Below are 55,300 nucleotides of genomic sequence, written 5' to 3'. Positions count from 1 at the left end.
CGTTCATCGCCCACCGTTGCGCTAACGGCACTCAAGCTGGGCGAGGTTAATGCGATCCTACTTGCGGATGATGCGGACGATGATCTGCGACCAAAGTCTAACGCCTGGAGAAGGTTTGCTATTCTTTTCGATCCCGGCGCCTGGTCGAAACTGGACGAAGCTTTCGTGCGGATGCGCGGTGTTGGTGAGGCGTCGTGCCTAACGGGGGCGGTTAAGAGCGTGCAGCGCGACACGCGCGTCGCGCCTGGCGGAATCGCGCATCGTTTCGTCGCCTTCGGACACCGCAAGCCAGCTTTGCCCGAGTCGGTGAAACCCCAGCGTTCCGGCAATCCCGGCGATCTGATGCGCGGTGGTGCGGTTGGTGCAATGGTCGAGCTCGGCAACCGCCTCACCAATCTGGGTATGGAAGGCCGCGACGATCGGGGCGATTTCGGCAGCACCAAAGGCAGCAGCAAGCCGCGTGATCCCATCTAGCCATCCGGCCGGGCTCCAACCGGCGACCGTATCCGCGATTTCCGCGAAGCTGCACCGGGTCGGCAACACGGCATCGATCCCATTGTCCCGCAGCACCGTCTCGTCGAGGTCGGCAGTAGCGTACGCCAGAACAGGAACCGTGCCGATCGGGCCCGGCAGTGCGCGGATCTGTCGCGCCAGCAGCAGATGGTCGCGGGGACGCTCGTCCAGCATGACGATGACGAGGTCTGGCACCGGCCGCACAGCCAGATTCGCGATCGCCGAGGCAATGGTCAAGCAGTCGGTGGCAAACCAATCTGCTACCACTTCTTGAAGGAAATCCGTGGACCGGACCCTTTTACCGACGCCGGGAACAATAGTGCAGACCGGCCATTCAGCTTTATCAACTTCTTGTTTCAAGACATTGATCTCGGTTTACGAAGTGCGTACCCTCATTTACCCGTACCGAAAAGTTCACCCTCTTACGAGGACTATCCCGGGAGATCTTACGCGCAATGGTGGCGGGGCATGTATTGATCGCGGATGATCATCCGTTGATACGCGAAGGCTTGATGCTGGCGGTCAAGCTCGCTGTTCCCGGTGTCATGATTGATACGGCCGGATCCATCGAAGAAGCTGGCCGCGTGATTGCGCAGCGCCGCAAGGGATACCGGCTCGTTTTACTCGACTTCATGCTTCCCGACTCGCGCGGCTTCTCGGGATTGCTGCACTTGCAGCATTTGCTGGGCGCAACCCCCATCGCGTTCGTTTCGTCGAACCGCGAGTCTTCGGTCATCGAAGCGGCACAGGCGCTCGGCGCGGTCGGGTTCCTGTCGAAGAGCTGGCCGCTCGACCGGCTGACCGCCGCCCTGCGCGAGATCGTCGCGGGGAAGCCGGTCTTTCCGGAAAAAAACCACGCCACCGCCGATCATGACGCCAGCCCCGCCCGGCCCGCGCGCGATCTGATATCGACGCTGTCGGGCGCGCAGTTGAAGGTGATGCTCGCGCTGGCGGACGGGCGGCTCAACAAACAGATCGCGGGGGACCTCGGCATCACCGAAGCGACCGTGAAAGCGCACATGTCGGCGATCTTCCGCAAGCTCGGCGTCACCAACCGCGCGCAGGCATTGCTCGCGATGCAGCCGTTACTGGGGGCCGCCGCCGCGGCCGAGCCTCTATGAGCGCCCCGCGCGACCCCACGATCCCCGCACCGCCCGATGCCACGCGCTTTATCCTGGCCGCGCTGACCGGCCCGCTGCTGCTGATGCTGATGGCGGCGGGGCTGCACTATCAATATTCGACCAGCGATACGCTGCGCGACGCCGCGCGGACCGCCTATGAGCGGCGTGCCATCGCCGCAACGCTGATTCCGCGGATCGCCGACGCCGAATCCGGGCAACGCGGGTTCGTCATTACCGGCGAGGACCGGTTCCTCGCCAATTACGCCGCGGCGCGCAAATCCGTGTTCGTCAGCCTGGCGGAACTCGATCACGATCTGCGAAGCGACCCTGCCCAGCATGACCGGCTCCACGCCATGCACAGCCTGGCAGCGGCCAAGTTCTCGGAGATGGACGGGGTCATCGCGCTCCGTCGCGACAACGGGCTCGACGCGGCGGCGCAGCGGGTGGCGCGTGGCGACGGGGCGACGCTGATGGGGCAAATGCGGGCGCTCTCCGAAAGTATCGTCGCTTCCGCCGGGGAACGGCGGGATCGCAGCCTCGCGGCCTTTCAGCGCGGGACCGATGCGAGCCTGATGACCATCTGGGTCGGAATCGTCGTCCTGGCAGTCATCACGCTTGTCACGGCGATCGCCTTCTGGCGGCAGAGCGGCGCGCGGTATGCGGCACGGCGCGAGGCGTATGACGCGGCCAAGCGCAACCGCACGATCCTGGACAGCACGGTCGACGCGATCGCGATCATCGATCCTGCCGGTCGGATCGAGACGATCAATCGCGCCGCGTCGACCCTGCTGGGTTATGCTCCCGAGGAGCTGATCGGCCGCGACGTCACGACCGTCACCGGCGGTATTCGCGGGTCCGGTACGATCCTGGAACGGCTGCGCGCGACCGGCGATCCGCTCGCGCAGCCGTATCGTCCAGACCGTACCGTCGTGCACCGCGACGGCCACGCGATCACGGTCGACGTCACGCTCGGTGTGATCCATCTGCCCGACGGCGCGCACATCGTGGTGTCCGCGCGCGACGTGTCCGAACGCAAGCGGATCGAGCGGATGAAGGATGCGCTGATGAGCACCGTCAGCCACGAACTGCGGACGCCGCTGACGTCGGTGGTCGGCGCGCTGGGGCTGCTGCGCGCCGGTTCGGCGGGAGCGATTCCCGAACCCGCGGCGCGGCTGATCGAGATCGCCGAGAACAATTCGCGGCGGCTGATCCGGTTGATCAACGACATGCTCGACATCGATCGGATTCAGTCGGGCACGCTGCAACTCGCGCGCAGCGTGATCGATCTGGCGGGGGTGGTCGACCGGGCGGCACTCGGCAGCCAGGGCCTCGCGGCGGCGGAATCGGTGCAGATCGCGTGCGCGCTGCCCGAAACGCAAGCGCTCGTGCTCGGCGATGCGGACCGTTTGCTGCAGGTCATCACCAACCTCGTCTCCAACGCGGTCCGCGCGTCGCCGACCGGCGGCATCGTCCAGATCGGGCTGCGGATTGACGCGGGGACCGGCAAGGCGATCGTCACGGTGGATGACGAGGGCATCGGCGTCCCCGTTGCGTTCCGCGACCGCATCTTCGGCCGGTTCGAGCGCGCCGATGGCCAGCAGGGCGTCGGCACCGGGCTTGGGCTCGCGATCTCGCGCGAGATCGTCGCGCGGCATGACGGGCACATCTGGTTCGAGGATCGCCCCGCCGGCGGGTCGCGCTTCGCCTTCGCGATCGCTCTGCAGCCCTCGACCGAAACAGCGGCGGAGCCGTCTTCGAAACCGTGCGTTCTGATCTGCGAGGATGATGTCACGGTGGGGCGTATGCTCGAGACGATGGTGTCGGAGTTCGGTTATGCCGCAGAGCGCGTCGAAACCGCGCGCGCCACGCGCGATGCGGTGGCGACTCGCCGGTTCGCGGCGCTGCTGCTCGATCTCCATCTTCCCGACGAAAGCGGCCTCTCGCTCGCCCGGTCGTTGCGTACCGCCGACGGTACGGCGACCCTGCCGATCATCATCGTCTCGGCCTCGGACCGTAGCGCCGTCGACGTTTCCGTTCCGCTGGATCTGGTCGACTGGCTGGTAAAACCGGTCGATCCGCGACGGCTCGGCGATGCGATCGACCGCGCGACCGGTCGGTCCGGCAGTCCGCGCGCGACGATCCTGCACGTGGAGGACGACGAGGACGTGCTCGCCGTCGCCGAGACCGCGCTGCACCCCGACGCGCGCGTGCTCAAGGCCACCGACCTCGCGACGGCCCGTCTGCTGATCGAAACCGAGCGCCCCGACCTCGTCATCCTCGACCTGCATCTGCCCGACGGCTCCGGGCTGTGCCTGCTCCCGATGCTGGTCGATGCGCAGGGGCCCGGCGATCCCGACGATCATCTTCACCGCGCATGAAATCGCGCCCGAAGCGGCGCGCAAGGTGGATGCCGTTCTGGTCAAATCGCGCGAAACCCTTCCCGATCTCAGGGCCACGGTCCGCCGGATTCTCGAATCGCGGATGGCGGCATGACCACGCCGCTGCGGATCCTGTATGTCGACGACGACGCCGACATCCGCACGATCGTCGGCCTCGCGCTTTCGCTCGATCCTGCAATCGAAGTCCGCGCCGTGGGTTCGGGCACGGAAGCGCTGCGGCGGATCGATGCGGATCCGTGGCGCCCCGACGCGATCATCTTGGACCTGATGATGCCGGACATGGACGGGATCACGCTCCTCGCCGCGTTACGCACGCGATCGGGGCTCGGCCGCACGCCAACCCTGTTCATGACCGCGCGCGGACACGATAGCGATGCCAGCCGGCCAGAGCTGGACGACGCGGTCGGCGTCATCCTCAAGCCGTTCGACCCGATCGACCTCGCCGGAAACCGTGCGACGCCTGATCGAAGCCGCGCCGCGATAGTCCGGGGCCGGGGTTCCCGCTTACCCCAGCCGCAACGCCACCGACCGCGCATGCGCGGGCAACCCCTCGGCCTCGGCCAGCGCCACCGCCGCCGGCCCGATCGCCGCCAGCCCTTGCACGCCCAGCTCGAGAAAGCTCGTCCGCTTCATGAAGTCGAGCACCGACAACCCGCTCGAGAAGCGCGCGCGCCGCCCGGTCGGCAACACATGGTTCGGCCCCGCGACATAATCGCCGATCGCTTCCGGGGTATGCCGCCCCAGGAACACCGATCCGGCATGCCGCACGCGATCGAACAGTGCCTGCGGATCGTCGCACGCGAGTTCGAGATGCTCGGGCGCCAGCCGGTCGACCAGCGGTAGCGCTTCCTCGAGGCTCGCGGTCACGATGATCGCGCCGTTCGCATCCCACGCCGCGCGCGCGACCTTGGCGGTCGAGAGCGTACCGATCTGCAGATCGACCGCCTCCGCGACCGCGCGCGCGAAGGCGGCGTCGTCGGTGAACAGGATCGACTGGCTGGTCGGGTCATGCTCGCTTTGCGACAGCAGGTCGGCGGCGATCCAGTCCGCGCGGTTCTTGCCGTCCGCAACGACCAAGATTTCGGACGGTCCCGCGACCATGTCGATCCCGACCACGCCGTACAACTGCCGCTTCGCCTCCGCGACCCAGGCGTTGCCCGGCCCCGTCACGACATCGACCGCGCCGATCCGCCCGGTACCATAAGCGAGCGCCGCCACCGCCTGCGCGCCGCCAATCCGCCACATCTCGTCGACGCCGGCAACATGCGCCGCCGCGAGCACCAGCGGGTTGACCTCACCCTTGGGGGTCGGCGTGACCATCACCAGCCGGTCGACCCCTGCGACCTTGGCGGGGATTGCGTTCATCAGCACCGACGAGGGATAGGCCGCGCGCCCACCAGGAACATACAGCCCCGCCGCCGCGACCGCATTCCACCGCGCGCCGAGCCGCACGCCCGCATCGTCGGTCGTGTCGCTGTCCGCGGGTTTCTGCTTCTCGTGATACGTCCGGATCCGCGCCGCGGCGAGATCGAGCGCATCGCGCAATTCAGGCGTCAGCGCTTCATACGCGGCGAGCCACTCCGCGCGTTCGATCCGCCAGCCGGTCTCGTTGAGATCGTGCTGATCGAACTTGCGCGTGAACGCGTGGAGCGCGGCATCGCCTTCGTCACGGACGCTGGAGATGATCGTCCGGACATCGCGCGCGACATCCGCGTCGGCCTCCCGCCGCGCGTTGACGAGGGTTTCGAACGCGCGGTCGAACCCAGGTTCGGAAGTGGAAAGCCGGATCATACTAAGCTCCCCTCCCCTTCAGGGGAGGGGCTGGGGGTGGGGCAGTCCAGCAGACATGCCGTTGATAACAGGCACGGCCCCACCCCAACCCCTCCCCTAAAGGGGAGGGGCTTAAGCAAAGAAAGCACACTCACGCCGCCATCTCCTGCGCAACCGCCCGGCGAAACGCCTCGACCAGCGGCACGATCTGCCCGCGCGTCTTGAACGCCGCGCGGTTGACGATCAGCCGGCTGGTAACCTCGCAGATCACCTCGACCTCGACCAACCCGTTCTCTTTCAGCGTCCGCCCCGACGACACCAGATCGACGATCCGCGGCGCCAGCCCGAGCAGCGGCGCCAGCTCCATCGCGCCGTTCAGCTTGACGCACTCCGCCGACACGCCCCGCGCGGCGAAATGCGCTTCGGTGACATGCGGATATTTGGTCGCGATCCGCACGTGGCTCCACCCGCGCGGGTCGTCATGCGCCGCGAGATCGGCAGGTTCGGCGACCGACAGCCGGCAATGCCCGATCCCGAGATCGACCGGCGCGTACAGTTCGGAATAGTCAAACTCCGCCAGCACGTCCGACCCGACGATCCCGAGTTGCGCCGCGCCATGTGCGACGAACGTCGCGACGTCGAACGCGCGCACGCGGATCAGGTCGATCCCCGGATTGTTGGTGGTGAAGCGCAACGCGCGCGACTCCGGGTCGCGGAACGCCGCTTCGGGAACGATTCCAGCACGTTCCAGCAAGGGAACCGCTTCGGACAGGATACGCCCCTTGGGGACGGCGATGATGATCGGATCGGCCATATGGGTCGGGGCTTTACTTGGGCGGGGGGGTGGGCGCAACAACACCCGAGAGACCACCAAACGCCGCGCAAAAAGGATTGGTTCAATGGCCGACGAACAGACCAACCGCGGCGCCTTCCTGATCCAGCAACACTATTGCGAGCGCAACGGCGCGCCGATCTACGCCCGGATGTGCGCGGCGGTAGCGGCAGGCGTCACGCGCGCCAGCCCGATCGGCGCGCGCATCCTCGACTGGCCGGGCGAGCCGACTCGCGATGCGCTGCCCTTGCGGCTGTTCGGCGGGCTGCACGCGCTCGTGCTGGCGGGGCAGGATGCCGGGCTGGCGGAGGTCTATGCGGGCCGCGTGACCGATCCCGCCGCCATCAGCGCGACGCTCGAACGCGTGTTCGCGGAGCATGCCGCGGCGTTACTCCCGTGGCTCGATGGCCCGCCGCAAACCAACGAACCAGGGCGCTCGGGCGCGCTGATGCTCGGGGTGATCGCGCTGGCGCAGCGGCACGGGCCGAAGATCGAGCTGCTCGAAATCGGGTCGAGCGCGGGGCTGAACCTGTTGATCGATCGCTATCGCTTCGATCTCGGCGGGACGCTCTATGGCCCTGCGGACTCGCCCGTGACGATCCGCCCCGAATGGTCGGGTCCCCCTGCCAGGTTCGTCCCGCTCGATATCGTGTCGGTGCGCGGTTGCGACATCCAGCCGGCGGACGCGACCGACCCGACGGTCGCCGCGCGGCTCGCGGCCTATGTCTGGCCCGAGACACCCGAACGGCTCGCCCGCGTCCGCACCGCGATCGCGATGCTGGGGGAGCGCGGGGTCGATCTGGTCCGCGCGGATGCCGCCGACTGGGTCGAGGCACGGCTCGCCGAACCGCAGGCGGCGGGGGTGACGCGGGTGCTGATGCATTCGGTCGTGTGGCAATATCTGCCCGAGCCGGTCGCGGAGCGGATCCGCGTGGCGATGCAGGCGGCGGGCGCACGCGCCACGCCTGACCGCCCGCTCGGCTGGGTGACGATGGAGCCCGACCGAGCGCTCGGCCACCAGATCATCCGCGCGCGGAGCTGGCCGGGGGATGGCGCGTGGGAACCGCTCGCGACCGCGCATGCGCATGGGACTTGGGTGAATACCGGCGGGGGGAATGGCGATGCGCCGTTGGTGGCGTTGCCCGAGGCGGCGAGAATCGCGGTCTGAGCGGAGGGAACGCCAGGTAGCGCGCCCTACCCCAGCCATTCCCGGATCGCCGCGACCACCGCCGGCGCATTCTCCCACGGCACGAAATGCCCAGCGTCGACCTGCCGCACCGTCAGATCCGGCACCAACGCGTCGAGCCCCTCGAGCTGGCTCGGCAGCAACGCCACGTCCTTCATCCCCCAGAGCACCAGCGTCGGCTGCCGCACCGGCGGGAACGGCGCGTCGAGGAACGCGGGCCGCTCGGGCGTCTCGTCCATCGCGGGCACGATGATCGCGCTCGCGCGATACCAGTTGAGCATCGCGGTCAGCGCGCCGGGCTGGCTCCACTGGTCGAGATAGATCGGTTTCTCGTCCGCGATCCTGGCGGCATCGGCATGCTTGGCGAAGCTGCCGTCGAAGAACGCCGACAGGCCGATCCCCTCGACATGCTTCTCGATGTCGGGATTGCGGAACGCGCGGATGTACTGGCTGGCTTCGCGCTGCGCCATGTCGTCGAACAGCGTCCGCTGGAAGACGAACGGGTGCGGCGCGTTGATGATGACGAGCCGGGTGATCCGCGCGGGGTTCTGCAACGCCGCCATCCACGCGATCGCGCCGCCCCAGTCATGGCCGACCAGCGTGAACGCCGCGATCCCGAAATGGTCCGCGAGCGCGAGCAGGTCGGCGACGATCTTGTCGGGGGTATAATCGCTGACGTTTGCCGGCTTGGACGACCGCGCAAACCCGCGCTGGTCGGGCGCGACGACGAAATGGTCGCGCGCGAGCTCGGGCATCACCTCGCGCCAGGTGCGGTGCGATTCGGGGAAGCCATGGAGCAGGATGACCGGCGGCTTGCCCGGGTCGCCCGCGGTGGCGACATCGAGCGTCACGCCGGTGGGAAGCTCGATCCGGTGCAGGTCCTCAACCACTGTCTCTCTCCCTTTTCAATTCTTCTAAAGCCCCTCCCCTTCAGGGGAGGGGTTGGGGGTGGGGAAGTCCAGCCAGACCGGCCTCTCGATGAGACACCGCCCCACCCCAACCCCTCCCCTAAAGGAGAGGGGCTTCAAGTCAGCTCAAGGATAGCTAACCGTTTTCGGCACTGCCGGAATCGGGATCCATTCCTTCTCATCCCCCGGCACCCGCGCGAACTCGCCCGCAGTCCACGCGCGCTTGGCCTCGTCGATCCGGTCGCGCCGCGACGAGACGAAGTTCCACCACACATGCCGCGGCGTCGTGAACGCCTCGCCCCCGCACAAGGTCACGCGCCCGCCCGATGCCGACCGCAAGGTTGCCGCGATCCCCGGACGCATTACATACAGCGTCATCGGTTCGAGCGTCATCCCGTCGAGCGTCGCCTCGCCCATCGCGACGTACAGCGCGCGCTCGTCGGCGGCCGGATCGATCGGCACGGAACCGCCCGGTTCCAGCAGGATATCGGCGTAAATCGTGCTCGCATAGGTGGTGGTCGGCGCCGAAACGCCCCATAAACGACCCATAACGACGCGCGCTTTCGCCCCCGGCGTCTCCACGACCGGCAGTTTGTCGCGCGGGACATGCTCGAACGCCGGGTCCATCTCCTCGTCCTTTTCAGGAAGCGCGATCCACGTTTGAATCCCTGACAATTCAGGCCCTTGCGCCCGCTCGGCCGAGGGCGACCGCTCGCTGTGGACGATCCCGCTCCCCGCCGTCATCAAATTGACCGCGCCCGGCTCGATCGTCGCCAGACTCCCGACCGAATCGCGATGGTCGATCGCGCCTGCAAATAGGTAAGTCACTGTAGCAAGGTTGATATGCGGATGCGGCCGCACGTCGATCCCCTCGCCCACGCTGAGCACCGCCGGCCCCATCTGGTCGAAAAAGATGAACGGCCCCACCATCGTCCGCGGCCGCGACGGCAAGGTCCGATGCACCTTGAACCCGCCGAGGTCATGCGTCACCGGGGTAATCGTCTGGAGGATCAGATCGTCATTGGTCACGAGTCAGGCTCCAGTGCCAGGAGGATCTCGCTGAGATCGCTCGGAAAATACGGTTCGTCGAGGGCCGCCAGTTCATCGGCGGTGAACCACCGCCAGCGCGTCATCACTCGCTGTTCGAGCGCGGTGTGCCCGGTCGTATCGATCGCATCGGCGTCCGTCCGCACGTGGAAATACCGCTCGTCCGCGCTGACCGGCACGCCCTCGATCGTGATGAACTCGACGTCGCGTTGCAGCACTTCGGGCCCGGGATCGGCGTAAATCCCGGTTTCCTCGATCAATTCCCGCCGCGCCGCGGTCGCATAATCCTCCCCCGGGTCGAGCGCGCCGCCCGGCGTGCACCAGAACGGCGGGCGATCGTCGGGATCGAAGCGGAACAGCAGCACCCGGTCCGCCGCATCGCGCAACAGGATCCGCGCCGCCGGACGCAGGGCACGTTCCGTCATTCCCCGTCCAGCTCAGGATAGCGACGGAAAATGCCCTCGGTCGAGAACGGCACGCGCCGCTCGCTCTTGAGATATGCCCTGATCCCAGGGAGTTCGGCGACCTGATCGCGGATCGCGATCACGCGCGGATAGTCCGCCTCGATCGCCGCCATCCGCTTGGGGAACATGTAGCGCAGCCCCTCGACGATCTGGAACAGTGACGTGTCGGCGTAGGTCCAGCGATGGTCGACCAGCCAGTCCCCACTATGCGACGCCGCAGCCTGTTCGAAATGCTGGAAGAATTTCGGGATCCGCTCGTCGCGAAACCCATCGGCGGCGCCCAGCGCGGCGGTCTTCTGGTCCTCGTAATAGGCCATCATGTCGACCGGATGGTGGACGTTGTGGACCTCCGCGACCATGTCGGACATCGTCAGCTGCAACTGGTTGAGCCACAACCGGTCCGCCATATTGGACGGCGCGAGCTGATGCCGCTCGCCCAGATACAGCAGGATGTTGGCGACCTGACCGATCACCATCCCGTCGAGTTCGAGATACGGCGGCGCGAACGACCCGCGCTTCGCGGCGTGCTTCTCCAGATTGGCGACCAGCGCCTCCGCGCCCTGTTCGCGCGCGCAATCGACATAATTGATCCCCGCGGCCTCGAGCGGCAGGCGGATGAACTCGCCGCGTCCCTGGATACTCGGCCAATACCACAGCCCGTAGCGCACGCTCATTCTCCCGGAGCCCTCGCGCGGATCGCAAGGGCATGAATGCGATCGCGCAGCAGATCCGCCAGCGCCTGGTTGACCAGCCGCTGCCGCTGCACCCGGGAGAGGCCGGTGAAAGCGGGGGCTTCGATCGTCACCGAAAAGTGCGATTCGCCCGTGCCGTCGTCCCCCATGTGCCCGGCATGCTGCGCACTGTCGTTGCTGATGTCGAGACGCGTTGGAGAAAGCGCTGAATTCAGTCGATTCTCGATCTCCTTGACCAGAGGAATCGAGGGGGCGGCGGTGCTGGAAGGTTCGATCATCGCGCCTATATAGGGCGCTTTTGCATCCTCAGGGAGCCTGCGTGGCGCGCGAATCCGAAAAGAAAGACCGACCCAATGCTCGCTTCCACGGTCGCGTGGAGGGGACCGGACGCCCGTGCTCTTATCCCGGTTGCACCGAAGCGGGCGAATTCCGCGCGCCTCCGGAAGACGGCCCGGCGAACGGGTTCGAGGGGCCGCGACCGTATCGCTGGTTCTGCCTCGAGCATGTTCGTGCGTTCAACGCGCGCTACAACTTCTTCTCCGGCATGAGCCCCGACGAGATCCAGCAACAGCAACGGCCCTTCTCCGGATGGGAACGCGAAACGCGCGCGTTCGCGCATTCGGGCGCGGACGTGCCGCCGAAATGGTCCGATTTCCACGATCCGCTCGACGCGATCGGCGCGCGTTTCCGCCGTGCGGCAGAGGCACAGCGTAAGGACGGGCGACCGTTGTCCGAAGCGGACCGGCGCTCGCTCAAGGTGCTGGGGCTCGCGACCGACGTCGACCGGCGCGCATTGCGGGAACGCTATGCCGAGCTGGTGCGGCGCTATCACCCGGATCGCAACGGCGGTGACCGCAGCTTCGAATCCAAGCTGCAGGACGTGATCAGCGCCTATACGCAGTTAAAGGGCGCACCCGCGTTCGCGTGACCGCGCGGCTAATCACGCTATCCGCTTGGCGACCGCTTCCAGCTGTTCGGCCACCTTGGACCAGCCTTCGGTAAACCCCATCGCCTCGTGCTGCGCGCACGCCTCTTCGGTCCAGTGGCCGGGCGCCCGCGGAATAGCGTGTCTTCCCCGCTTCGTCGGCGAATTCCATGAAGCCGACGATGAACGGTCCGGCCGGAATCCATCCCTTGGTGAAGGCGTCGGTGAAAACGATCCTTTCCATCGGAACGATCTCGAGGAACACCCCTTCCTGCGGCATGACCTCGCCCGCCGGCCCGCGCATGATCATCGCCGAGCGACCGCCGGGTCGCGCATCCTGCTCGACGATTTCCACGGTCCACGGCTCGGGGCACCACCATTCGGCAAGGTGATCGGTCCAAGCCCGCCACACCGCTTCCCGCGGTGCGTCGATCAGGCGCGTGATCCGCAGTTCGTGCACGGGAGTCGGGGAAACGGCACAGCTCGACATGGATTCTTTCCTCACCCTGGATGGCAGTTCCGTCGCGGTCGAGTGCGCCCCCGCTAGCGGGGGAGCGTCACGGTCATGCGGGTACGGCGGACGCGACCACGCCGAAGGCCACTCCATGTGGGTCGGTCGCGACGATGATGCGGTCTCCGCCCGGAACTTCGTGCGGCCCCATCAGCACGGCCCCGCCGCCGTCGCGCACTGCCGCCGCCGATGCTTCGATATCGGGAGCGCGAAAGTAGAATTGCCAGCCCAATGTCTGCTCCGGACTTTGACGCTGCATGGTCGCGCCGATCTCGCCGTCCGCGGCATGGACGAAGACATAGTCGCCCAGATCCCCCGACATCGTCATCTTGTCCGGATAGGTCCAGCCGAACAGCTTGGCGTAGAACGTGTTGGCCGACGCCTGATTTGACGTGACCAGTTCGTTCCAGGCGCATTTGCCAATGCCCGCGCCATCGAACGCGGTGCTCGCTTCATCGCTATCGCCGCGCATGATATAGAAAGGTATGCCCTGCGGATCCGCGACCACCGCCATGCGGCCAATGCCGGGAAGGCTCCACGGCGCCATCAGGACCGCGCCCCCCGCAGCGGTGACCGCCGCGGCGGTCGCGTCGACATCCTCGACCCCGATGTAGAACAGCCATTTCGGCGTCGCGCCGCCCGTCGCCATTTCGGCGGTCAGCCGCATCACCCCGCCGACATTGCCGGACCCGGTCGCGATCATGCGATAATCCATGCCTTCCGGCGCTTCGGCCTCGATCTCCCACCCGAGCACCTTGTCGTAAAAGGTGCGCGAAGCACCGGGATCGGGGCTGACCAGTTCATACCAGATCGGCGTGCCATAGGCGTTTGTCATCGTCGTTCCCCTCCCCAGGTCGATCAGCAGTCGAGCACCACTTGAAAGCCGCCGAAAATCATCCGCGCGCCGTCGATCGGCATCTCGACGCCGGTCGAAACCATCCGCGGATCCGCGCGCACCTTTGCCATGCCCATGTCGCGGGTCGCCTTGTCGGGCCATTCGATCCACGAGAACACGACCGTCTCGCCGTCGCCCGCCTGGATCGCGCGCCGGAAGTCGGTCTGCTTTCCGTCCGGCACGTCGTCCGCCCAGCCTTCCACGACGCGCGTCGCGCCATGGTCGCGAAAGATCGGCGCGATCGCCTCGGCAAAACGCGCATAGCCCGCGCTGTCGGTCCCCGCCCTGACGGGAATGACCAGGCCATCGACGTAGGTCATGCGAGGACCCCTTCCGCCACTGGAGCAGGCGCATCGGACGCGGGCGCATACAGCGCAAGCTGGTCCGCCAGCGCCTTCTGAAAGGCAGGGCGCACGGTACAGCGATCGAGATAGGCAAGCAGAGTCGGATAGCCCGAGAGGATCGCGTCGCGCGGCACGATCCGCAGCACGCACGCCATGATCAGATCCCCTGCGCTGAACGCATCGTCGAGGAACGGCTTGTCGGCCAGCGCCGCGGCAAGATCGCCAAGCCGCGTCTGCAGCGCCTCGACCACCGCCGGGCGCCGCATCGCCGACCACGGCTCGTCCGCCTGGAACAGGTCGACCATCACCAGATCGTTGGCGAACGGCTCGACCGAATTGAGCGCCGCGATCACCCATTGCTCGGCACGTGCCTGCCCGGCCGGATCGGGCGGCAGCAACCCCGGGGCCTGCCGCGCGATATGGAGCACGATTGCCCCCGATTCGAACAAAGCGACCGTATCGTCGCGATAGGTCGGCACCTGCCCGAACGGCTGGAACGCGCGATGTTCGGGGGTCTTGGCGCTGTCCACCAGGTCTACGCGATACGCGATGCCGGTTTCTTCGAAAGCCCAGCGGGCCCGAATATCCCGCACGTGCCCGCAGGCAAAGGGCGGAACCCACCGGAAGGTCGTGATACTCGGCGTCATGCGATCCTCTCCTGATGTCAGTCGCGTTAAAGCGCGGTCAGGCCAGTTCCATGGCAGCGTCCGTCGCCGCCTCATCCATCCATACCGGCCCGAACCCATGGCCGTCGGGATCCTCGACCCCGCGCGAGTACATGAAGCCGTGGTCTTCCGCGCCATGGACCTCTCGGCCCCCAGCGGCGATCGCCCGCGCGGCGAACGTGTCGACCGCGTCCCGCGTATCGCACGACAGCGCGAACAGCGCGGCGCTGGTCGCGGCGACATCTGCGATCGGTTTCGTGGTCAAGGTGCCGTAGAAGTCGTGACGCGCGAGCATGAAGGTGATCGTATCCGACCAGACCATCGCTGCCGCCTGGTCGCCGGAGAAACGCGGATCGCGCGTGCAGCCGATCGCCTCGTAGAACGCGGTCGAACGCGCCACGTCCGCAACCGGCAGGCTGATGAAGATTCCCTTCGCCACGGCGCACTCTCCCCTTTGCGACTCGTCGTTTGCAAAGTCTGCTCCGACTGGTTAGCAAAAACAACCATGAAGTTAGAAAAGATAACCACGAAGCGTTGGTATGGCGACGCCTGCGGAACCGCGCTCGCGCTCGAGTTCCTCGGTGAACGCTGGGCGCTGCTGATCGTGCGGGAGCTCCTGCTCGGCCCGCGTCGTTTCGGCGAGATCCGCGACGGCCTGCCGGGCGTGAGCGCGAACGTCCTGACACAGCGGCTGCAAACGCTTGAAGCCGCTGGCATCCTGACGCGGGAAAGCGCGCCGCCCCCCGCGGCTGTTCAGGTCTATGCGCTGACGCCGTGGGGCTTGGAAGCCGAACCGATCGTCATGGCGCTCGGACGCTGGGCGCTCCGCTCCCCGGCGCATGATCCCTCGCTGCCGTTTTCGCCCGTCTCGCTGATGCTCGCGCTTCGCATGATGCTCCTGCCCGAGCGTACCGACGGCTTCGACGCGACGATCGGGTTTCGCATGGGCAATGACGCTTATGGCGCGCGTATCGTGGACGGCACGGTGCTGATCGAACGCGGCATGATCGACCACGCCAATGCCGTGCTTTCGGGCGAGCCCAACGCGTTCCTGCCCGCGCTGTTCGGCACCACCCCCTTGCCGGACATGGTTGCGCAGGGGCGCCTTGCGGTCAGCGGCGATGTCGCGCTGGCCGCGCGTTTCTGCACGTTTTTCGAACTTCCGCCAAAGATCGGATGCAACTGACGGCTCGACTTGGCGCGCCCCGAACGGCTAGGGAGGGCGGACCTTCTGTAAGAGCGCCCCCCTCATGACCGATATCCCCAACACCCAGCCAGACAGCCGCGAGACGACGATCCTCGATGCGCCCGATCGCATGGTGAAAGTCCGCGATCTGTTCGGGATCGATTCGGACATGGAAGTCCCCGCGTTCAGCGAAGCCGACGAGCGCGTTCCCGATCTCGACCCGGCCTATGTGTTCGATGCGCCGACCACGCTCGCGATCTGCGCGGGCTTCGCGCACAACCGCCGCGTGATGGTCCAGGGCTATCACGGCACCGGCAAGTCGACGCACATCGAACAGGTCGCGGCGCGCCTCAAATGGCCGTGCATCCGCATCAACCTCGACGCGCACATCAGCCGGATCGATCTGGTCGGCCGCGACGCGATCGTGCTGCGCGATGGCCAGCAGGTCACCGAATTCCGCGAAGGTCTGCTCCCCTGGGCGTTGCAGACCCCGACCGCGCTCGTATTCGACGAATATGACGCGGGCCGCCCCGACGTGATGTTCGTGATCCAGCGCGTGCTCGAGACCGAGGGCAAGCTGACCCTGCTCGACCAGAATCGGGTGATCCGCCCTAACCCGTATTTCCGCCTGTTCGCGACCGCCAACACGGTCGGTCTTGGCGATACGTCGGGCCTGTATCATGGCACGCAGCAGATCAATCAGGGCCAGATGGACCGCTGGAACATCGTCGTCACGCTCAACTATCTGCCCGCGGCAGTCGAGGCGCGGATCGTGCTCGCCAAGTCGGGCGAATATGACAAGCCCACCGGCAAGGCCGAGGTCGAGAACATGGTCCGCGTCGCGGATCTCACCCGCCGCGGCTTCATGAACGGCGACATCTCGACCGTGATGAGCCCCCGCACGGTCATCACCTGGGCGCAGAACACGCTGATCTTCGGCGATGTCGGCTTCGCGTTCCGCTTGTCGTTCCTCAACAAGTGCGACGAGACCGAGCGGTCGCTGGTGGCGGAATATTACCAGCGCGTGTTCGGCAAGGACTTGCCCGAGAGCGTCGTCGGCGCGGGCGTGAAGTAAGCCATGCTGCTCGCCCTGCTCTTGCAAGTCGCCGCCACGCCCCCGGTGCCGTGGCTGGTGACGACCAAGGTCGGCGCGGCGAGCACGGCGACCTCGACGTCGGTCTGGTCCGACGACGGCAAGGCGCGGCTGGTGGTGCGATGTGATGCCGCCAAGGAAAAGATCGTCTCGATCCAGTTCATTCCGCGCGGTGGCTTTCCCGCGGCGCAACCGCGCCCGGTGTCGATGAACATCGACGACAATGGCTGGCTCGGCGCCAACTGGCAATTCCCGGGCAGCGGCGCGTTCACCAGCCAGGATGCGATCGTCACCACGCTCGCGGCGCAGATCGCGCATGGCAAGGCGATCAAGGTCCGGGTGATTAACCCCGACAATACGCCGGTCGACGTCACGTTCACCGGCCCGCCGACCGACGCGCCGGTCACGCGCGTGCTGAGCGCCTGCGGGTACCAACTGGGCGTCGTCCCGCCGCGTTCGGCGGTCCCGCTTCCAACGCCGACGGCGGCGGCGGTCACTACGGCAACCGCTGACGAGGAATAAAGCGATGCAGCTCGGCCGCCTCAACCATGTCGGCGTGGCGACGCCATCGATCGAGAAGTCGATCGCCGTCTACCGCGACCTGATGGGCGCGACGCGGATCGGCGAACCGTTCGATCTCCCCGCGCAAGGCGTGAAGGTGTGCTTCATCGACACCCCCAACACGCAGATCGAGCTGATCGAACCGTATGACGACAGCTCGCCGATCGCGGGGTTCCTCCGCAAGAACCCGGCGGGCGGGCAGCACCACGTCTGCTTCGAAGTCCCCGACATCCACGCCGCGGTCGCCAATCTCAAGGCGAAGGGCGCGACGATTCTCGGCGAACCCCGCATCGGCGCGCACGGCACGCCGATCGTCTTCGTCCACCCGCGCGACATGGGGGGCGTGCTGGTCGAACTGATGGAAACGCCCTGCGGCAACCACGGCTGACGGCTTGCGCCGCTCCTCCTCAGTTGGCCGCCCCCTATCCGTCATCCTGAACGCGTTTCAGGATCCAGCCCTCCGCGAGTCCGGACCGTGCCTGTTGCGCGGTGGATGCTGAAACAAGTTCAGCATGACGGCAGCTGTGGGGGGGCGGTGACGATCAAACCGTCGGACTGGGAGCATCATGTCGGCGTCTTGAACCCCCACGCTTCCCTTTTGGCGCGCCTTCGGCTAAGGGCCGCGTTCTGATATTTCCCCGACATTGCTAGAGGTTTGTTTGGCCAAGGAAGAACTGCTCGAAATGCGTGGACAGGTGGTGGAGCTTCTCCCCAACGCCATGTTCCGCGTAAAGCTCGAAAACGACCACGAAATTCTCGGCCACACCGCCGGCAAGATGCGCAAGAACCGGATTCGCGTCCTGGTCGGCGACGAAGTGCTGGTCGAATTGACGCCGTATGATCTCACCAAGGGTCGCATCACCTATCGCTTCAAGTAACGGGCCCGCTTCTCCAGGCGGAACCGCCCGGGAAGACACTGCCATGACGCTCGTTCTTGCCTCCGCTTCACCGCGCCGCCGCGATCTGCTCGCGCGGCTCGGGGTGACGCCCGCGCGCATCGCGGCACCCGACATCGACGAAAGCCCGCTCAAGGCCGAGCCGCCCCGTGTCTATGTCGAGCGGATCGCCGCCGCCAAGGCGCGCGCGGTGGAGCGTGCGCCGAGCGAGGTGATTCTGTCGGGCGACACCACCATCGCGCTCGGGCGCCGGATCCTCGGCAAGGCCGACGACGATGCCACGGTGCGCACGATGCTCGCCGCGCTGTCCGGCCGCCGCCATCATTGCCTGACCGCGGTCTGCGTGATCGACGCGACCGGCAAGCTGCGCGCGCGCCTGTCCGACACGATCGTCGCGTTCAAGCCGCTCTCCCCCGCTGAGATCGATGCGTATGTCGCGTGCGGCGAGGGTTTGGGCAAGGCGGGGGGCTATGCGATCCAGGGCCGCGCGGAAGCGTTCGTGCGGTTCCTGTCCGGCTCGCATTCTGGCGTCATCGGCCTGCCGCTGTTCGAAACGCGCGCGCTGCTGCTTGCGGCGGGTGTGCCGCTTGGCTGAATGGCTCCACGAGGCCGGGATCGGGGAAGCCCGTGCCGCGCTGGTGGTCGACGGCGTGATCGTCGAAGCCCGGATCGAGCTGGATCGCCCCGGCCCGCGACTCGGCGCGGTCTTCCCTGCCCGCCTGATCGAAATCACCGTCAAAGGCCGCGAGGGCCGAGTCGCTTTCGACGGCGGCGAAGCGATGCTGGCGCCGCTTCCCCCCGGCATCACGCAGGGTGCCGCGCTGACGGTCGAACTGATTCGCGAAGCGATCCCCGAGGGCAGGCGCACCAAGCTCCCGCGCGTAGCCCCCGCCGAAGGCCCCCCGCGCGATGGCCCCGACCTGCTCGCGCGAATCACCGCAAGCGGCATCCCCGTTCGCACGCTCCACGCGCACGAACCCGATGCGCTCGAGGCGGCGGGCTGGTCCGAGGTGCTCGAGGAAGCGATGACCGGCGACATCGTCTTCCACGGGTCGGTCGGTGGCGCGCTTCGCATGAGCCCCACGCCCGCGATGACGCTGTTCGACGTCGACGGCTATCCCCCGCTCGAACCGCTCGCGCTCGCTGCGGCGAAAGCGGTCGCGGCGGCGATCGTCCGGATGGATATCGGCGGATCGATCGGGATCGACTTCCCGACGATCACCGGCAAGGCGGCACGCGCCGCAGTAGACGCCGCGATCGACGCCGGCCTACCGCAACCGTTCGACCGGACCGCGATGAACGGCTTCGGCTTCGTCCAGATCATCCGCCGCCGCCCGCGCGCGTCGCTCCCCGAACTCCTCCGCGCCGATCCCGCCGCGGCCGAGGCGCGCGCGCTGCTCCGGCGAATCGAGCGCACCCCGCCCCCGGCCCCGGCGAATCACCGCGTCAGTCCGCGCGTTCACGCGGCGCTCCGCGCCAACCCCGCCTGGACCGCCGCGCTGGCGCAGCGTACCGGCGTCACCCCGATCTTCGAAAGCGCCTGATGCCCCGCAACAAACCCTGTCCGCTCTGCGGCAAACCGCTGTCGCAGGCGCACGCCCCCTTCTGCAGCCAGGGCTGCCGCGACCGCGACCTGCTGCAATGGTTGGGCGAAGGTTATGCAATTCCTGTGACGACTCCGCCCGGAGATGAAGAAGACGGGCTAGACAGCACGAAATCTCCCGACTAAGAGGCCGCTTCCCAGACGGCCCCAGCGGGGTCGCCCGGTGTGCCCGAGTAGCTCAGTTGGTAGAGCATGCGACTGAAAATCGCAGTGTCGGTGGTTCGAATCCGCCCTCGGGCACCATTCCTTTACAGCGCGAATGGACCCCATCCATGACCGAGACCAAGCGAACCGCCTTCATCACTGGCGGGACCGCCGGGATCGGTGCGGCAGCCGTCCATGCCTTCGCCGCTGCCGGATGGCGCGTCGTCACCACCGGGCGTCGCGCGGACCGTCTCGACACGCTGACCGAAGCCCTCGGCGCGGACACCGTCCACACGCTCGCCTTTGACATCCGCGACACCGCCGCGCTGGAAAGCGCCGTCGCCGGATTGCCAGCCGAGTTCGCGAATATCGACCTGCTCATCAACAACGCCGGTCTCGCGCTCGGTACGTCGCCCGCCGATTCGGCGAAGCTCGACGACTGGCAGACGATGATCGACACCAACATCACCGCGCTGGTCACTGTCACGCGGCTGCTGCTGCCGGGGATCGTCGCGCGTAAGGGCGCGATCATCAACCTGTCGTCGGTTGCGGCGACCTACCCCTATGCCGGCGGCAATGTGTACGGCGGGACCAAGGCGTTCGTCCGCCAGTTCAGCCTGGGTCTCCGCGCCGACCTGCACGGCAAGGGGGTGCGCGTCACCTCGATCGAACCGGGCATGGTCGAGACCGAATTCACCACCGTCCGCACCGGCGGGGATCAGGCCGCGTCGGACAAGCTCTACGGCGGCGTCAACCCGATGACCGCCGAGGACATTGCCGCCACCATGCTGTGGGTCGCCGAGCAGCCCAAGCACCTCAACATCAACACGCTCGAGTTGATGCCGGTCAACCAGTCGTTCGCCGGGTTCGCGGTCGCGCGCGAAGGCTGACCGCGTCTGGGAGCGTAACGGGGGGGGCGTAACGGGTTTTTAGGAGGCTTCGGGGCACAAGCCGCCGGGACATTCCCAGCCCAGGCGCCCCTCGATGCAGCGTTATCCCCTGATCGCCCCCAACCCCCCGCGCCTTAGCGAGCACCGCACGGCCCTGCAGCGCGTCGAGGCGTCGGGCGTGTTCAGCAACAACGGTCCCGAAGTTCGCGCATTCGAACAGGATGCGACCGCACAATTGTTCGGCGGGCAAGGTGCGACGCTGGCCGTCGTCAACGCCACGATCGGGCTGATGGTCGCGCTGCGCGAGGCGGTCGGCGAGCAGCCGGACGGGCGCTACGCGCTGATGCCCGCGCTGACCTTCGCCGCGACCGCACAGGCGGCAATCTGGGCCGGGCTGACCCCGCTGATCTGCGACATCGACCCGGCGGACTGGACCGCGAACGCGGCGCAGGAAGAACGCCTGCTCGCCGAACATGGCGACCGGATCGCGGTGCTGCTGCCGTACGCGACCTTCGGCACCGCGATCGATCTCGACCGCTATGCCTGGCTGCAACGGCAGACCGGCGTCGGCGTGGTGATCGATGCCGCTGCCTCACTCGGCACGATCGACGACTCGGGAATGGGTTTCGGCGCGGACGCACCGTTCGCGGTGGTGCATTCGATGCACGCGACCAAGACCTTCGCGGTCGCCGAGGGCGGGCTGATCCATTCGGGCGACGCGCGGCTGATCGCGCGGCTGCGCGCGATGGCCAATTTCGGGTTCGAGGCGGGACGCAGCGCGACGCTGGATGGCCTGAACGCCAAGCTGCCCGAGGTCATCGCGGTGATGGCGCGTACGAAGCTCGCCGAGATCGACGCGATCTGCGATCACCGCGCCGCGCTCGAGGCGGCGTACCGCGAGCAGCTCGTCGGCGTCTCCTTCCAGCAAGCGACCGGTCGGCGCCGCGCGAGCCAGTTCATGCCGATCCTGCTGCCAGACCATCTCGCGCACCGGCGCGATTCGATCGCCGCCGCGATCGAGGCGGCGGGAGTCGGTGTCGGTCGCTATTTCAGCCCGCATCTCGGCGAACAGCCGTTGTTCCAGCGCCGCGCGACCTTCCTGCCAACCCCGGTCGCCGATTCGGTCGGCGCACGCTCGCTGTCGCTCCCCGTCACCGATGCGATGGGGATCGACGACGTCACGCAGATCGTCGAGCGCATCCACCGCGTACTGGCCGCCGAGGACCGCGTCCCCGCTCGCCCGCATGCCCCCGCGATCGCATCGATGCTGGTCGTCGGCGGCGGCCCGGCCGGCACCGCGATGCTGACCGCGGCGAGTAAGCGCGGGCGCCTCGCGGACCTCGCCGCATCGGGGCTCATCGTTGCGGAACGCGGCGACTCGCTCGGCGAGGGGCGGATCGGGCGGTACGGCATCACGTCGGACAGCACCGCCGAAACCTTCCTGAGCGCGGTGAAGGACAATCCGCATCCCGAGATCGCCGCGCTGACGGATCATCCCGCGGGGCGTGCGGTCGCGCGGCACATCGGTGCGCTCGGTGTCCCGCTGGTCGAGGCGGGCCCGTTCGTCCGCGCGACGGGGGAACGGCTGCACGGCCTGGTCGGGCGGCATGGCGGAACCGTGCTGACCGGGCATGACGTGCTGTCGACGACGCGCACGTCCACCGGCCTGTGGTCGAGCCGGATGCGCCGGATCGCGGACGGCGTGGAGTTCGATCAACTCTCGCAATCGGTCGTGATCGCGACGGGCGGGCATCAACCGCTCGACCGGCTCGCCGCGCAGCAGGTCGGCGGTGTGTCGCTCGTCAGCGAAGTGGGCGATCGGCTGATGCAGTCGGACGAAGCGCTCGCGCTCGGCGGCCCCGCCAAGATCATCGATCTGCTCTCGCGCAAGCGCAATCCGCGGATCGTCATCATCGGCGGGTCGACCAGCGCGCTCGCGACGACGGTGCTCCTGCTCAAGACCGCGGCGATCCCGTTCGGCGCGGAGGCGATCACGTTGCTCCACCGCCGCCCGCTGCGCCCCTTCTACCCCACCCCCGAAGCGGCGCGCGCGGACGGGTTCACCGATTTCGGCCCGGACGACATCTGTGCGGTCAGCGGCTTCGTCTATCGGCTCGCCGGGTTCCGGCTGGAGGCACGCGAACTGGTCCTGCGGATGCTGCGCGTCGATGGACGCGCGCCGGACCCGCGCGTCGTGGCGCACCGCGTCGCGGGCAATGACGATCCGTTCGTGCGGACGCGGCTGGCGGAAGCGGATCTGGTGATCGCCGCGCTCGGCTATCGTCCGCGCGTACTCGACGTCCGCGACAGCGACGGCAGCGCGATCGCGCTCGCCGCGCAGGACGGACGCGCGATGGTCGACCGGCATTGCCGGGTGGTCGCCGCCGATGGCGCCGCGATCCCGGGACTGTACGGCATCGGGCTCGCCGCCGGGTTCGTGCCCTGGGGGCATCTGGGCGGGGAAGCGAGCTTCTCGGGGCAGGCGAACGGCCTGTGGCAATGGCAGAACGACGTCGGCGCGATGATCGTCGATCAGGTGCTCGGCGGCGCGGTGCGCGCGGTCGCATGACGTTTCTCACCGCCCCCGACCCCGTCGTCAGCGTCATCATCCCGACCTACAACGGGTCCGCGCTGGTCGCGGAGACGATCGCGTCGTTGCAGGCGCAGACGCTCGCCGATTTCGAGGTGATCGTGATCGACGATTGCTCGACCGACGATACGGTCGCAGTCGTCGCCGCGATCGACGATCCGCGCATCCGCCTGATCCGCGCCGAGCGCAATCGCGGCGTCGTGCTGACGCGCAACGCGGGCTTCGCGCTCGCGCGCGGGCGCTGCATCGCGGCGCTCGACCAGGATGATCTGTGCCACCCCGAGCGGTTCGCGCGGCAGGTCGCTTATCTCGACATGCATCCCGCGGTCGCCTTGGTGGGCACCGCCGCCAATGTGTTGCAGGACGGCGTGATCATGCCCTCCCCGCTCGCGCCGGTGTCGACGCCAGCGCTGATCGCGTGGTTGTTGCAGATCGAGAACCCACTGGTCTGGTCCTCGGTGATGATCCGCACCGACGCGGCGCGCCGGCTCGATCCGTTCAACCGACCCGAGCTGCTCTATGCCGAGGATTTCGATCTCTACCACCGCATCCTGCCGATCGGCGGGGTCGCGCGGATCGATACCGAGCTGCTCACCTATCGCCGTCACGCCGCCGGCGCGTCGCAGCGCCAGGCGACCGCGATGCGCGACAGCGCCACGCGCGTGCTCGCGGGCGTCTATGCCGCGCGCTTCGGGGACGCCGCGGCAGACACGGCGGCGCTGATCGTTGCGCATGTGATGGCGCACCAGCCCGTCCCCGATCGCGCCACGCTGGAGCGCGTCGGCGCGGCGCTGGTCACGTTGCAGGAGGATTTCATGGCAACGCACCGCCCGGATCGCGAAAACGCCAAGCTGATCCGCTGGGAAACCGCGCGGCGCTGGGCGCGGATCGGGCGCGCGGGCTTGCGCACCGGCGGACTGCGGCTGGGGGATGCGACCGGCGTGCGACCCGACCACCTCGGGCTCGGCTATGCCGGGATCGAGGATCTGGTGCTGTCGCGGCTGGTCGGCACCGTGCGCGGGGTACAGCGCCGCCGCGCCGCACGCGCCGCGAAGACCTGAGGCCTCACACGCCGCCGCGGCGCGCCTCCATCCGACCGCGTTCGGACAGGCTGCGGAACGTCAGCGACCAGCGCGTCGCCTCGATCGGCGCGATGCTGTGCTCCCACGCCCAGCGCGCTTCGCCCGACAGGTGATAGATCGAGCGCGGCGCGAGCGGCTGCGCCTCGCGCCGATACGTCGCGCGCGCCCCACGTTCGCCGTCCCGCATCCGGAACCGCATCGTCGCGGGCGCGCCGAGCGATAAGCCGACGACATGCTCGAACATCGGGCGATCCCGATGCCACCCGATCCCCGCGCCCGGATCGTACCGGATCAGCAGCGCCTGGACGAGCGCGTCGGGCGCCAGCCCGGCAAACGCCGCCGCCCGCGCGCGGATCGGCAACAACACGTCCGGAATAGGCGCGACCGCGGTGAAACTCCCGCGCTCGAAATCATAAAGCCAGCCGTACGACGCGGTAAGCCGCTTGCCGAGCCACTGCTGGAAGCGGAACGGCGTCAGGTCCGCGGCCTCGATCGTCGCGATCACCGTTTGCTCCTCTGCCGGAGACAGAAACGCCTCGGCAGCGGTCAGTCCGGCGGGGGCGGGCGTGGCGAACAGGTCGGTCTGGTAAAAAGCCATCGACCCGATATAGCGACGCCCACCGTCGGCCCAATGCCGGGAATCCGCCCGATTCCAGCACCGACTCCGGCCTGACGCCCCGTCCAGCGGTGCGATTCGGCCAAGCCGAACCGCCGCTTTGCGACGAACCGCCCAAGTCGCGGGACGGAAACCGTCTCGAACGGGGATCGAACCCCGCCGATTAAGACACTGATACCCATTTATATGGTAAAGCAGAGCCATCAACGACGAGGGACATGTTCCAAACCGTGCAAGATCAGTCACTTACCATTTCACGTCGCGCATTTGCGGGCTCCGCCCTGGCAATGCTCGGCGCTTCGACCATCGTTCCGGCCCGTGCGCAGGCGCCCGTTTTCGGCCGGCCGATGGCGCCTGCCACGATCCAGCCACTCGCCTCCACGCGAGTCGTCCGCCCCGAATTGCTGCGCCATGCGCTGGCCGCGCTGCAGCGCCACGGGTCGCAGATTCCGCACCATGACCGCATCGCGATCGCGGATTTTTCGCTCTCGTCCGCGCAGCCGCGTTTCTATCTGGTCGACATGGCCAACGGCATGGCGACGACGCTGCTCGTCACCCACGGCAGCGGCAGCGATCCGTCGCACACCGGCTACCTCCAGCGCTTCTCGAACAACGAGGGGTCGAACGCATCGAGCGAAGGCGCGTTCGTCGCGTCGGACTATTACGTCGGCAAACATGGTCGGTCGCAACGGCTGATCGGGCTGGATGCCACCAACTACCGAGCGTTGCAGCGCGCGCTGGTGGTGCATTCGGCGTGGTATGCCGATCCGGAGATGGTCCGCACGCACGGCCAACTCGGCCGCAGCCAGGGCTGTTTCGCGGTCAGCGAAGGCGATCTCGACCAGGTCTTCGCGCGGCTCGGCCAAGGCCGGATGATCTATTCCGCCAAAGTCTAAGACTACCCCCTGCCGGGCATGACAGGAAGTTCATGCCCGCGATGCTGCGGCGTCATCCAGCGAAGCGCAGAACCGGGATCCACCCGTTGTAGAGGGATCTCATGACCAAGCTTCTCGCGCCCGCACTCGCCGTCTTCGCTCTGGCAACCAGCTCCATCGCGCTCGATACCGCCGCATCGGCCAAGGGCTGCATCCGCGGCGCGGTCGCCGGCGGGGTCGCCGGCCATTACGCGCACCACCATGCGATCGCCGGCGCAGCGGCAGGCTGCGTGATCGCGCACCATCACTACAAGCAAAAGGCCAAGGCCGCCGCAGCACAACCCGCGCGCTGATCCCGCGCGGTCTGCCGCTTTCCGGCGACAGCGGTATCGTTGTCGCCGGGAATTAGCGCGCGCGCATCGTGACGGCACCCCCGCGACCACCTCTCACCCGAAAGCCCGTCGCGATGCCCGCAAAAATCTCTCCGTTCGGTTCAGCGTTCCGCATGGTGGCAACGGCATTGCTGAGCCTGGCGACGGCCCCCGCCATCGCCGCGCCTGCCCCCAGCGGAACCGTCGCGCTGACCTTCGATGACTTGCCCGTATTCGGCGCAAAAACGTCGGCGGCGGACGGCGCGGCGATGACCACGCGGCTGCTCGCGGGGCTCAAGCGCGCGCATGACACCGCGACCGGGTTCGTCAACGAGGCCCAGCTGGCAACCCCGGATCGGGCGGACCGCGTCCGCATGCTGACCCAGTGGCTCGACGCCGGGATGGACCTCGGCAACCACAGCTATTCGCACCTCTCGCTCAACGCCGTGCCGGTCGAAACGTATATCGCCGACGTTGCCCACGGCGCACAGGAAACCGGCGCGCTGCTCGCCGCGCGCGGACGGCGCGAGCGCTGGTATCGCTATCCCTATCTCGAGACGGGCCTGACGCACGCGGTCCGCCACCGGTTCGAGGGATGGCTCGACACCCACGGCTACCGCGTCGCGCCGGTGACGATGGAGAATTCCGACTGGCGCTTCGCCACGCCCTATGACGCCGCGATCGCGCGCGGGGACCGTGCCGGAGCGGAGCGGATCCGCGCCGCCTACCTCGCCTACACCCGACAGATCGTGCCGTGGTACCGGCAGGCGGGCCGCGCGCTGTTCGGCCGCGAGCCCGCGTTCGTCTTCCTGCTCCACGCGAGCCATCTCAACGCCGCGAGCATCGACGATCTCGCCGCGATCCTCCGCGACCAGCATCTGCGTGTCGTCTCGCTCGACACCGCGATGCGCGATCCGGCCTACCGCACCCCGGACACCTATGTCGGGCCGAACGGCGACGGCTGGCTCGATCGCTGGGCGCTGACCCTCCACCGCTCCCTTCCCTATGCGTCGTTGCCGACCGTGCCCAAGGCGATCATCGCCGAAGACGCCCGGCTGGAAGGCGCGACCGATCCTCGAGCCGCTGCGACGTCCTGAACCATGAAACCTTTCCTGACCTGCCTCACCCTGTTGCTGGGCGCGACGACGGCTGCCGCGGCGCCGCCGTCGCGCCCCGTCCACGCGGCATCCGCCCCGTGGCCGGCGGGCGTCGCGCTCCCCGCCGGCGACCCCATCGACGAAGCGTATCGCCAGGAATTCGGCACGTGTGATCGCGCGGACCGGTTCCACGGCCACAAGGTCCACGGGTGTCGCAACGACCCGAACGCGGTCACCGCGCTCCGCCGCCTGCCGGGGAAGGCGGTCGCCTATGTCGCGAAGCTCGCGGTCGATCTCGACGGGTCACCATTCGCGTGCAGCCCCGCGCATGGCAGGATGGACCAATGCCCGACGTCGCTGATGCTCCCCGACGGCAAGGGCGGCGAGACGCCGGTCGACGCGGACAAGATCCCCTATGTCGTCATCCCGTGGGAAGGCCCGCGCGACGAACAGGGCCGCTTCACCCAAAAGACCGGGGTCGACGTCGGCGATTTCGGCGTGGTGATCGCGCACGGGCGGACGGTTCCGGTGATCGTCGCCGACACCGGCCCGTTCGAGAAGCTCGGCGAAGGCTCGCTCGCGCTGCACCGCGCGCTCGGCCGCGAGCTGTGCGTCGCGCGGACCGACGCGGGCACATGCCGCCGCGTGATCGAACGGATGGAGAGCATCGGTGGCGACGTCACCACCGTGCTGTTCCCGCACACCGCGCGCAAGGGCCTCACCCCCGCCACGATTGCGCAGGTCGTCCGCACCGAGGGGCTGCGGCACTGGCAGGCGCTGCAGAAGCGGGGCTGACGCGCCCCGCCCGACTCTATTTCCGAATTTATAAGACAACAGCTTGCCGTGCCGCACTTCTCATTTAGGATGCGGGCATGATCACGCGGCGCACCATCATCGGATCCTCCCTCGCGGCCTTTGCGGCAACGGGACTTCCTGGCCCCCTCCTGGCCGCCCCATCGGCCGGTCGGCTCAAACAGTCGGTCAGCCGTTGGTGCTACCAGAAGATCCCGCTCGACCAGCTCTGCGCCGCCGCGGCGAAGATGGGGTTGCAGGGCATCGATCTGCTCGAACCCGCCGATTACGAGACACCGCGCAAATACGGGATGCGCTGCACCATGGGCTATGCCGCCGCCCCGATGACGATCCCCAACGGCCTCAACCGGCGCGAGAACCACGATGCGATCGAACAGGCGTTCCGCGTCGGCATCCCGCAGGCGGCCAAGGCGGGCGTCCCCAACGTCATCGCCTTCTCGGGCAATCGCAAAGGCATGTCGGACGAGGAAGGCGCCGCCAACGCCGTCATCGGCCTCAACCGCGTCAAGAAGATCGCCGAGGACAATGACGTCACGATCTGCATCGAACTGCTCAACAGCAAGCGCGACCATGCCGATTACATGGCCGACCATACTGCGTGGGGCGTGAAGGTCTGCAAGGAAGTCAACTCGCCGCGGGTCAAGCTGCTGTACGATATCTACCACATGCAGATCATGGAAGGCGACCTGATCGCGACGATCCGCGAGAACATCCAGTGGCTCGGCCACTTCCACACCGGCGGTGTGCCGGGGCGTCACAATCTCGACGGCACGCAAGAAGTGGACTGGCACGCGGTCGCCAAGTGCGTCGCCGACCTCGGCTTCAAGGGCTATTTCGCTCATGAATTCATGCCGGTCGGCGATCCGCTGACCGCGCTCGCGCAGGCCGTCAAGACGTGTACGGTCTGAACAAGCAAGGGAGCAGCGTGGGGTTGGACCGGAGAGACGCACTGACAGGAATCGCCTTTGCGGCCGCAGCAGCGGCGATCACGGGCCCGGCCAAGGCCGCGGAAGCGGGCGGGCTGCGCCACCAGGTGTTCTTCTGGCTCAAGCGTCCGGGAAATGCCGAAGACCGCGCCAAACTGGTGGCCGGACTAAAGACGCTTGCCGCGGTCCCGCAAGTGCGCGCGCTCCACGTCGGCGTGCCGGCGGGAACCGAACAGCGCGATGTGGTCGATTCCAGCTTCGATGTTTCGGAGCTGATGCTGTTCGACACGATCGCCGATCAAAAGACCTATCAGGAGCATCCCGCGCACCTCGCCTTCGTCAAGACGTGCGCGCCACTGTGGCGCAAGGTCGTGGTCTACGACACCGTGCCGGCCTGACCGACGGTCGAACGCAAGCCCATCTCACTCCCCTCCCTGAAAGTGAGGGGCTGGGGGTGGGTTGGCCAGCGGCGCGCGCCACGCTCTCCCCAACGAACCCACCTTCCAGGAAGGGGAGACGGCAGGGGGCAGCAAGCTGCCAGGTAGCGGACCAGATACCGGCTCCCCAGCCCGCAAATTGCCCGCCCCCGCTTCCTCCAGCTACCCCCTCACCACTCCACGCCGATCTTCCCGAAATGCCCCGCGCCCACCTCATAACGGAACGCATCCGCCAACTGCTCCAGCGGGAAGCGGCGGTCGACCACCGGGCGTACCCCGCTCGCCTCCAGCGCGCGGACGAATTCCTGCTGTTCGCGGCGGCTGCCGACGATCAGGCCCTGCAACCGCGCCTGCTTGGACATCAGCGCCGCGGTCGGCACGTCGCCCGCACCACCGGTCAGCACGCCGATCAGCGAGATATGCCCGCCGACGCGCACCGCCGTGATCGACTGCGCCAGCGTCCCCGGCCCGCCGACCTCGACGACGTGATCGACCCCGCGCCCACCGGTCCACTCCAGAATCGCGCTGCCCCATTCGGGCGTGTCGCGATAATTGACGCAGTGATCCGCCCCCAGCGCCCGGGCGCGCTCCAGCTTCTCGTCCGACGACGAAGTGATCGCGACCACCGCACCCATCATCTTGGCAATCTGCAACGCCCAGATCGACACGCCGCCGGTCCCGAGCAACAATACGGTGTCCCCCGGCTTGAGTTTGCCGTCCACGACCAGCGCGCGCCAGGCAGTCAGGCCTGCGGTGGTGATCGTCGCCGCCTCGACCGCGTCATAGCCCTTGGGCGCGTGCGTGAAGGCGGTCGCGGGCAGCACCACCGCCTCGCGCGCGAAGCCGTCGATCCCGTCGCCGGGCGTGCGGCTGAAGTCGCCGATCGTCGGCGTCCCGTCCTGCCAGTCGGGGAAGAAGCACGACACGACCATGTCGCCCACTGCGAATTCGGTAACGCCGTCGCCGACCGCCTCGACCAGCCCCGCGCCATCGGCCAGCGGGATCCGGCCCGCAGCCTCTCCCATCCGCCCGGTCACGACGCCAAGGTCATGGAAGTTGAGGGAGCTGCCGTGCAGCGCGACGCGAATCTCGCCCGCGCCCGGCTGGCCCGGATCCGCGCTCTCGCCGAGCGCCAGCGTATCGAGCGTTATCGGATTGCCTACAGTAAACGTCCGCATCATGATCTCCTTGGTCGGGCACCATGCCCCGATATCGCGCGCTCAACGCCCGGCGGCGGCGACCGGCCCCGACGAAGGATGATGCAAAGAAGCCCCTCCCCTTCAGGGGAGGGGTTGGGGGTGGGGCAGTCCAGCAGAACTCCGCTCTCTGCGAGGCACTGCCCCACCCCAACCCAGCGTCGGGTCGGTCATGCCCCCGGCATGGCCTGAACAGCGCGGGGCGCTGTTCCCCCGACGCTCCTGAAGGGGAGGGGCTCAGAAACCATTCGACGCGTGCGGCAACCCTTAGCGCGAACGGATGCGGTGCCCGGTCGAAAAGCGATGAACTCCCCACTTGGTAAGCCGTTGTGCTGCAAACCCCTGACCCGGAAAGCGAAACGCGCATGGCCTTCTCCCCCTCCCCCGTATGGTTGATCACCGGCTGCTCGACCGGTTTCGGGCGCGACCTCGCGCAGTTGATCATCGACCGGGGCTGGCGCCTGATCGCCACCGCGCGCGACGCAGATCGCGTCGCCGACCTCGCCAAGGCCGCCCCCGACCGCGTCCTCGCGCTGGCGCTCGACGTGACCGACCAGGCGCAGATCGAGTCGGTCACCAACGCCGCAATCGAAAAGTTCGGCCGGATCGACGTGCTCGTCAACAATGCGGGCTACGGCTACCAGAGCACGATCGAGGAAGGCGTGGACGCGGAGATCCGCCAGCAGTTCGACGCCAACGTGTTTGGCCTGTTCGCGATGACGCGCGCGGTGCTGCCGCACATGCGCGCGCAAAAGAGCGGGCATATCATCAACATCACCTCGGTCGCGGGCCTCGTCGGGTTTCCGGCGTCGGGCTATTACGCGGCCTCGAAACACGCGGTCGAAGGCTTTTCGGATTCACTGCTGGCCGAGGTCGCGCCGCTCGGGATCGACGTCACCTGTGTCGAGCCGGGTCCGTTCCGCACCGACTGGGCGGGCCGCTCGCTCCAGCAGACCGAAAGCAAGATCGCCGATTACGCCAATACCGCGGGCAAACGTCTCGCGGATACGCGTGGTGTCAGCGGCAAGCAGGCGGGCGATCCCGTCCGCGCGGGCGAGGCGATGATCGCGCTGACGGTCGATCCCAATCCGCCGCGGCATCTCGTGCTCGGCAAATGGGGCTATGACGCGGTCACCGACAAACTCCGCGCCCGGTCGGCCGAAATCGAGCAGCACCGCGACGCCAGCCTCGCGGCGGATTACCCGGACGCCTGATCGCCGCCGCGCCGGTTCGATCCCCCCGGCGCGGTCCGCGCATGGCCGAGCGACAGGCGCCCGGTCATGCGCGGGCGGATCGCGCCGCTCGCTTCAATGCGTGCGTCGTCCGGTGCCCCCGCGTGCGGCTTCCCCGTCATGCCGCGCGCCGGACCGCAGGGCGTGCGGTCCACTCGGGCAAGTGCTGGTGCCGCAACATCGTCTCGGGCGTGATGCGGTCCGCGACGACCGCGAACCGGTCGCCGTCGACCAGCACTTCGGGAATCCGCGCGCGGCAATTGTACGTCGACGCCATCGTCGCGCCATAGGCCCCGACGGTGTGGAACACCGCCAGGTCACCCGCCTTCACCTGGTCGATCTCGCGCCCCGTGGCGAAAGTATCGCCGCTTTCGCAGACCGGACCGGCGATGTTCGCCACCATTCGCGCCCCGTTCGGTTCGACCGCGACGAAATCGTGGAACGCATCGTATAGCGCGGGCCGTGCAAGGTCGTTCATCGCCGCATCGACGATGACATGCGGGTCGGGCGCGCCGGGCTTGATCCACACGACTTCGGTCAACAGTACCCCCGCCGCCGCCGCGATGAAGCGCCCGGGTTCGAACGTGAGCGTCACGTCCCAGTCGCGCGTGACGCGGTCCACCATGATCCCATAGGCCCAGGCCCGCGGCATCGGCTCGCCCGGACGGTAAGCAACGCCCAGACCCCCGCCCAGATCGACGCGATCGATCCGATGCCCCGCACTGCGCAACGCCGCAATCAGAGCGCCGGTCCGACGATAGGCAGTCTCCAGCGGCGCGAGATCGGCGAGCTGGCTCCCGATGTGAATCGCGATGCCGCACAGGTCGAGCCCGTCGAGCGCCGCCAGCCGACCATAGATCGCAAAGGCATCGGCATAGGCCACGCCGAACTTGTTCTGCTTCCGCCCGGTCGAGATCTTGGCATGCGTCCCCGCATCGACATCCGGATTGACGCGAAGCACCGCGGTCGCCCGTACGCCTCTGGCGCGCGCGAGCATCGCCAGCATCTGCCCCTCTTCCTCCAGCTCGATGTTGAACTGCCCGATCCCGGCATCCAGCGCCGCGACCAGCTCGCGCCGGGTCTTGCCGACCCCGGAATAGAGGATTCCCGACGCGGGCATCCCCGCCGCCAGCGCGTGGACGAGCTCCCCGCCAGAGACGATGTCCGCGCCGTACCCCTCCTCCGCCAGCAGCTGCAGGACGGCGAGGTTCGGATTGGCCTTCACCGCAAACGCCAGATGCTTGCGCCGGATCGGCGCCAGTGCCTCGCGAAACGCGCGGGCGGCGCTGCGCAGCGCGGCGCTCGAATAGACATAGGTCGGCGTCCCCACGGCGGCGGCGATGTCGGGCAGCGCGACGCCTTCGGCATGCAGCACCCCGTCGCGGAGCGCGAACGGCTGGATGGCCTGCATCAGGTCAGTCATGGCGCTGCGCCGTCCTGCGCCCGCGCCGGGCGTGGAGCGTTTGCGGCAACCGCTTGTGCCGGCTGCGTTCGACCCGGAACGCGGCGGGCACGCGCTTGCCCTGGACGATCAGCACGAACCCGAACAGCGCGAAACCGAAACCGACCAGCCCCGGCAAACTGCTCTCCCCGATCCGCTCGAGCGACGCCACGACGCTCCCCGCCGCCAACAGCGCGACTCCGATGCCGCGCCACAGCATGTCCCGGTGCGTCATGCAGCCTCTCCCCGCACTGGCGTTTCGGTCGGTACGGGGTCGGCGATCACGGTCCGTCCGGCGCCCGCGATCGCACGCGCGCGCGCCTGATGCTGCGCCGCGTGGCGCGCGTCCCCGTGCCACAGCACGATGTCCGCCGGCAGATCGCATTCCGACCCGAGCGCGGCGACGATGTCGCCCGTCTCGAACGCAATCCCGATCGCGGGATCCCGCACGTCGGAAGCGGCGCTCCGGGCCCGCCCGATACACTGCGGCGTCGCCCCGATCCCGCGCGCCTCGATCGCCGAGAACCCCAGCGTCCGCGCATGGCGCACCGCGCACAGCAGCAGCGTCCCCGTCCCGCAATCCGCATCGACGATACGGACGCTGTGCCGGTTGGCGTTGCGCAGCGCGGTCAACGCCGCCGCCAGCGCGGCCCAGCGCGGATCGCGGCACCGTGGCGCGCGGCGCGGTCGCAGGAGGGTGCGCGGTCGGGGCGACCGGCGCGCGTTCGGGGACAGCATTATGCTGTGATCGGCCAGATAGGTCATCAAAATGTCCTGGAAATAGGGATCGGACGCGGTCAAGCCGCGTGGCGCCAATGCTCGGCGGTTTCCCACGGCTCGACCTTCGCGAACGAGATCGTCGGCACCAGCGGCGCGGTCGCGCGCACGATACGCGCGCCGGGCAGCGAATGTCCTTCGCTGCGCGCGAAGGCCATGGCGGTCGACAAAGAAATGAAGCGCCCCTCGAGGCATCCGCGGTTGTCCTGGACCAGCCAGTGCCCCGCGGCATCCTGCCCCACGATCAGCACGCAGGGCGGTTGGTCTGACGTCGAAGCGACGGTCGAAAGCATGATGCGACTCCTCGGCCCGATCCTGTCGCGCGGCCGGTGGACCCCGGCGGCGTGCGATCAAGCCAAGCGTCAGATAGGCGCGCGCGCCGTTAAGGTTCGAGAGCGATCGAACCCCGGCGGCATAAAACTCCCATATAGATCAGCGCGTCACGGCGGACACGCGCGCGGTTACGCGGTCGTCAACACGCCGTGGAAGACCTGGTCGTCGAGCGCTTGCCCCGCGCCGACAGCCACGCACGTCAGCGCATTCTCGGCGACGATCACCGGCAGGCCGGTTGCCTCCGACAACACCGTGTCGAGACCCGCAAGCAAGCTGCCGCCACCCGTCATCACGATTCCGCGGTCGAAGATGTCGGCGGCGAGTTCGGGCTCGGTCTTCTCCAGCGCGGACAGCACCGCCTCGATCACTTGCCCGACCAGATCGGCAAGCGCCTGCGCGATCTCGGCCTGGTTGACGGTGATCTCGCTCGGCACGCCGTTGAGCAGGTCCCGCCCGCGCACGCGCATTTCCTTGCCGACGCCGTCCTCCGGGATCAGCGCGGTGCCGATCGCGAACTTGATCTGTTCGGCGGTCGCCTCGCCGATCATCAGATTGTGCTTGCGGCGGATGCTCGACGCGATCGCATCGTCCATCCGGTCGCCGCCGACGCGCACCGAGGTACTGTACGCCAGCCCGCGCAGCGACAGGATCGCGACCTCGGTCGTCCCGCCACCGATATCCACCACCATCGCGCCGATCGGTTCCGCCACGGGCAGCCCCGCGCCGATCGCGGCCGCCATCGACTCCTCGATCAGATGAACCTTTCGCGCGCCCGCGTTCATCGTCGCCTGGCGGATCGCGCGGCGTTCGACCGGGGTCGCGCCCGATGGGATGCAGATCACGATCTCAGGCCCGCGCGACAGCCAGTTGCGCCCGCCATTCACCTTCTCGATGAAATGCTTGATCATCTGTTCGGCGACATCGATGTCGGCGATCACGCCGTCGCGCATCGGCCTGATCGTCCGGATCGCATCGGGGGTCTTGCCGAGCATCAGCTTGGCCTCCGCGCCGATCGCGCGGACGCGCTGCACCCCGTCCAGCGTCTCCAGCGCGACGACCGAAGGTTCGTTCAGCACGATCCCTTTCTCGCGCAGGTAGATGACGGTGTTCACGGTGCCGAGGTCGATCGCCAGGTCGCTGGAGGAAGGTGACAACAGGCGAGACAGGCGCATGGGCATACAATCTTAAAAAGTCGGGAAGAACAGGCCCCCCGGGTCGAACGGAATGTCCTTGGCCGTGGTCTTCCGCAATCGAGCGGTCAAGCCCGTCTGCGCCAAAATGACCGTTGATGACGTTCCAACGCCACGACCCGGGCACTGTCCGGGACGGACGCCATACTTCGCGATCCGCCACCTCCCGCGCGAACGAAGGTGTTAAGCCCGATAAATCCGGACTTTACGCCAAAGGTTGGTGGAGCCTGCCGCCAACACCGACCCACCGACTGCGCGTATCTCCCGGAAACTTGGTGTGTTAGTATATTGGCACACTTATCGCATGGGGCCGGATGCGCCGCATGGGCGGCGCCTCACACCGTCCGGAGTTTCCGCATGATCGTGCCCGTCCTGATTGCCGCAGCGAGCCTTGCAGGCATTACATCCCCCGCTCTCGCCCCCGCCGAACCGCCAGCGCCCGCCGCGCGCAACCGCACTACAACCACCAATACCTACCGGGCACGCTACGAACCGCACCGCGACGTCTATTGCATCCGGATCTTCGACGATCCCGCCCCCGCCGAGCCATACCCCGGTGCGACCGGGGAGACGTGCCAGTCGCGCGCACGCTGGGCAACCGAAGGGCTCACCATCACCGACCCGCGGCACGACACCGCCGCTTCCGCAGGAAAATCTTAAACCTGCCTGGTTTATCCGACACCCGCCGTAGCCAGTGTGGAAGACAAAGCCGTGCAGCGCCCGCTTTCGATCACCTTGTTTGCGGGTATGTTCGGCTTTTCGGTGATCGTTTCCGGGATTCTCGCGCTGTACGCGACGCAGACTCCCGCGTTCGGTTTCCCAATTGCGCCGGACGCGGCGGACACGCTGGCGCTGCGCATCAAGGCGATCCGCATTTTGGGGATCGCCTTCGCGGTGGCGATGATGCTGCTCGTGGTCTTCGCCAAGTCGCCGGCCGCGCGCAACACGCTCGGCCTGCGCTGGGTGCTCGGGCTCGGCACCAGCGCGGCGTTCCTGCGCGGCATCGGGGCGATCGCGCCGATGGGCGACAGCGATGTCGCGGTGATCGCCTTGTCGGTCATCCAGCTAGGGGCCGAGGGTCTTGCGATCCTCCTGCTCTACGGCGACGACGCCGCCCCGTGGTTCAAACGCCTGCGCTGACCACCGTGCGGCGTCAGGTTTTCGCGCGCTGGATGTACCGGCTGACGTTGTCGGCGAGCACGTCGAGCGGGACGTTCCCGCCCTCGACCACCGCCTGATCGAAATCGCGCACGTCGAACCGTCCGCCCAGCGCAGCCTTGGCGCGGTCGCGTTGCGCGACGATTTCGGTCTGGCCGAGCTTGTACCCGCACGCCTGCCCCGGCCACGCGCAATAGCGTTCGACCTCGCTGACCGCGTTGCTCCGCGGAAGCCCGGTCGCCGCGATGAATTCCGCCAGCGCCTGCTCGCGGGTCCAGCCCATCGCGTGGATCCCGGTGTCGATCACCAGCCGCACGGCACGCCACGACAGGCCCATCAGATACCCCAGCCGCCCTGCCGGATCGTCCCGATACATCCCCAGTTCGTCGGCGAGCATCTCCGCATATAGCGCCCAGCCCTCGGTATAAGCGTTGAACGCCAGGATCGATCGGATCAGCGGCAGCTTCTGCGCACATTCCCCCTGCCAGACATGGCCCGGAATGCCCTCATGGAACACCAGGTCGGGGATCGTCACCTTGTTGTGGATCGTCGGATCGCCGAGGTTGACCCAGATCTTGCCCGGTACCGTCCCGTCGAGCGACCCCGGGCCGCCGTACGCCGCGGGCGCACCGGGCTCCTCCGCCAGCGGCATCCGGCGGATTTCGAGGTTGCCCTTGACCAGCGTGCGGAACGCCTGCGGCAGACGCGGGCGGATCGCATCGATCTTGCCCTGCATGTACGCGACGATCTGCGCACGCCCGGCGTCGTCGTTCGAGAAGGCGATCTCGGGCCGCTTCTGCAACTCTGCCGACCGCGCTGCGACGGTGCCTTGCGCGAGACCGAAGCTCTTGAGGATCGTGTCCATCTGCGCCTGCAAGTCAATCAGCTGGGCGCGGCCGAGTGCGTGGATCTCGGCGGGGGTGCGCCGCGTGGTCGTCCCCGCGCGCAGCCCCCAGGCGTACCATTCGGGGCCGTGCGGGCGCGTGCCGAGACCGGCCGCATCGGTCGCCACCGCGCGTTGCGCGCGGATTTCGGCGAGCTGGCGCTCCAGCGCCGGGCCGATCGCGGTCCGCGCGATCGCTTGCGCGCGTGCGACCCAATCGCCCGGAATCGCCCCGCTCTTGCGCGCGAGCGGGCCGATCAGCGGGCCATCGGCCGCATCGACCGTCGCCAGCGTCCGCGTCAGCCCGGTGATCGTCTTTTCGAGCAGGAACGACGGCGGGACCAGCCCCTTCAGCCGTGCCGCCCGAATCCGAACCGTCTCCCCGTCGAGCTGCGCGGGCATCGCCGCCAGCCGCGCGAGATAGGCGGTCGCGTCGGCGGCGGTCTTTACCGGCTGGCTGCCGTCGAGCAGTTGCGGCACGTCGAGCCAGCTTCCGACGTTCTGGATCACACCGTACGGCGTGTTCCGCCAGTTGCCGATCGTCGCGACACCGTACGGCAGCGCCATCCCGTCGAGGGCGGTGCGGAACGCGCTTTCGGTCACCGAAAGGCTCGTCAGCAGCGACTCGTCGAGCCCCTGCCGCGGCACGCGCGCCAGATCGCGCAACCCGTCCGACAGGAAGCGCTGGCGCCGCGCCACGCCGTCCGGGGACCGATCGTCGAGCCGCCCGCGCAGCCCGGCATGCGCGCCGGTATCGACCCCGAGACTGGTCGCCTGCGCCGGATCGATGTCGAGCAATCCCCAGGCGAGCCGGTCGAGCAACGCGGCGGCGGACGGCGCGGGCGCAGCGATCGCGGGGGCAGCGGCGATCGCGGCGGCCCCGGTCAGGGCGGCAAGCGTATCGCGGCGGGAAAGCATAGGGATGGTCATTGCCACCAGATGCCGCCTGCGACACCGCAGGTCAAACCACGGCAGAAGCCTTCCGAGGCGTGGGACAGGTCGCGTCCATGTCGCGACCTGTCCCCGTTCCTGACGGTCAGAACTTCGCGGTGAAGCCGATCGCGATGTTACGGCCCAGGCTGTCATACCGTGCCGGGATCGTGTTGCTGCGCGCGAGGCTGATATTGTACGAGTTCGGCAAGATCGGCGGCGCCTTGTCGAGCAGGTTGTTCGAGATCAGCCGCAGGCTGTAGCGCTTCGCGATGTTGAAAGTGAGCGCGAGATCGAAATAGCTCACCGGCGAGATCCGCGCGAAGGTCGTCTGCGCACGCTCCGGCGTACCGCCGATCGCGGGATCGCCCGAGTTGTTCGCACTCACCAGCGCGCCGACATAGCGCCAGTTGAACGAGGCGTTGAACACCTGGTCCGGCGTCACATAGGTCGCGCGCAACCCGTGGCTCCACTTCGGCAGCAGCTGACCGCAGCCGTTGCCGTAATAGCCCGCGCAGTTGCGCGACGGCTGGACCGGGGAATCCTGGCCACCGGCAAAGGTGGTCAGCGAGCCGTTGAAGCTCAGGTCCATCCGCCCGACCGACCCGAGGCCGAGCGCATATTGCGACTGGAAGTCCCAACCGCGCGCGATCGAGGTGTAGTAATTGGTAGTCCCCGCGCGGATGAACCCGCTCGTCGCGTTCGAATTGAGCGGCGCATACAGCGTGCCGTTGGCGGCGCGGACGATGCCTGAGCAGAAGAACGGATCGCCGTTCGAACGCTGGCAACCATCGGTGTAATAGCTGTCGTCGTTATACCCGAGCGAGTTGTTGATCTTGATCCGGTACCGATCGACCGAGAACACCAGGCCCCGGACGAACCGCGGCTTCAGGATGATGCCATAGGTCTGCGTGTAGGCGGTTTCCGGATCGGCGGTGAACCCGCCCGAGCGGACCGTGCACTGGCTGTCCGGGCACAGCAGCAACGCGCTGCCATATTGCGCGTCCGACAAGCCCGTTGCGCGGCAAACTTCGCGCGAGGCGACCGGCACCGTCGTGGTGATGGTCTTGCCCGGGTTGTTCGGGTCGGCGATCTGCCGGGGGACGGGCGCGCAGAAATCGTTCTGCGATCCGCCCTGCCGCGAGAAGTTGATGTTGCTCGCCTGGAACGCCTCGACCACCGTCGGCGCCCGCTGCGCCTTGTTGAACGAAGCGCGCAGCACGATGTCGCGCACCGGCGAATACAGCCCTTCCGCCTTCCACGTCGTGAACGTGTCCGGGTTGATGTTGTACTTGGACAGGCGAAGCCCGCCGTTGACCTGGATCAGCTCGGCAAACGGCTTGTGCTGGACGAGCGGCGCCTGCACTTCGACGTTGCCTTCCCAGACGTGCTGGCTGCGATCCGAATCGGTCCCGCCGTTATCCGCGCGGAACGCCGCGTTGGCGACCGAGAACTGCCGCTCCTCGCGATATTCGACACCCGCCGCGAAGGCGAGGCCGTCCTCGGCGAACGGCGATGTGATGCCGTATTTGCCGAGATCACCGGTTACGTTCGCCTGCAGGTCGTACAGGATGCCGACGGTCCGCTGCTTCTCCGCATCGACGCCGCCAAAGATGTAGTTGACCAGCGACTGGTTGGTGTTCCGCGCGCTGAACGCATCGAACGGAACGCACGCGGGGTCGGTGCCGTTGACGGTGGCGGTGCAGGTCGGCGTCCCGTTGACGTTCACGACGTTGAGCGCATTGTTGATCCGCCCGAAACTGGGGAGCGTCGCGGGCATATAGTCCTGCTGGTTGCGCGCATAGACGCCGCCGACGTCATACGTCCACGCATCGCCGACCTTGCCACGAATACCGCCCGTCGCACGGATCCCGCTGTTGATGTACGTATCGAGCAGATACGGCGCGCTGTCGAAGCGATAGCGCACGTCGAGCGGCGCGGTCGCCCCGGTGCCCGCCGCCGCGCCGCAGATCGCGGTCGCCTGCGAGGCCGACAGGAACGGGTTGTTGCAATTCACCTGATACGGGGTCGACCCATAACTGTTGAACGCGAACACGCGCGTCGGCACGCGGTTGGTCGACTCGTCGCGGAACCACAAGGCCGAGCCGTACAGCTCGATCTCGGGCTTGACCTTGAACGACGCGAACCCGCCCGCATTCACGCGCTCGAACGCGCGCTGGTACGAATAGCCGTCATAGGGGTTGGCGGCGTTGGACGTGCCCGGCTGCCCGTTATACGGCACGAAACTGCGCCCGCCGGTCGGCGTGTTGACGAAGCCGAGACCGCTGTTGGCACCGGACTGCGGCGAGATATAGCCGTTCGGGGTATAGGTCGACACCGAGCAACCGAGCGGACCGTCCTTGTCGGTCTGGGTAAGCTGGCACGCCGAGGTCGAGCGTGCGGTGTATTCGACCAGATTGGCGTGCTTGTAGTTGACGAAGCCCGACACGTTGAGCCGGTCGTCGAACAGCGCCGTGCCCGCGGTCAGCGTCACGTCGGCACGGCCGCCGTCATTGACCAGGCTCGTGTTGACCGGGAACCCGTAGCGCGCGGCCTGCTGCGTGACGATATTGTCGCGGTTCTGATGGTTGTAGAAATTGTAATTGCCGTCGATCCGGATGCCCTTGAAATCGGGCTTGATCACGAAGTTGACGACGCCTGCGACCGCGTCCGAACCATAAACCGACGACGCGCCGCCGGTGAGGACGTCGACCCGTTCGATCAACGACACCGGGATGATCCCGGTATCCTGGCCGTTCTGCGTGCCGAGACGCTTTCCGTCGATCAGCACCAGCGTCCGCTCGAACCCGAGGCTGCGCAGCTTGATCCGCTGGCGCCCGTCCGAATCCTGATAGTTCTGCTGGCTGTCCGGCGCGATCTGCGGAAGGCGGTTGAGCACTTCCTCGATATTGGTCGGTGCCTGCGCCCGAATGTCCTGTGCCGTCACCGACGTGATCGGCGCGGCCGACGCGATGTTCGGGCGGGTGATCCGCGTCCCGGTCACCATGATGTCCCTGTCGTCGGAAGCAGCGGCGACGACCGGCTGCCCGGCGATCACGCTCGCCTTGGTCTCTGCGGAAACTGCCGGATCCACCGCAGCGTCCGGTGCGGGCGCAGGGCTCCCCTGTTGCGCATTGGCAGGCGCGCTCAGGGCGAGCGCGGCGCCCATGGCAGTCAACGAAATCGCGTAACGAAACGGCATTGGAACATCCCCCCTTTAGAAAGCAGCGCGCCCCCCAGGCGACCGCTGCATGCCTAAAGGTTCCCTTCAAACGAGACCTTGGTCAATACCTATGGGTAACCATTCAGAAACTTTTTTGACTTTATTAAAGACTATGGCATGAATGTCACAACTGGCGTTTCGCAAGAGGGCATGCATGACCACCAGACGTTCCCTTCTCGCGCTGCTGACCGCCGCGGCGGGCGCCGCTCCAATGACGCGCGCGCTGGCCGCGCCAGCCGCAAAGGGCGGCGCGCAGATCCTGTCGACGTGGGATTTCGGCGCCGCCGCCAACGACGCCGCTTACGCACGCCTGGCCAAGGGCGGGTCGCTGCTCGACGCGGTCGAAGCCGGCGCGATGGTCCCCGAGGCGGACCCGAACAATCACTCGGTCGGCTATAGCGGCTATCCCGATCGCGACGGACACGTCACGCTCGATGCGGTGATCATGGACGATGCCGGCAACGTCGGCGCGGTCGCCGCGCTCGAGAACACGATGCACGCCATCTCGGTCGCGCGGCGCGTGATGGAGAAGACCCCGCACACGCTGATCGTCGGCGAAGGCGCGACGCGGTTCGCGCGCGACCAGGGCTTTCCGCAACAGTCGCTGCTCACCCCCGAATCCGAAAAGGCCTGGCGCGAGTGGCTCAAGACCGCACACTACCGCCCCGAAGCCAATAGCGAGAACAAGATCACGCGGACGCCCGGCGGCGCGCTCGACCATGATACGATCGGTTTGCTCGCGCGCGATGCCAGCGGGCGGCTCGCGGGCGCCTGCACCACCTCGGGCATGGCGTTCAAGATGCGCGGCCGCGTCGGCGATTCGCCGCAGGTCGGCAGCGGGCTGTATGTCGAGGCGGGCGTCGGCGCCGCGACCTCGACCGGGCTCGGCGAGGAAGTCACGCGCATCGCGGGGACCGCACGCGTCGTCGCATCGATGCGCGCGGGCAAATCCGCGCAGGCCGCGTGCGAAGAGGTGGTCAAGCATATCGCGCATCTGCGCGGCGCGGCGATCCGTGGGGTACAGGTCGGGTTTCTCGCGCTGGACCCCCATGGCAACGTCGGCGCATTCTGCCTGCTGCCCGGCTTTACCTACGCCGTCACCGACATGGCGGGACGGACCGTGGTGCATAAGGGAGCGTCGCTATTCCAGGCCTGAGTTTGCGTGAAACCGTTCCCCGCCGCGCGGGTGCCGCGCTCGAAGTGTGCGTCGAGACGGTCGGCGGGCTCACCGCCGCGATCGACGGCGGCGCGGACCGGATCGAACTGTGTGCCGCTCTGTCGGTCGGCGGGCTGACCCCGCCGGCATCGCTGATCCGGATCGCCGCTACCGCCCCGTTGCCGGTGCATTTGCTCGCGCGCCCGAACGCGGGTGGCTTCGTCTATGACGCGGCGGAACAGGCGCTGATCGCAGACGATATCCGCACCGCCGCCGACGCCGGTCTCGCCGGGGTCGTGATCGGCGCGAGCACTATGGACCGAACGCTGGACGCGCCGCTGCTGGCCCGCTGGATCGCCCTCGCCCGCGCGCTCGGCACCGATCGCGGGTCGCCGCTGTCGGCGACGCTCCACCGCGCGTTCGATCTCGTACCCGATCCGATCGCCGCGCTCGAAACAGCGATCGCGCTGGGGTTCGACCGGATCCTCACATCGGGATGCACCCCCCGCGCGATCGACGGTCTGGCAACGCTCGCCGCGCTCCACGCCAGAGCCGATGGCAGGATCACGATCCTCGCCGGAAGCGGCGTTTCCGCCGAGACCGCCCCGGCAATCCTCGCGACCGGGATACGCGAGCTGCATGCGTCATGCCGCACCGTCCACCCGGTGGACGACGCCCTGCCCGAACGGCGCTTCGGATTCGTCGGCCCGGACACCGCCACAACCGACGCCACGCGTGTCGCAGAACTGTCGCGGATCATTCATTTGCCGGCTTGAATAGGACCAATATATTACCTAGACATGTCGCATACTGGATGGAACAGGCGATGCACGACACCAATTCTGACACGTCCACGGTAAAGCCGGGACCGACCCTGATGTTCCTGGAAGCGGAAGAGGCCCATGCCGCGGTCGAGCGGATGCTCGCCGCGAACGCCGCCGCCTTCGCCCAGCTTGGCGCCACGCTGCGCGCCGCGCCGCCGTCGCTCGTCGTGACCTGCGCGCGCGGTTCGTCCGATCATGCCGCGACTTATGCGAAATACATGATCGAGACGCGGATCGGCATTCTGGTCGCCTCCGCCGCGCCATCGGTCGCCTCGGTCTATGCCGCCCCCGTGGCGCGCGGCAACGCGTTGTGCATCGCGATCTCGCAGAGCGGGCGCAGCCCCGACCTCCTCGCCACGGTCACCGCGCAGAAGACCGCGGGCGCGCACGTCGTCGCGATCGTCAACGACACCACCTCCCCGCTGGCCGAGATGGCGGACACGTTGATCGCGCTGTCGGCGGGTGTCGAACGCTCGGTCGCCGCGACCAAATCCTACATCACTTCGCTCGCCGCGATCGCCGCGCTGGTCGCCGAATGGTCGCAGGAGGCCTCGCTTCAGACCGCGGTCGCCGCGCTCCCCGGGTTGCTCCGCCGCTCCTGGGCGTTCGACTGGCAGCCGGTCGGCACCGCACTCCAGGACGCGAACAACCTGTTCGTCATCGGTCGCGGTATCGGCCTCGCGGTTCGCGCAGGAAGCCGCGCTCAAGCTCAAGGAAACCTGCGGCCTCCATGCCGAGGCGTTCAGTTCGGCCGAAGTGCGCCACGGTCCGATGGCGATCGTCGGGCCGGGCTTCCCGATCATCGCCTTCGCGACCTCGGACGTTGCGGGCGATGACGTGCGCGCGGCCTCCGCCGAATTCGCCGCGCGCGGCGCGGTCGTCTGCCTCGCCGACGCACGCGCGGATGGCGAAACCGCCTCGGCGACGGCGGTTCCCGCCGCCAAGGCGGATCCGGCGATCGAGCCGATCCTGATGATCCAGAGTTTTTACCGCATGGCGGATGCCCTGTCGCGCGCGCGCGGCTACAATCCCGATGCGCCGAGCCATCTCAGCAAGGTAACCCGCACATTATGACTTCGCTCAGCTTCGTGAACGGCCATATCGTCACCGCGCACGGCGTGCAGGCCGCGGCGACGATCGACGTCGAGAACGGTGGAATCGTCGCGCTCGACGCCAATGCGGGTCCGGGCGCGATCGATCTGGATGGCGGCTGGCTGATGCCCGGGTTCATCGACACGCAGGTCAATGGCGGCGGCGGCGTGCTGTTCAACGCCGACCTCACCGTCGAGGGGATCGCGGCGATCGGCGAAGCGCATCGCCCCTATGGCACGACCTGCTATCTGCCGACCCTGATCAGCGATTCGACCGACGCGATCGCGCACGCGCTCGACGCGACCGACGCGGCGATCGCGGCGGGCGTCCCCGGCGTGGTCGGCGCGCATATCGAAGGCCCGGTCATCAACGTGTCGCGCAAGGGCATCCACGACCCGAAGCATTTCGGCACGCTCGACGACCGGTTGATGGACGTCCTGCTCGCGCCGCGCCGGGGCCGGGTGATGGTCACGCTCGCGCCCGAAGTCGCCGCGCTCGACCGGATCGCGGCGCTCGCGCGGGCGGGCGTGCTGGTCAGCCTCGGCCATAGCGACGCGACCTATGCGCAGGCCCGCGACGGCTTTGCCGCCGGGATCACTGGCGTCACGCATCTGTTCAACGCGATGTCACCGCTGGCCCACCGCGCGCCCGGCGTGGTCGGCGCCGCGCTCGACGATCAGCAAGTCTATTGCGGGCTGATCGTCGATGGCTTCCATGTCGAAGATGCGGCGCTGCGTATCGCGCTGCGCGCGCGTCCGCTCGACCGGATGATGCTGGTGTCGGATGCGATGCCGTGCGTGAACGCGCGCGTGAAGGATTTCGTGCTCCAGGGCCGCCAGATCCACGTCGAAGGCGGCCGCTGCGTCGGCACCGACGGGACGCTGGCGGGCTCGGACCTCGACATGGCGCGCGCCGTCCGCAACACCGTGGTTCAGCTCGGCATCGCGCCTGCACAGGCGGCGGCGATGGCGGCGACCAACCCGGCGGCGTTCCTCGGCCTGTCGCAGACGCACGGCAGCCTCGCGGTCGGGCAGCGCGCGGATTGGGTCGTGCTGGACGCGGACTTCAACGCGGTGTCCACGACGATCGGCGGCACGCTGAGCGAGGCCACGCGCCACCACGCCAGCGCCGCCTGACCGCGCATCCCCTACCCCCACCGAGGAGACATCATGGCGTCGATCATCCTGGCCGCCCCTTTAGAAGGTTGGGTTACGCCACTCGAGGCCGTGCCCGATCCAGTGTTTGCGGGCCGGATGATGGGCGACGGGGTAGCGATCGACCCGACCGGCGACACGCTCCACGCGCCCTGCGCCGGGCGGATCATCGGCCTCCAGGCGTCGCGCCACGCGATCACGATCGAGACCGACGACGGCGCGCAGATCCTGATCCACATCGGGATCGACACGGTCGCGCTGAACGGCACCGGCTTCACCACGCTGGTTGCCGTGGGCGACCGGGTCGCCGCGGGGGACGCGCTGATCCGCTTCGATCTCGACTTGCTGGTGCGCGAAGCCAGCGCGGTCGTCACGCCGATCCTGCTGACCGATGCGACGGGTTTCACGCTCACCGACATCGCCCCCGCCGGTTGGGTCAAGATCGGCGCGCCGCTGATGACGCTCCACACCATGGCCGCGGAACCCGCGCCCGCCCCTGACCACAACGCCACGCCCCAAGCCGACACCACCACCACCGCGCGCCGCACGCTCCGGATCGGTTTGCCGCACGGCATCCACGCGCGCCCCGCCGCCCGGATCGCCGCACTCGCGCGCGAGACCAGCGCGACGCTCACGATCGAGAAAGACGGGCGCAGTGCGTCCGCGCGCAGCCTGACCGGGCTGCTCGGGCTGAGCATCGCACTCGGCGACGAGATCGCCGTGGTCGCGCAGGGCGAGGATGCCGCCACCGCCGCCGATACGCTCGTCACGCTGCTCGCCTCCGGCATGAACGAAGCGCCCGATCCCGTCGTCACGGTCGTCCAGCCCGAGGATACCACGCCGCTCCCCGACGGCGCGCTCCGCGGTGTCTGTGCGGCACCGGGGCTCGCGGTCGGATTGGTCCGGCATCACCAGGTCAGCGACGTCGAGGTCCCGCGCGAAGGCCGCGGCGAAGCGACCGAACGCACCGCGTTCGACACCGCGCTCGCCGCGCTCCGCACGGACATCGCCACCCAGTCCGCCACCCTCAAGGGGCCCGCGCGCGAGATCCTCGTCGCGCATGAAGGGCTGCTCGACGATCCCGATCTCCACGCCGCGACCGAGGCCGGCATCGCGCGCGGCGAAAGCGCTGGCTTCGCCTGGCGCGCCGCGATCCGCACGCAGGCCGACATCCTGCGCGCAGGCGGCAACGCCCGCCTCGCCGAACGCGCGGGCGATCTGCTCGATTTGGAACGCCGCCTGCTCGCGCTGCTGGTCGGCGGCACCAGCGAGCGGCACGCCTATCCCGCCGGAACGATCCTGATCGCGGACGACCTGCTCCCGTCGGACCTGATCGCGATCGCGGACGGGCTCGGCGGGCTGTGCATCGCGCGCGGGGGGCCGACGTCGCACGTCGCGATCCTCGCCGCGTCGATGGCCTTGCCCACGCTGGTCGCGGTCGGCGACGCGGCGCTCGCGATTCCCGAAGGCGCGCGGATCGTCCTCGATGCCAATAGCGGGATCGTCCTCCCCACCCCCGACGCGCGCCAGATCGCCGACGCCGAGGCCGAGCAAGCCGCCGCCGCGCGCAAACGCGCCGAAGCGCTGGCGCAGGCCTCGATCGCCTGCCACACCGCCGATGGCATCCGGATCGAAGTGTTCGCGAACCTCGGCGCCGCGGTCGAGGCGGCCCCCGCCGTCGCGAACGGCGCCGAGGGCTGCGGGCTGCTCCGCACCGAATTCCTGTTCCTCGAACGCGACACCGCGCCGACCGTCGCCGAACAGCATCACGACTATCAGGCGATCGCGGATGCGCTGGAAGGCCGCCCGCTGATCGTCCGGCTGCTCGACATCGGCGGGGACAAGCCCGCGCCGTATCTGGCGATGGCGCCCGAGGAAAACCCCGCGCTCGGCCTGCGCGGCATCCGCGTCGGCCTCGCGCATACCGCGTTGCTCGAGGACCAGTTGCGCGCGATCCTCGCGGTCAAGCCGATCGGCCAGTGCCGGATCATGCTGCCGATGATTTCGCGGGTCGAGGAAGTCCGCAGCGTCCGCCTCGTGCTGGACCGGCTGCGCGACGAGCTCGGCATCACCACCGCGATCGAGCTCGGCATCATGGTCGAGACCCCCGCCGCCGCGGTGACCGCGGATACGCTCGCGCGCGAGGCGGATTTCCTGTCGATCGGCACCAATGACCTGACGCAATATACGCTTGCGATGGACCGCGCCAATCCGGCGGTGGCGAGCGCACTTGACGGGCTGCATCCGTCGGTGCTGCGCCTGATCGACCAGACCTGCCGCGGTGGCGCGACGCGCGGTCGCTGGACCGGCGTCTGCGGCAGCCTCGCGTCGGACCCGCTCGCGGTACCGATCCTGCTCGGGCTCGGCGTGACCGAACTGTCCGCCGCCCCCGGGGTCGTCCCCACGATCAAGGCGTGCGTCCGCGCGCTGACGATGGAGGCGTGCCGCGATCATGCCCGCGCCGCGCTGGCATGCGCGTCCGCCACCGAAGTGCGCGCGCTCGCCCGCCGCTTTGCCGCCCAGGAGATCCCGGCATGAAGACGCTCCTCGCCGGACTCCAATCGCTCGGGCGCGCGCTGATGCTGCCGATCGCGGTGCTCCCGATCGCGGGGCTGCTGCTCCGGCTCGGCCAGCCCGATCTGCTCGGCATCCCCTTCATGGGTGCGGCGGGCCAGGCGATCTTCGACCATCTCGGTCTGCTGTTCGCGCTCGGCGTTGCGACCGGGTTCGCGCGTGACGGCAACGGCGCCGCCTGCCTCGCCGGCGTCACCTGTTTCCTCGTCACGACCGAGGCGGGCAAGACGCTGCTCGTCGTGCCCCCGTCCGAACTGTCGGGCTTCACCGGCCCCGCGGTCGACCTCGCCACCGCGGCGTGGAAGGCGAAGGTCATGGCGCGGCTCGACGTGCCGATCGGGATCCTGTCGGGCCTCGTCGGCGGGCTGTTCTACAACCGCTTCTCCGCGATGAAGCTGCCCGAATATCTCGCCTTCTTCGGCGGGCGGCGCTTCGTGCCGATCGTCAGCGGGCTCGCCGGTCTGGTGCTCGCCGCGATCGTCGGGTTCGCGTTCCAGGGGATCAGCGCGGGCATCGACGCGATCAGCCTCGCCGCAACCGGCTCGGGCGCGGTCGGCGTGTTCGTGTTCGGGCTGCTCAACCGGCTGCTGCTCGTCACCGGGCTCCACCATCTGCTCAACAACATCGCATGGTTCGTGGTCGGCGACTATCACGGCACGACGGGCGATCTGCGGCGCTTCTTCGCGGGCGACCCGACCGCCGGAAGCTTCATGGCGGGGTTCTTCCCGGTGATGATGTTCGGCCTCCCCGCCGCCTGTCTCGCCATGTATCACGCCGCACGGCCAGAGCGGCGCAAGGCGGTCGGCGGGATGCTGTTCAGCCTCGCGCTCACCTCGATGCTGACCGGCGTGACCGAACCGATCGAGTTCAGCTTCATGTTCCTCGCCCCCGTGCTGTTCGGCATCCATGCGGTGCTGACCGGCCTGTCGATGGCGGTGATGGACCTGCTCGGCGTCAAGATGGGGTTCGGCTTCTCGGCGGGGCTGTTCGATTACGTCCTCAACTTCGGCAAGGCGACCCGCCCGCTGATGCTGCTCCCGGTCGGCGCGGTGTATTTCGCGCTCTATTACGGGCTGTTCCGCTTCTTCATCGCGCGGCTCGACCTGCAGACGCCGGGCCGCGAGCCGTTGACGGATACCCCGGTCGCGGCGGCCCCCGTCGCGGCGGGTGGGCGCGGTCAGGCGTTCACGCAGGCACTCGGCGGCGCGGGCAATCTCGCCTCGGTCGGCGCATGCACGACGCGGTTGCGGCTGGTCGTGCGCGATCAGGCGCTGGTCGATGATGCCGCGCTCAAGGCGCTCGGCGCGCGCGGGATGATCCGCCCGTCGGCCACCGCGCTGCAAGTCGTGCTTGGCCCGGTCGCCGATATCGTCGCCGTCGAGATTCGCGATGCGATGGACGCTGGGGTGGTGGCTCCGAGCGTTGCGGTCGCCGCCCCCGCCCCTACCCCAGTCGTCGTGGAGGAAACCCCCGCCCCGACGTTGACCTTGGCACCGGCGCTCACGTCGGCGTTGGGCGGTACGGACAATGTCGCGGAAAGCACGCAATATCATGGTCGCCTGCGCGTCACCGTTCGCGATGGCGCGCGCGTGAACGATGCTGCGCTGGAGGCGCTCGGCGTCCACGGCGTCGCACGTCCTGCGCAGGGCGTGCTTCATCTGCTTGGCGACGAAGCGGTGCTGGGGCGTCTCGCAAGCGCGTAACGCCCCACCGCGAACGCCCTCGCGGCACGCGGAGCGGCAAGCGTAAACGGGGCGACGACGATCGTCGCGCACCTTAAGGCGACGTCATGGCCAACCCTGTCTGGATACCCGCGACGCTGTTGGCAGCGACCTTCCAGGTCGGTCGCAATGCCCTGCAGCGCAGCGTCATGACGACCTCCGGCCCGTGGGGCGCAACCCTCGTGCGCTTCCTGTTTGGCCTGCCGTTTTCGGTCGTCTTCGTGCTGGTGGCATTGCTGGTCGTCCCGAATGGCGCGCTGCATTGGTCGGGCGCGTTATGGCTTTCGGCATCGGTCGGGGCAGCAAGCCAGATTCTCGCGACCGCCGCGCTGTTGAACGCAATGCATCGTTCCGGCTTTGCGGTCGGCACGGCGCTCCAGCAAAGCTCGCTGCCGCTGGCGGCGCTGCTCGGGCTGGTCATCTACGACGATCGTATCAGCGGCATCGCCTGGCTGGGTGTGGGAATCACGACGATCGGGCTTGCCGCGCTCAGTTGGCCTTCGCCCCGGCAGCTTGGCGCCTCGCTGTCCGGGGCGGCGTTCGGTCTGGGGTCGGGCTTGTTCTTCGGGTTTTCGCTCAACGCTTTCCGGCACGCCGCCCTCGCGCTCGATGCGCAGCATCCGATTTTCGCCGCGATCGTCTGCGTCGCCGTGGTGCAGGCGATGCAGACCGCCTTCATGGTCCTGTTCCTGGCGTGGCGCGACCCCGCCACGCTTGCCAACGTGCTGCGCGCCTGGCGACCGTCGCTGGGTGCCGGACTGTGCGGCGCGTGCGCTTCGGTCGGGTGGTTCGTGGCGCTTGCGCTCTCGCCGGCAGCGCCCGTCCGCGCGCTCGGCATTATCGAGGCGCCGATCGCCGCCATCGCCGGGCACCGGTTCTTTCGCGAGACGATGAGCGCCCGGCAGATTGTCGCAGGCACCGCGATCATCCTCGGCGTATTGCTCACCTCGCTTTTCTGAGGGTCGCGCTTGCGGCTTTCGGCGGGGTGCGCGCCCTACTGCGCCGACAGCGTCACCGGCCCCATCACCCCGGATGCCGAAGCCGCATCCGCTTCGACCAGCAACACGATCCGCCGTGGTCCCCCGCCGGGCGCGATCCGGGCGTCGATCGGCGCGGGTGCGATATCGCGCTTGTCCGCGACCCGCACGCCATCGACCCACAGTTCCGCACGCCCGCCGACCGCCGCGAACCGCAACCGCCCCCCGCCAGCGCCGACCGCCCGCCACGGCACGATCGAGGACCGATAGACGCGCCAGCGCCCGCCCGAACCGGGCGGGGTCGCGGTGCCGCTCGCAACGAACGCCCAACTGTTATTGTCGCCATCGCTCGGCGCGAGCTCGGGCGACGGTCGCGCGTCGAACGGCGTCGACCGCCGCCATTGCGCGATGCGTTGCTGCGCGGGCGTCACCGCCACCTGTGCCGGGGGCGCGACCGCAAGCTGGTCGATCGTGAGCCGCGCCGGGGCCAGCCCGGGCGCGCGCGCCTCGATCGCGATCCGCCCACGCCCCGCGCTCGCGCGCACGATCACCTGCGCCAGTCCGTTGAACAAAGACCGTGCACCGGCGCCCGCAGCAGACTGCTCAGGCTCGTGGCTGTTGGGATCGCCATTCCCCAGCCCGATGATCGCGGCCCCCGTCACCGTGAATTGCACCGGCAGGTTCGCGGTCGGCACATGCCGCCCGCGCGCGTCGATCGCATCGACCGTGATCGGCTGCGTATCCTCGCCATCCCCCGCCATCACGCTGCGCGCTGCCGTCAGGCGGAGCGCAACCGCAGCCCCCACCGTCTCGTGCGCCGCCCGCGCGACGATCCGCCCGCCCCGCAGCGCGACGACCTCGATCCGCCCCGGCGCATAAGGCACCGTCCAGCTGTTCCCCATCCAGCGATCCACCGCCTGCGTACCCAGCTCGCGCCCGTTGAGCCGCAACGTCACCTGCTCCGCATTGCTCATCACCAGCACCGTGATCGGCTGCCCCTCGTGGCCCGGCCAGCTCCAGTGCGGCGCGAGGCTGACGACCGGCGCATCGTCGATCCAGTGCGCGCGGTGGATGTCGAACGCGGTCTTGGGGAAACCGCACAGGTCGAGAACCCCGAAGAAGCTGGAAATCGTCGGCCACGCATAGGGCGTCGGCTCGCCGTGATAATCGAACCCGGTCCACACGAACCCGCCCGCGACGAACGCGCGCTCGGCGATCTTCTTCCACGTCGCGCGATGCGTATCACCCCAGCTCGCATTCTCCACGTCATAGGAAGAGGCGATGTGCTTCGCCGGATCGCCCGCATAGGCCCCGCGCGTCTCATACGCGCTGGTATCCTCCGAACTCGTCATCGCGCGGTTGGGGAACATCGCGTGGAAGCGGTCGTAGTCGTTCTGATAATAATTGAACCCGGTGACATCGACCACGTTCGCGACCGTCACTGGATCGAAGAACGACCCGTTGAGCGCGGCGGTGATCGGGCGGCTGTCGTCGAGCTTGCGCACCGCATGCGCCATCCGCCGGACCATCTCCACGCCCGCCTCGGTCGCCTGCATCGGTTCCTCGTTGAACACCGACCACAGGATGACGCTCGGATGGTTGCGATCACGCCGGATCAGCCATTCGAGCTGCGCGAGATAGTCGGGGGCCGGGTTGAACTGGCGGTTCTCGTCCATCACGACGAACCCCATCCGGTCAGCCAGATCGAGCAGCTCGGGCGCGGGCGCGCCGTGCGAACAGCGGATCGCATTGCACCCCATCGCCTTCAACCGTTCGAGCCGCCAGCGCAGCAACGCATCGGGCACCGCGACCCCGACGCCCGCGTGATCCTGATGCAGGCAGACGCCCTTGATCTTCACATGCCGGTCGTTGAGGTGGAAGCCCAACGCCGGATCGAACCGGATCGTGCGGAACCCGATCGCGACGCGGCGTTCGTCCACCAACACCCCGTCGCGCCGTACCGTGGTGACCAGCGTGTAGAGCCGCGGATCGTCGATCGACCACACTTCGGGTGCCGCCACGTCGAGCGTCAGCGTCGCGTCGGCATCCTCCAACGGCGCGATCTTGACCGTCGTTTCGCTGTGAGATACTATCTTCTGGTCCGGATTTCGGAGCGTCGTTTCGACGATGACCGAAACCGTCGTGCGATTGACGCTAAACAGCGTTGCGACGACCGGAACCTGCCACGATCCGTCGTCTTTCTGGCGTGGATCGGCGTGAATCCCGTCGCTTTTGATTGCAACCGGTGCGCGTCGGATCAGCCAGGCATGGCGATACAGCCCCGCGCCCTCATACCACCATCCTTCCATCGCCTGTGCGTCAACACGGATCGCAACGACGTTTTCCGCGTCCCCGAACCGCGCAAACGGCGTCAAATCAACGGTGATTCCGGTATACCCCGACCAACTATGCGCGGCGATGCTGCCATTGAGCCAAATCGTCGCATTGGTCGCGATCCCGTCGAACTGCAGCTCGATCCTCTTGCCCCGGTCCGCCGGGTCCAGCCGCAGCGTCCGGCGATACCAGCCGATCCCGCGCGGACGATAGCCTTGCGAAATATTCGCTGTCTCGACAAAGGGTTGCGCCGCCGCCCAGTCATGCGGCAGCCTTACTTCCAGCCAATCGGAATCATCGAATGCCATTGCCGCAGCGCCCTGCGCATTCCCCGGCCTTGACGCTGAGATAGGTCTGCTCGTGGTTCGCAGGCGGCGCCGCGACGACATCCCCCTCCTGAAACCGCCACCCGCGTTCGAGCCGGATCCGCGCCGGATCGGTCTCAGGCAGCATCGACGGCAGGGTCCGCGTCGGTTGCGGCATCGGCACCGCGCCCGTATCTCCTGCAGCTATCTGTCGGGGAACGCGGGCAAAACTACCGCTCGCGACTCCCGCCGCGCTCGCCGCGGAGGCGAGCAGGAGCTGACGACGGTTCATGGCATAACTCCGGGGAAGGACAGGCGCTTGGGCGATCAGAGATCCGACAGTTCCGCCACGAAATCATAGGCATCGCCGCGGTAATAGGAGCGCGTAAACTCCGCCGCCCGCCCATCTTTCAGGAATCCGCGCCGCTCGATCAGCAACCCGGGATGCCCCGCATCGACCCCAAGCATCCGTGCATGTTCCGCCCCGAACGGGATCGCGCGCAACCGCTGAAGTGCCCGAACTGGTCTGCTTCCGGCCTTATCGAGCGCAGTATAAAGCGATTCTTCCACCGCGCTGACCGCGGGCAGGCAATATCCAGCGATGGTCGAGAATTCGAGCGCCATCGGTTGATCGTCGGCCATCCGAATGCGGTGAAAGCGGTACACCGGTGTTCCAGGCGACAGACCCAGCGACATCGCTTCCTCGGGGTCGACCGTCCCGGTCGTGCGGCTGATCCAGCTGCTCGACGCGGTCTTGCCACGCGCCGCCATGTCCTCGGAAAAAGACGACAATTTGGAGAAGCTCTTCTCGACGCGCCCAGTCACGAACGTCCCTGCGCCACGTCGCCGCGTCAGCAACCCTTCCTCGACCAACCCGCCGATCGCCTTGCGCACCGTGATACGCGACACGTCATAATCGGTCGCCAGATCGCGCTCGGCGGGGATCGCATCGCCCTGCGCGAGTACGTCCTGATTGATCGCATCGCGGATCAATTGCTGCAGCTGAAGGTACAAAGGCGCTGGGTTTCCCTCGCGAAATGCCCCGATTTGATGTGTAAAAGCCAAAACCCACCCCTTGTCGCGCCCGCGCCGACATCCCGGTTCACGCGGTCATCGTGTGTTCAGACTAGTCAATGTGTCTAAGGTGATCAATCGGGATAGTCTTTTCGCAGGATTGGTATCGCCGCCTTACGATGGTGGCACGAAGCAATCGGGGCAACGACGACGTTCGGGCGGGTTGCAAGTGGACTTATATTGGTTAGACCCCGCTGCAGTCGCGTGCCGCCGGTGTGGGATGCGCGCGACGCTGGAGGAACGACCGTGGCAAGATCTGCGCATACGCTTCGCT

At 67.9% G+C, this 55,300-nt stretch carries 58 protein-coding genes, 1 tRNA gene and 3 pseudogenes (2 of these 62 only partly in view); 35 read left to right on the top strand and 27 right to left on the bottom strand.

The genetic code is table 11. From position 1 onward, the window contains the following. Together ABIC16_RS05070 and ABIC16_RS05065 are read right to left on the bottom strand one after the other, a co-directional pair. Positions 1-7, bottom strand: partial view of a hypothetical protein gene (locus ABIC16_RS05070; RefSeq protein ID WP_354290271.1) — the 5' end (the start) only. The gene continues 971 nt to the left of window position 1, outside the view; only the first 7 of its 978 coding nucleotides appear in the window; it begins with the start codon at positions 5-7; its stop codon lies beyond the left edge, outside the window. 191 nt (positions 8-198) lie between these two features. After that, positions 199-708 carry a response regulator gene (locus tag ABIC16_RS05065; RefSeq protein ID WP_354290270.1) on the bottom strand — a complete coding sequence of 170 codons (510 nt, stop codon included), beginning with the start codon at positions 706-708 and terminating at the stop codon, positions 199-201. Between the two features lie 260 nt (positions 709-968). Between ABIC16_RS05065 and ABIC16_RS05060 the strand changes: the two genes are divergently transcribed. From ABIC16_RS05060 to ABIC16_RS05045, 4 genes and pseudogenes are all read left to right on the top strand, one after another. Then, entirely contained in the window at positions 969-1,634 is a 666-nt protein-coding gene (locus ABIC16_RS05060) for a response regulator (RefSeq protein ID WP_354290269.1), read from the top strand. Then, positions 1,631-4,012, top strand: a complete 2,382-nt coding sequence (locus tag ABIC16_RS05055) for a CHASE3 domain-containing protein (RefSeq protein WP_354290268.1) — start codon at positions 1,631-1,633, stop codon at positions 4,010-4,012. Before ABIC16_RS05060 ends, ABIC16_RS05055 begins: the two co-directional genes overlap by 4 nt. Continuing rightward, positions 3,966-4,127, top strand: coding sequence for a hypothetical protein (locus ABIC16_RS05050; protein WP_354290267.1), 162 nt, complete (start codon positions 3,966-3,968; stop codon positions 4,125-4,127). Before ABIC16_RS05055 ends, ABIC16_RS05050 begins: the two co-directional genes overlap by 47 nt. Beyond that, positions 4,124-4,414 (top strand): annotated as a pseudogene (locus tag ABIC16_RS05045) (response regulator); the annotation flags it as partial. The gene ABIC16_RS05050 and the pseudogene ABIC16_RS05045, both read left to right, overlap by 4 nt. Before the next feature lie 123 nt (positions 4,415-4,537). Here the strand turns inward: ABIC16_RS05045 and hisD are convergent. Further along, the gene (hisD, locus tag ABIC16_RS05040; RefSeq protein ID WP_354290266.1) at positions 4,538-5,824 is read right to left on the bottom strand and encodes a histidinol dehydrogenase; all 1,287 of its coding nucleotides are present in this window, start codon (positions 5,822-5,824) and stop codon (positions 4,538-4,540) included. A gap of 130 nt (positions 5,825-5,954) precedes the next feature. Continuing rightward, positions 5,955-6,617 carry an ATP phosphoribosyltransferase gene (gene hisG, locus ABIC16_RS05035; protein ID WP_354290265.1) on the bottom strand — a complete coding sequence of 221 codons (663 nt, stop codon included), beginning with the start codon at positions 6,615-6,617 and terminating at the stop codon, positions 5,955-5,957. Between the two features lie 85 nt (positions 6,618-6,702). On the opposite strand from hisG, the gene ABIC16_RS05030 reads away from it, so the two are divergent. Further along, positions 6,703-7,803 (top strand): DUF2332 domain-containing protein, encoded by a 1,101-nt coding sequence (locus tag ABIC16_RS05030; RefSeq protein ID WP_354290264.1) that lies wholly within the window; start codon positions 6,703-6,705, stop codon positions 7,801-7,803. 26 nt (positions 7,804-7,829) lie between these two features. On the opposite strand, the gene ABIC16_RS05025 is transcribed toward ABIC16_RS05030, so the two are convergent. The 5 genes from ABIC16_RS05025 to ABIC16_RS05005 form a co-directional block, all read right to left on the bottom strand. Further along, complete coding sequence (locus ABIC16_RS05025; protein ID WP_354290263.1) at positions 7,830-8,711, bottom strand: alpha/beta fold hydrolase; 882 nt, start codon at positions 8,709-8,711, stop codon at positions 7,830-7,832. Between the two features lie 144 nt (positions 8,712-8,855). Continuing rightward, entirely contained in the window at positions 8,856-9,758 is a 903-nt protein-coding gene (locus ABIC16_RS05020; protein ID WP_354290262.1) for a pirin family protein, read from the bottom strand. Further along, positions 9,755-10,201, bottom strand: a complete 447-nt coding sequence (locus ABIC16_RS05015; protein ID WP_354290261.1) for an NUDIX hydrolase — start codon at positions 10,199-10,201, stop codon at positions 9,755-9,757. Before ABIC16_RS05015 ends, ABIC16_RS05020 begins: the two co-directional genes overlap by 4 nt. Beyond that, positions 10,198-10,914: a glutathione S-transferase gene (locus ABIC16_RS05010; RefSeq protein WP_354290260.1), complete on the bottom strand. Its 717-nt coding sequence runs from the start codon at positions 10,912-10,914 to the stop codon at positions 10,198-10,200. Before ABIC16_RS05010 ends, ABIC16_RS05015 begins: the two co-directional genes overlap by 4 nt. Beyond that, positions 10,911-11,210: a BolA family protein gene (locus tag ABIC16_RS05005; RefSeq protein WP_277967976.1), complete on the bottom strand. Its 300-nt coding sequence runs from the start codon at positions 11,208-11,210 to the stop codon at positions 10,911-10,913. The genes ABIC16_RS05010 and ABIC16_RS05005 overlap by 4 nt, the downstream gene beginning before the upstream one ends. 41 nt (positions 11,211-11,251) lie before the next feature. Between ABIC16_RS05005 and ABIC16_RS05000 the strand changes: the two genes are divergently transcribed. Then, positions 11,252-11,860, top strand: coding sequence for a J domain-containing protein (locus tag ABIC16_RS05000; RefSeq protein ID WP_354290259.1), 609 nt, complete (start codon positions 11,252-11,254; stop codon positions 11,858-11,860). 12 nt (positions 11,861-11,872) lie between these two features. On the opposite strand, the pseudogene ABIC16_RS04995 reads toward ABIC16_RS05000, so the two are convergent. The 5 genes and pseudogenes from ABIC16_RS04995 to ABIC16_RS04975 form a co-directional block, all read right to left on the bottom strand. Then, positions 11,873-12,347, bottom strand: a pseudogene (locus ABIC16_RS04995) (SRPBCC family protein). A gap of 73 nt (positions 12,348-12,420) precedes the next feature. Beyond that, a complete protein-coding gene (locus tag ABIC16_RS04990) occupies positions 12,421-13,203 on the bottom strand; it encodes a VOC family protein (RefSeq protein WP_354290258.1) in 783 nt (260 codons plus the stop codon). Between the two features lie 23 nt (positions 13,204-13,226). After that, positions 13,227-13,583, bottom strand: a complete 357-nt coding sequence (locus ABIC16_RS04985) for a DUF1428 domain-containing protein (RefSeq protein ID WP_354290257.1) — start codon at positions 13,581-13,583, stop codon at positions 13,227-13,229. Then, positions 13,580-14,254, bottom strand: a complete 675-nt coding sequence (locus ABIC16_RS04980) for a glutathione S-transferase family protein (RefSeq protein ID WP_354290256.1) — start codon at positions 14,252-14,254, stop codon at positions 13,580-13,582. The genes ABIC16_RS04985 and ABIC16_RS04980 overlap by 4 nt, the downstream gene beginning before the upstream one ends. A 37-nt stretch (positions 14,255-14,291) precedes the next feature. Next, positions 14,292-14,711 (bottom strand): VOC family protein, encoded by a 420-nt coding sequence (locus ABIC16_RS04975; RefSeq protein WP_354290255.1) that lies wholly within the window; start codon positions 14,709-14,711, stop codon positions 14,292-14,294. 66 nt (positions 14,712-14,777) lie between these two features. Here ABIC16_RS04975 and ABIC16_RS04970 point away from each other — a divergent pair, with 66 nt between their 5' ends. From ABIC16_RS04970 to ABIC16_RS04915, 12 genes are all read left to right on the top strand, one after another. Further along, the gene (locus ABIC16_RS04970; RefSeq protein WP_354290254.1) at positions 14,778-15,458 is read left to right on the top strand and encodes a winged helix-turn-helix transcriptional regulator; all 681 of its coding nucleotides are present in this window, start codon (positions 14,778-14,780) and stop codon (positions 15,456-15,458) included. 64 nt (positions 15,459-15,522) lie between these two features. Beyond that, entirely contained in the window at positions 15,523-16,533 is a 1,011-nt protein-coding gene (gene cobS, locus ABIC16_RS04965) for a cobaltochelatase subunit CobS (RefSeq protein ID WP_010162485.1), read from the top strand. Positions 16,534-16,536: 3 nt separating this feature from the next. Continuing rightward, positions 16,537-17,073, top strand: a complete 537-nt coding sequence (locus ABIC16_RS04960) for a hypothetical protein (protein ID WP_354290253.1) — start codon at positions 16,537-16,539, stop codon at positions 17,071-17,073. 4 nt (positions 17,074-17,077) lie between these two features. Continuing rightward, positions 17,078-17,500 carry a methylmalonyl-CoA epimerase gene (mce, locus tag ABIC16_RS04955; protein WP_354290252.1) on the top strand — a complete coding sequence of 141 codons (423 nt, stop codon included), beginning with the start codon at positions 17,078-17,080 and terminating at the stop codon, positions 17,498-17,500. Positions 17,501-17,771: 271 nt separating this feature from the next. Next, positions 17,772-17,990 carry a translation initiation factor IF-1 gene (infA, locus tag ABIC16_RS04950; protein ID WP_010162480.1) on the top strand — a complete coding sequence of 73 codons (219 nt, stop codon included), beginning with the start codon at positions 17,772-17,774 and terminating at the stop codon, positions 17,988-17,990. 43 nt (positions 17,991-18,033) lie between these two features. Then, on the top strand, positions 18,034-18,603 hold the full coding sequence (locus tag ABIC16_RS04945; RefSeq protein WP_354290251.1) for a Maf family protein: 570 nt from the start codon (positions 18,034-18,036) through the stop codon (positions 18,601-18,603). Continuing rightward, positions 18,596-19,552, top strand: a complete 957-nt coding sequence (locus tag ABIC16_RS04940) for a ribonuclease (RefSeq protein ID WP_354290250.1) — start codon at positions 18,596-18,598, stop codon at positions 19,550-19,552. Before ABIC16_RS04945 ends, ABIC16_RS04940 begins: the two co-directional genes overlap by 8 nt. Continuing rightward, positions 19,552-19,737, top strand: a complete 186-nt coding sequence (locus ABIC16_RS04935) for a DNA gyrase inhibitor YacG (protein ID WP_277967987.1) — start codon at positions 19,552-19,554, stop codon at positions 19,735-19,737. The genes ABIC16_RS04940 and ABIC16_RS04935 overlap by 1 nt, the downstream gene beginning before the upstream one ends. 41 nt (positions 19,738-19,778) lie before the next feature. Further along, positions 19,779-19,854: transfer RNA gene (locus tag ABIC16_RS04930), tRNA-Phe, on the top strand. Positions 19,855-19,883: 29 nt separating this feature from the next. Next, on the top strand, positions 19,884-20,645 hold the full coding sequence (locus ABIC16_RS04925) for an SDR family NAD(P)-dependent oxidoreductase (protein ID WP_354290249.1): 762 nt from the start codon (positions 19,884-19,886) through the stop codon (positions 20,643-20,645). 94 nt (positions 20,646-20,739) lie between these two features. Beyond that, on the top strand, positions 20,740-23,214 hold the full coding sequence (locus ABIC16_RS04920) for a DegT/DnrJ/EryC1/StrS family aminotransferase (RefSeq protein WP_354290248.1): 2,475 nt from the start codon (positions 20,740-20,742) through the stop codon (positions 23,212-23,214). After that, positions 23,211-24,296, top strand: a complete 1,086-nt coding sequence (locus tag ABIC16_RS04915; protein ID WP_354290247.1) for a glycosyltransferase family 2 protein — start codon at positions 23,211-23,213, stop codon at positions 24,294-24,296. Before ABIC16_RS04920 ends, ABIC16_RS04915 begins: the two co-directional genes overlap by 4 nt. Positions 24,297-24,300: 4 nt before the next feature. Here ABIC16_RS04915 and ABIC16_RS04910 read toward each other — a convergent pair whose 3' ends face one another. Next, positions 24,301-24,915, bottom strand: a complete 615-nt coding sequence (locus ABIC16_RS04910; protein WP_354290246.1) for an alpha-ketoglutarate-dependent dioxygenase AlkB — start codon at positions 24,913-24,915, stop codon at positions 24,301-24,303. 236 nt (positions 24,916-25,151) lie between these two features. Here ABIC16_RS04910 and ABIC16_RS04905 point away from each other — a divergent pair, with 236 nt between their 5' ends. From ABIC16_RS04905 to ABIC16_RS04880, 6 genes are all read left to right on the top strand, one after another. After that, entirely contained in the window at positions 25,152-25,829 is a 678-nt protein-coding gene (locus tag ABIC16_RS04905; protein ID WP_277967992.1) for a murein L,D-transpeptidase catalytic domain family protein, read from the top strand. A gap of 101 nt (positions 25,830-25,930) precedes the next feature. Beyond that, positions 25,931-26,161: a hypothetical protein gene (locus ABIC16_RS04900; protein WP_354290245.1), complete on the top strand. Its 231-nt coding sequence runs from the start codon at positions 25,931-25,933 to the stop codon at positions 26,159-26,161. 113 nt (positions 26,162-26,274) lie between these two features. Beyond that, the gene (locus tag ABIC16_RS04895; protein ID WP_354290244.1) at positions 26,275-27,276 is read left to right on the top strand and encodes a polysaccharide deacetylase family protein; all 1,002 of its coding nucleotides are present in this window, start codon (positions 26,275-26,277) and stop codon (positions 27,274-27,276) included. A 3-nt stretch (positions 27,277-27,279) separates the two neighbouring features. After that, positions 27,280-28,071: a glycoside hydrolase family 75 protein gene (locus tag ABIC16_RS04890; protein ID WP_354290243.1), complete on the top strand. Its 792-nt coding sequence runs from the start codon at positions 27,280-27,282 to the stop codon at positions 28,069-28,071. 77 nt (positions 28,072-28,148) lie between these two features. Beyond that, the gene (locus tag ABIC16_RS04885; RefSeq protein ID WP_354290242.1) at positions 28,149-28,997 is read left to right on the top strand and encodes a hydroxypyruvate isomerase family protein; all 849 of its coding nucleotides are present in this window, start codon (positions 28,149-28,151) and stop codon (positions 28,995-28,997) included. Between the two features lie 23 nt (positions 28,998-29,020). After that, on the top strand, positions 29,021-29,413 hold the full coding sequence (locus ABIC16_RS04880) for a Dabb family protein (protein ID WP_354290241.1): 393 nt from the start codon (positions 29,021-29,023) through the stop codon (positions 29,411-29,413). Between the two features lie 209 nt (positions 29,414-29,622). On the opposite strand, the gene ABIC16_RS04875 is transcribed toward ABIC16_RS04880, so the two are convergent. Then, entirely contained in the window at positions 29,623-30,630 is a 1,008-nt protein-coding gene (locus ABIC16_RS04875) for a zinc-dependent alcohol dehydrogenase family protein (protein WP_354292262.1), read from the bottom strand. Positions 30,631-31,013: 383 nt separating this feature from the next. Between ABIC16_RS04875 and ABIC16_RS04870 the strand changes: the two genes are divergently transcribed. Continuing rightward, the gene (locus ABIC16_RS04870) at positions 31,014-31,862 is read left to right on the top strand and encodes an oxidoreductase (RefSeq protein WP_354290240.1); all 849 of its coding nucleotides are present in this window, start codon (positions 31,014-31,016) and stop codon (positions 31,860-31,862) included. On the opposite strand, the gene ABIC16_RS04865 is transcribed toward ABIC16_RS04870, so the two are convergent. The 6 genes from ABIC16_RS04865 to ABIC16_RS04840 form a co-directional block, all read right to left on the bottom strand. Beyond that, positions 31,847-32,002 carry a hypothetical protein gene (locus tag ABIC16_RS04865; protein ID WP_354290239.1) on the bottom strand — a complete coding sequence of 52 codons (156 nt, stop codon included), beginning with the start codon at positions 32,000-32,002 and terminating at the stop codon, positions 31,847-31,849. The two genes, ABIC16_RS04870 and ABIC16_RS04865, sit on opposite strands and share 16 nt — an antisense overlap. Further along, positions 31,999-33,303, bottom strand: coding sequence for a diaminopimelate decarboxylase (gene lysA / locus ABIC16_RS04860; protein ID WP_354290238.1), 1,305 nt, complete (start codon positions 33,301-33,303; stop codon positions 31,999-32,001). Before lysA ends, ABIC16_RS04865 begins: the two co-directional genes overlap by 4 nt. Beyond that, positions 33,296-33,556 carry a hypothetical protein gene (locus ABIC16_RS04855; protein ID WP_354290237.1) on the bottom strand — a complete coding sequence of 87 codons (261 nt, stop codon included), beginning with the start codon at positions 33,554-33,556 and terminating at the stop codon, positions 33,296-33,298. The genes lysA and ABIC16_RS04855 overlap by 8 nt, the downstream gene beginning before the upstream one ends. Further along, a complete protein-coding gene (locus tag ABIC16_RS04850; RefSeq protein ID WP_354290236.1) occupies positions 33,553-34,122 on the bottom strand; it encodes an SAM-dependent methyltransferase in 570 nt (189 codons plus the stop codon). Before ABIC16_RS04850 ends, ABIC16_RS04855 begins: the two co-directional genes overlap by 4 nt. Then, complete coding sequence (locus ABIC16_RS04845) at positions 34,119-34,391, bottom strand: hypothetical protein (protein ID WP_277968003.1); 273 nt, start codon at positions 34,389-34,391, stop codon at positions 34,119-34,121. Before ABIC16_RS04845 ends, ABIC16_RS04850 begins: the two co-directional genes overlap by 4 nt. A gap of 168 nt (positions 34,392-34,559) precedes the next feature. Further along, complete coding sequence (locus tag ABIC16_RS04840) at positions 34,560-35,603, bottom strand: rod shape-determining protein (protein ID WP_277968004.1); 1,044 nt, start codon at positions 35,601-35,603, stop codon at positions 34,560-34,562. A 375-nt stretch (positions 35,604-35,978) separates the two neighbouring features. Between ABIC16_RS04840 and ABIC16_RS04835 the strand changes: the two genes are divergently transcribed. Further along, positions 35,979-36,281 (top strand): hypothetical protein, encoded by a 303-nt coding sequence (locus ABIC16_RS04835; protein ID WP_354290235.1) that lies wholly within the window; start codon positions 35,979-35,981, stop codon positions 36,279-36,281. A 51-nt stretch (positions 36,282-36,332) separates the two neighbouring features. Then, entirely contained in the window at positions 36,333-36,761 is a 429-nt protein-coding gene (locus ABIC16_RS04830) for a hypothetical protein (protein WP_354290234.1), read from the top strand. A 13-nt stretch (positions 36,762-36,774) separates the two neighbouring features. On the opposite strand, the gene ABIC16_RS04825 is transcribed toward ABIC16_RS04830, so the two are convergent. Further along, on the bottom strand, positions 36,775-38,592 hold the full coding sequence (locus tag ABIC16_RS04825; protein ID WP_354290233.1) for a DUF885 domain-containing protein: 1,818 nt from the start codon (positions 38,590-38,592) through the stop codon (positions 36,775-36,777). A 106-nt stretch (positions 38,593-38,698) separates the two neighbouring features. After that, a complete protein-coding gene (locus tag ABIC16_RS04820; protein WP_354290232.1) occupies positions 38,699-41,794 on the bottom strand; it encodes a TonB-dependent receptor plug domain-containing protein in 3,096 nt (1,031 codons plus the stop codon). Between the two features lie 175 nt (positions 41,795-41,969). On the opposite strand from ABIC16_RS04820, the gene ABIC16_RS04815 reads away from it, so the two are divergent. The 7 genes and pseudogenes from ABIC16_RS04815 (at position 41,970) to ABIC16_RS04785 (ending at position 51,295) form a co-directional block, all read left to right on the top strand. Further along, positions 41,970-42,971 (top strand): glycosylasparaginase, encoded by a 1,002-nt coding sequence (locus ABIC16_RS04815; protein WP_354290231.1) that lies wholly within the window; start codon positions 41,970-41,972, stop codon positions 42,969-42,971. Positions 42,972-42,973: 2 nt separating this feature from the next. After that, positions 42,974-43,747, top strand: coding sequence for a copper homeostasis protein CutC (locus ABIC16_RS04810; protein WP_354290230.1), 774 nt, complete (start codon positions 42,974-42,976; stop codon positions 43,745-43,747). A 50-nt stretch (positions 43,748-43,797) separates the two neighbouring features. Continuing rightward, positions 43,798-44,869 (top strand): annotated as a pseudogene (locus ABIC16_RS04805) (SIS domain-containing protein). Beyond that, positions 44,866-46,023 (top strand): N-acetylglucosamine-6-phosphate deacetylase, encoded by a 1,158-nt coding sequence (gene nagA / locus ABIC16_RS04800; protein ID WP_354290229.1) that lies wholly within the window; start codon positions 44,866-44,868, stop codon positions 46,021-46,023. The pseudogene ABIC16_RS04805 and the gene nagA overlap by 4 nt, the downstream one beginning before the upstream one ends. Before the next feature lie 33 nt (positions 46,024-46,056). Continuing rightward, complete coding sequence (gene ptsP / locus ABIC16_RS04795) at positions 46,057-48,579, top strand: phosphoenolpyruvate--protein phosphotransferase (RefSeq protein WP_354290228.1); 2,523 nt, start codon at positions 46,057-46,059, stop codon at positions 48,577-48,579. Further along, positions 48,576-50,318, top strand: coding sequence for an N-acetylglucosamine-specific PTS transporter subunit IIBC (gene nagE / locus ABIC16_RS04790; protein ID WP_354290227.1), 1,743 nt, complete (start codon positions 48,576-48,578; stop codon positions 50,316-50,318). The genes ptsP and nagE overlap by 4 nt, the downstream gene beginning before the upstream one ends. A gap of 86 nt (positions 50,319-50,404) precedes the next feature. Then, positions 50,405-51,295, top strand: a complete 891-nt coding sequence (locus tag ABIC16_RS04785) for a DMT family transporter (protein ID WP_354290226.1) — start codon at positions 50,405-50,407, stop codon at positions 51,293-51,295. A 35-nt stretch (positions 51,296-51,330) separates the two neighbouring features. Here ABIC16_RS04785 and galA read toward each other — a convergent pair whose 3' ends face one another. Genes galA through ABIC16_RS04770 form a run of 3 tightly spaced genes read right to left on the bottom strand, consistent with a single transcriptional unit; the run spans position 51,331 to position 55,017 of the window. Further along, the gene (gene galA / locus ABIC16_RS04780) at positions 51,331-53,955 is read right to left on the bottom strand and encodes a beta-galactosidase GalA (protein WP_354290225.1); all 2,625 of its coding nucleotides are present in this window, start codon (positions 53,953-53,955) and stop codon (positions 51,331-51,333) included. Further along, entirely contained in the window at positions 53,942-54,244 is a 303-nt protein-coding gene (locus ABIC16_RS04775) for a hypothetical protein (protein WP_354290224.1), read from the bottom strand. The genes galA and ABIC16_RS04775 overlap by 14 nt, the downstream gene beginning before the upstream one ends. Before the next feature lie 35 nt (positions 54,245-54,279). Continuing rightward, positions 54,280-55,017, bottom strand: a complete 738-nt coding sequence (locus ABIC16_RS04770; protein ID WP_277968017.1) for a GntR family transcriptional regulator — start codon at positions 55,015-55,017, stop codon at positions 54,280-54,282. A 255-nt stretch (positions 55,018-55,272) separates the two neighbouring features. Between ABIC16_RS04770 and ABIC16_RS04765 the strand changes: the two genes are divergently transcribed. Continuing rightward, on the top strand, positions 55,273-55,300 hold the start of the coding sequence (locus ABIC16_RS04765) for a beta-N-acetylhexosaminidase (protein WP_354290223.1). The gene runs 2,333 nt beyond the window's last position; the window shows 28 of its 2,361 coding nt (coding positions 1-28); it begins with the start codon at positions 55,273-55,275; its stop codon lies beyond the right edge, outside the window.

The organism is Sphingomonas sp. PvP055 (assembly GCF_040546365.1).
In the GTDB taxonomy this organism is placed as follows: Bacteria; Pseudomonadota; Alphaproteobacteria; order Sphingomonadales; family Sphingomonadaceae; genus Sphingomonas; species Sphingomonas echinoides_A.
Note: the sequence above shows the minus strand (reverse complement) of the source record. Positions and strands in the feature narration are given on the sequence as shown.

What these genes read in the sequence shown, in the direction of transcription:
- ABIC16_RS04915 (WP_354290247.1), top strand. Translation starts at nt 23,211, where the DNA reads ATGACGTTTCTCACCGCCCCCGACCCCGTCGTCAGCGTCATCATCCCG.
- ABIC16_RS04905 (WP_277967992.1), top strand. Translation starts at nt 25,152, where the DNA reads ATGTTCCAAACCGTGCAAGATCAGTCACTTACCATTTCACGTCGCGCA.
- hisD (WP_354290266.1), bottom strand. Translation starts at nt 5,824, where the DNA reads ATGATCCGGCTTTCCACTTCCGAACCTGGGTTCGACCGCGCGTTCGAA.
- ABIC16_RS05015 (WP_354290261.1), bottom strand. Translation starts at nt 10,201, where the DNA reads ATGACGGAACGTGCCCTGCGTCCGGCGGCGCGGATCCTGTTGCGCGAT.
- ABIC16_RS05060 (WP_354290269.1), top strand. Translation starts at nt 969, where the DNA reads ATGGTGGCGGGGCATGTATTGATCGCGGATGATCATCCGTTGATACGC.
- ABIC16_RS04945 (WP_354290251.1), top strand. Translation starts at nt 18,034, where the DNA reads ATGACGCTCGTTCTTGCCTCCGCTTCACCGCGCCGCCGCGATCTGCTC.
- ABIC16_RS04775 (WP_354290224.1), bottom strand. Translation starts at nt 54,244, where the DNA reads ATGAACCGTCGTCAGCTCCTGCTCGCCTCCGCGGCGAGCGCGGCGGGA.
- ABIC16_RS04910 (WP_354290246.1), bottom strand. Translation starts at nt 24,915, where the DNA reads ATGGCTTTTTACCAGACCGACCTGTTCGCCACGCCCGCCCCCGCCGGA.
- ABIC16_RS04870 (WP_354290240.1), top strand. Translation starts at nt 31,014, where the DNA reads ATGGCCTTCTCCCCCTCCCCCGTATGGTTGATCACCGGCTGCTCGACC.
- ABIC16_RS04875 (WP_354292262.1), bottom strand. Translation starts at nt 30,630, where the DNA reads ATGCGGACGTTTACTGTAGGCAATCCGATAACGCTCGATACGCTGGCG.
- ABIC16_RS04845 (WP_277968003.1), bottom strand. Translation starts at nt 34,391, where the DNA reads ATGCTTTCGACCGTCGCTTCGACGTCAGACCAACCGCCCTGCGTGCTG.
- ABIC16_RS04840 (WP_277968004.1), bottom strand. Translation starts at nt 35,603, where the DNA reads ATGCGCCTGTCTCGCCTGTTGTCACCTTCCTCCAGCGACCTGGCGATC.
- ABIC16_RS05050 (WP_354290267.1), top strand. Translation starts at nt 3,966, where the DNA reads ATGCGCAGGGGCCCGGCGATCCCGACGATCATCTTCACCGCGCATGAA.
- ABIC16_RS04825 (WP_354290233.1), bottom strand. Translation starts at nt 38,592, where the DNA reads ATGACCATCCCTATGCTTTCCCGCCGCGATACGCTTGCCGCCCTGACC.
- ABIC16_RS05010 (WP_354290260.1), bottom strand. Translation starts at nt 10,914, where the DNA reads ATGAGCGTGCGCTACGGGCTGTGGTATTGGCCGAGTATCCAGGGACGC.
- ABIC16_RS05030 (WP_354290264.1), top strand. Translation starts at nt 6,703, where the DNA reads ATGGCCGACGAACAGACCAACCGCGGCGCCTTCCTGATCCAGCAACAC.
- nagE (WP_354290227.1), top strand. Translation starts at nt 48,576, where the DNA reads ATGAAGACGCTCCTCGCCGGACTCCAATCGCTCGGGCGCGCGCTGATG.
- ABIC16_RS05005 (WP_277967976.1), bottom strand. Translation starts at nt 11,210, where the DNA reads ATGATCGAACCTTCCAGCACCGCCGCCCCCTCGATTCCTCTGGTCAAG.
- ABIC16_RS04890 (WP_354290243.1), top strand. Translation starts at nt 27,280, where the DNA reads ATGAAACCTTTCCTGACCTGCCTCACCCTGTTGCTGGGCGCGACGACG.
- ABIC16_RS04960 (WP_354290253.1), top strand. Translation starts at nt 16,537, where the DNA reads ATGCTGCTCGCCCTGCTCTTGCAAGTCGCCGCCACGCCCCCGGTGCCG.
- ABIC16_RS04920 (WP_354290248.1), top strand. Translation starts at nt 20,740, where the DNA reads ATGCAGCGTTATCCCCTGATCGCCCCCAACCCCCCGCGCCTTAGCGAG.
- ABIC16_RS04900 (WP_354290245.1), top strand. Translation starts at nt 25,931, where the DNA reads ATGACCAAGCTTCTCGCGCCCGCACTCGCCGTCTTCGCTCTGGCAACC.
- ptsP (WP_354290228.1), top strand. Translation starts at nt 46,057, where the DNA reads ATGGCGTCGATCATCCTGGCCGCCCCTTTAGAAGGTTGGGTTACGCCA.
- hisG (WP_354290265.1), bottom strand. Translation starts at nt 6,617, where the DNA reads ATGGCCGATCCGATCATCATCGCCGTCCCCAAGGGGCGTATCCTGTCC.
- ABIC16_RS04970 (WP_354290254.1), top strand. Translation starts at nt 14,778, where the DNA reads ATGAAGTTAGAAAAGATAACCACGAAGCGTTGGTATGGCGACGCCTGC.
- lysA (WP_354290238.1), bottom strand. Translation starts at nt 33,303, where the DNA reads ATGACTGACCTGATGCAGGCCATCCAGCCGTTCGCGCTCCGCGACGGG.
- ABIC16_RS04865 (WP_354290239.1), bottom strand. Translation starts at nt 32,002, where the DNA reads ATGACGGGGAAGCCGCACGCGGGGGCACCGGACGACGCACGCATTGAA.
- ABIC16_RS04785 (WP_354290226.1), top strand. Translation starts at nt 50,405, where the DNA reads ATGGCCAACCCTGTCTGGATACCCGCGACGCTGTTGGCAGCGACCTTC.
- ABIC16_RS04835 (WP_354290235.1), top strand. Translation starts at nt 35,979, where the DNA reads ATGATCGTGCCCGTCCTGATTGCCGCAGCGAGCCTTGCAGGCATTACA.
- ABIC16_RS04925 (WP_354290249.1), top strand. Translation starts at nt 19,884, where the DNA reads ATGACCGAGACCAAGCGAACCGCCTTCATCACTGGCGGGACCGCCGGG.
- mce (WP_354290252.1), top strand. Translation starts at nt 17,078, where the DNA reads ATGCAGCTCGGCCGCCTCAACCATGTCGGCGTGGCGACGCCATCGATC.
- ABIC16_RS04985 (WP_354290257.1), bottom strand. Translation starts at nt 13,583, where the DNA reads ATGACCTACGTCGATGGCCTGGTCATTCCCGTCAGGGCGGGGACCGAC.
- cobS (WP_010162485.1), top strand. Translation starts at nt 15,523, where the DNA reads ATGACCGATATCCCCAACACCCAGCCAGACAGCCGCGAGACGACGATC.
- ABIC16_RS05055 (WP_354290268.1), top strand. Translation starts at nt 1,631, where the DNA reads ATGAGCGCCCCGCGCGACCCCACGATCCCCGCACCGCCCGATGCCACG.
- ABIC16_RS04815 (WP_354290231.1), top strand. Translation starts at nt 41,970, where the DNA reads ATGACCACCAGACGTTCCCTTCTCGCGCTGCTGACCGCCGCGGCGGGC.
- ABIC16_RS04980 (WP_354290256.1), bottom strand. Translation starts at nt 14,254, where the DNA reads ATGACGCCGAGTATCACGACCTTCCGGTGGGTTCCGCCCTTTGCCTGC.
- galA (WP_354290225.1), bottom strand. Translation starts at nt 53,955, where the DNA reads ATGGCATTCGATGATTCCGATTGGCTGGAAGTAAGGCTGCCGCATGAC.
- ABIC16_RS04990 (WP_354290258.1), bottom strand. Translation starts at nt 13,203, where the DNA reads ATGACAAACGCCTATGGCACGCCGATCTGGTATGAACTGGTCAGCCCC.
- ABIC16_RS04885 (WP_354290242.1), top strand. Translation starts at nt 28,149, where the DNA reads ATGATCACGCGGCGCACCATCATCGGATCCTCCCTCGCGGCCTTTGCG.
- ABIC16_RS04935 (WP_277967987.1), top strand. Translation starts at nt 19,552, where the DNA reads ATGCCCCGCAACAAACCCTGTCCGCTCTGCGGCAAACCGCTGTCGCAG.
- ABIC16_RS04820 (WP_354290232.1), bottom strand. Translation starts at nt 41,794, where the DNA reads ATGCCGTTTCGTTACGCGATTTCGTTGACTGCCATGGGCGCCGCGCTC.
- nagA (WP_354290229.1), top strand. Translation starts at nt 44,866, where the DNA reads ATGACTTCGCTCAGCTTCGTGAACGGCCATATCGTCACCGCGCACGGC.
- ABIC16_RS04855 (WP_354290237.1), bottom strand. Translation starts at nt 33,556, where the DNA reads ATGACGCACCGGGACATGCTGTGGCGCGGCATCGGAGTCGCGCTGTTG.
- ABIC16_RS04895 (WP_354290244.1), top strand. Translation starts at nt 26,275, where the DNA reads ATGCCCGCAAAAATCTCTCCGTTCGGTTCAGCGTTCCGCATGGTGGCA.